We start from the raw sequence: 57,058 nt of genomic DNA on the forward strand, positions 1-57,058 counted from the left end.
GTCCATCTTGTCGAGGATGAAGTTGGTCGTGCCGTTGACGATGCCGAGCACCCGGTTGACCTTGTCGCCGGCGAGGGACTCGCGCAGCGGGCGGATCAGCGGGATGGCGCCGGCGACGGCCGCCTCGTAGTAGAGGTCCCGGCCGTGCTGCTCGGCGGCCGCGTACAGGCTCTGGCCCTCCTGGGCGAGGAGCGCCTTGTTCGCCGACACCACGGAGGCGCCGTGCTCGAACGCGGTGGTGATCAGCGTACGGGCGGGCTCGATGCCCCCGATGACCTCGACGACGACGTCGATGTCCCCGCGTTTGACCAGGGCGGTCGCGTCGGTGGTGATGAGCTCCTGTGGGATGCCCTCGCGCACCTTGGAGGGCCGGCGGACGGCGACACCGGCGAGCTCGACGGGCGCGCCGATCCGCGCCGCGAGGTCGTCGGCGTGCGTCGTCATGATGCGCGCCACCTCTGAGCCGACCACTCCACAGCCCAGCAGCGCCACCTTCAGCGGACGCGTACGCATCATCCGACCTCGTTTCTCATACTTCTACGGTGTGGACCAGTCTCACTCACCGGACGGAAGTTTCTCCCTTCCGTCCGGATTATGAGACATCTATTTCATCAGCCGACATCGAGACGCAAAAGATCTTCTTCCGTCTCACGCCGGACGACGACCCGCGCCTCCCCGTCCCGCACCGCGACGACGGGCGGCCGGAGGGCGTGGTTGTAGTTGCTGGCCATGGACCGGCAGTACGCGCCGGTGGCCGGGACGGCGATCAGGTCGCCCGGCGCGACGTCCGCCGGCAGGAACGCGTCCTTGACCACGATGTCGCCGCTCTCGCAGTGCTTGCCGACGACCCGGCTGAGCATCGGCTCCGCGTCGCTCGTCCGCGACACCAGCGCGACCGAGTACTCGGCGTCGTACAGGGCGGTGCGGATGTTGTCCGACATGCCGCCGTCGACGCTCACGTACGTCCGCAGCCCGGCGAGCGGCTTGACGGTGCCGACCTCGTAGAGCGTGAAGGCGGTGGGGCCGACGATGGCGCGCCCCGGCTCGACGGAGATCCGGGGGGTGCGCAGCCCCGCCGCCTCGCACTCCCGCGTCACGATGTCGCCGAGCGCCTTGGCGATCTCGTGCGGCTCGCGCGGGTCGTCGTCGGGGGTGTACGCGATGCCGAGGCCGCCGCCGAGGTCGATCTCGGGCAGCTCGACGCCGTGCTCGTCGCGGACCTGCTTGAGCAGCCCGACGACCCGGTGGGCGGCCACCTCGAACCCGGAGGTGTCGAAGATCTGCGACCCGATGTGGGAGTGGATGCCGATGAGCTCCAGCCCGTCGAGCTTCAGCGCCCGCCGTACGGCCTCGGCGGCCTGGCCGCCGGCCAGCGCGATGCCGAACTTCTGGTCCTCGTGGGCGGTGGCGATGAACTCGTGGGTGTGCGCCTCGACGCCCACCGTCACCCGGATCTGCACCTTCTGGCGCCGGCCGAGCGACTGGGCGATGTGGGCGACGCGGACGATCTCCTGGAAGGAGTCGAGCACGATCCGCCCGACGCCCGCCGCCACGGCCCGCTCGATCTCCGCGGCGGACTTGTTGTTCCCGTGGAACGCGATCCGCTCGGGGGGCATCCCGGCGTCCAGCGCGGTCGTCAGCTCACCGCCCGAGCAGACGTCGAGGTTGAGCCCCTCCTCGTGCAGCCACCGCACGACGGCACGGGAGAGGAAGGCCTTGCCGGCGTAGAAGACGTCCGCGTCCTTGCCGAACGCCTCCGCCCAGGCGCGGCAGCGGGCCCGGAAGTCGGTCTCGTCCAGGAAGTAGGCGGGGGTGCCGAACTCCTCGGCGAGGGTGGTGACGGGGATCCCGCCGACGGTGACGACCCCGTCCTCGTTCCGCGTGACGGTCCGGGCCCAGACCTTCTCGTCCAGGCGGTTGAGGTCGGCGGGCGGGGCGGCGTAGTGGCCCTCGGGGAGGACATCGGCGTGACGGGGCCCGGCGGGGTGTGCGGAACGGCTCATTTCTCTCTCACAAGTAGTCAGGGGCGCTGATGCCGAGCAGGGCCAGGCCGCCGGCCAGCACCGTCCCGGCGGCTTCGGCGAGGGCGAGCCGGGAGCGGTGGGCGGCCGAGGGTTTCTCGTCGCCGAGGGGCAGCACGGTGTGCTGGAACCCCAGGAACGCGTCGGCTGTGGCCTCCAGATGCCGGGCGACCCGGTCGGGGGCGCGGTGGCGGGCGGCGGCTTCCAGGACGGCGGGGTGGTCGCCGAGGACGGTGAGGAGACGCGGGGCGTCGACCTCCTCCTCGTACGCGGCGCCGATCCCGAGCTGCGCGGCGTTGCGGAGGAGGGCCCGGGCGCGCGCATGGGCGTACCGGACGGTGAACAGCGGGTTGGCCTCGCTCTGGACGAGCAGCCCGTCGGGCGCCAGGGCCCGGTCGTGCGCGGCGGGGCGGAGCAGCGCCCAGCGGGCGGCGTCGGGGCCGAGGGCGCGCACGTCGTGGGTGACGGGGAGGGGGTGGAGGGCGACGGTCTCGGCGCGGGCGCCGGTCTCGGCGCGGGCGACGGTCTCGGCGCGGGCGACGGTCTCGGCGCGGGCGACGGTCTCGGCGCGGGCCGCGCTGCCGCTGTCGGGTACGTCGGGTACGTCCGCGGCGTCGGTCACGTCGGTCACGTCGGCGCCCTGGGCGCGCAGCAGGTCGCCCACGGCGCCGGCCAGGACGACGGCCCGGACGTGGTCCGGGTGGCTCAGCCGGAAGGCGCGCCCCTGGAGGGTGGTGCCGTGCCCGTACCGCCGCCCCCGGGTGAGGACCTCCCGCACCAGGGCGTGGCCGCCGCGGTCGGCGAGGGTGATGTTCAGGAACCCGGGCCCGGTGATCTCGACGCGCGCGATGCCCTCGGCCTCCGCGATGCGCGGCACCAGGACCCGGGCGACGCCCAGCGGCTCCATCCCGGCCTCCCGGGAGAGCTGGAGCGCCGCGTTGGTGGCCCAGTCCCCGCGCCCGCCGGGCCGCGGGCGCTCCACCTTCACGCGCTCGGGCACCCGCGCCCGCTCCCCCAGCGCGCCCTCACCGACCGCGCGGCGCACGGCGTGCAGCACGGTGAGCGAGAGGTCTGCGGGGGTCACGGGACAAGCGTATGGGAGGAGGCCCCGTCGGACGGAACCGGTTTCGCCATCCGGGCAGCGCCACCCGACCGGCCGGTCAGCTCCAGGCACTCCCGGCATGTCCGGCACCGCTGCGGCCGTCGACGGGCGGCGTCTCCCGGTGCATGAGCTGCCGCACCAGCCGCACGAGCTCGGCCGGCTCGAAGGGCTTCGCCAGGAACGCGTCCACCCCGGCGGCGAGCCCGCTCTCCACCTCGTACTGCGCGCACGCGCTGACGATCGCCACGGGCAGGTGTCTGGTCCGCGGATCCTCCCGCAGCCGCTCGGCGGTCCGCAGACCGTCCAGGCGGGGCATGACGACGTCGAGGGTCACCACGTCGGGCCGGACGTCATGGACCACGTCCAGACACTCGGCACCATCGGCCGCGGTCACGACCTCGAAGCCCTCCAGCTCGAGATTGACCCTGATCAGCTGCCGGATGACCCTGTTGTCGTCCACGACGAGCACCCGGCCGGACACGCCTGACACAACTCGAGAGTAGGTCGAGCCGCTGCCCTGCGTCCGGGTTTTCCCCACTTCCGCCCCACACGGGCGACCCGGCCCTCCCGGCCGCCCCTAAATACCTGTTCACAGGCACCGCCCCGGAGCTGGTAGTGTTCTACCCGTCGCCGCGAGCAACACCACCGCGACGGACACGCCCCCGTAGCTCAGGGGATAGAGCAACGGCCTCCGGAGCCGTGTGCGCAGGTTCGAATCCTGCCGGGGGCACAGAAGCCGGAACAGCGTGATCATCCCGCTGACCAGCACATGTGCCAGACGCTGAGAGCCGGACCCAGTCCCACTGGGTCCGGCTCTTTGTCGCTGTCTATCACTGGTCCCGTGTGAGTGGCGTGTGGGGCCATCCTGCACCTGGCGAGGATGGAATCTCACCCCTCAGCTGTGTGCCGTCATCGTCTAGCGCCTGGACAGCCACGACCGAGAAGGCGTCGAGACTCACTCTCAACACATCCGCCGCCTGATCCAAATGGTTCAGCTCCGCCTCGTATCGAGCTAAGGGCTGTCCCGTAAGCGGGTTCCGCAGTCTGGGCTTCAGAGGAAGCCCAGCGGGACGTCTTTCTCGATGCAGAGCCGCAGGACGCCCGCCAGCTGGCGGGCGTCCTCGATGTGCTGGAAGAGCTGGTCGCCGCCCTCCCGTGTCCACTGGTCGGTGATCGCTTCCAGCCGGACCAGAATCGACGCGCACTCGGCAGGCGAAAGGTCGTCGCCGCCGGCATCCGAATGATCGAGGAGTGGCTCCAGAACAGTGGACACCTCGCTCCACGGGCGCTCGCCGCCGAAGCCTGACATCTCGGAGAGGACGAACCCCTCGGCCTCGGCCAGACGCCGCCGGAACGCGGCGAAGCCGCTGTAGGACCAGGAGACATCCGGACTGCTGTTGTCTCCGTCGCCAGGGAAAAGGACCAGTCCCATGTGCCCTCCTTGCTTGCCGAGCACACAGGATCGAGGACGCTGGGCAGCCCCTGCAACTGGAATGATCTTGGTGTGGCTGGTGTGATCACGGCGTCGGAGCCGTCCTGGATAGCCCCGTTCACCGGGCTGAGCCCGCGGCAGTTCGGCAAGCTGGTGGCGGTGCTGCGACGTGGGGGTGCGGACGCGGTCCGCAAAGGCAGGCCGTGGACCGCTGGAGGACCGGGCCCTGCTGGTCGCTGCGTACTGGCGCACGAACCTCACCGTGCGGCAACTCGCGCCGCTGTTCGGAGTGTCGAAGTCGGCGGTGGGCCGGATCATCGACCACCTGGGGCCGATGCTCGCGCTCCAGCCCCGCAAGCGGTTCGCCAAGGACGCTGTGCTCATCGTGGACGGCACCCTGGTCCCCACCCGGGACCACACGATCGCCGAGCGGTCGAAGAACTACCGGTACTCCACCAACCACCAGGTCGTCATCGACGCCGACACCCGCCTGGTCGTCGTGGTCGGCAGGCCGTTGGCCGGGAACCGCAACGACTGCAAGGCGTGGGAGGAGTCCGGTGCCAAGGCCGCCGTCGGCAACACCGTCACGATCGCCGACGGCGGCTACCCGGGCACCGGCCTCGTCATCCCCCACCGCCGGCAGCCCGGCCAGACCGAACTGCCGGACTGGAAGGAGGAACACAATAAGTCCCACAAACAGGTCCGAGCCCGGGTCGAGCACGTCTTCGCCCGCATGAAGACCTGGAAGATCCTCCGCGACTGCCGCCTCAAGGGCGACGGCGTCCACCACGCCATGCTCGGCATCGCCCGGATGCACAACCTCGCCCTCGCCGGATAGGGAAGCGGGCCGCACGGCGGCCCACCACGCTTGAGACGGCCAAAAAATCATTACGGGACAGCCCTTAGGGAGTTTATGGGCGGCGCACCGACTGAGAGAAGACAGCCCGCTCCTGGCTGGTTCCCCTATTTTTCATCTGGGAGGCGAATGGCGGCAGCGATCTCGACAAGTCGAGTGAATACCACGAGAGCCCCCAAAGCAGGCAGCAAGCCCGCCAAGGTCCAAAATGTGAAGAAACCCGCAGCGGCGCCAAGGCCAGTGCGCCATCCAGTCGACGCGAACCCCCCTACTGCTGCCACCAAGATGAGAGAAACGCTCGAAAGAATACCGAAAAAAATAACAGTAAAGAAGGGGGTTAGATATTGGGAGATCGGCAAAATCCCAGCCCCCTTTGCTTTCTTGAGAAACTCTGTGTCACTGGCTCTCGTAATCATTGCAAGTGCCGCCAGTACCGCACCGATGATCACGCCAACCAGTGAAGCTGCGACTCGTACCGCAGCCTCCAACCCAGTGGGACACTCACGCCCCATCCACGCTCCCCCTGCCGCCCCGAGCAGAGCAACAATGTGGACCCCCCACCATGTACTCCAAACATGGAGAACCCGCACAAATTCTTTGAAGTACTTGTTGCCAGGTGTCCACCCTGTGGGCTCGGTCGATCTCGAGTTCTCACCCTTAGGACCTTCGATGCTCATGCGGAACCTGACCCCCCAGACGGCCACCTCTCGGCAAGCCAAACCAAAGCCAGAAGGAGGGCGATAGCCACTCGTTCTCCGGTGACTGTGAACGATGGCTCGAATTCCGCTGGATTATCTCTGGAGTCGTAGATGTCATCGTTCGCCGATACCGCCCTCACATCAATCCTCCCCCGGCTCGCCTCACTATCGAGACGTTCCGCCTCGGCGCGCGTCATCCACAAACCGCGCTTATTATAGTACCGCTCATCCCGAATATATTCGCCGTATCTCGCCATGTCCGCGATGGCCTCGTACAGACTTCTGTGATCATTCGGCAACCGGATCGTAAGCTCAAGCTTCACGAGCGGCGTCATTTCATCAAGTGACTTAATTACGGACCCGGGAGCGGAGACGAGGTCGACGCTCAGTGAAATCCCACCCGCCCCCTCCCTCCCCCCCATAAGTTCACGAAAGAAGCCTTCGACGTTAGAGGCGGCCGCACGCGGCTCGGTCTCATTCGGTACAGCTACAGAAATCCACTGCCTGTCAACATCCAACGCAAAGAAACAGCCCGACCTGGAACCATAGACCTTGAAGTTTCTCTTTTCCGCGACAGAAGACGCCAGGCGGAACGAGGCGCTCACCTCGGAATCACCGACAGGGCTCGACGAATCAACTTCGTATTCGGAGAGTGCAGAGGTCAGCTCACCGAAGAACTTCTTGTGCTCCTGAACTTCCGAACCTCTACCAACGTGCAAAAAGGCATGAAACAGCGCAAGGGCTCGACGATGAGGGTCAGGCCATGAACGAACGTTTACACGCCCAAGGAAGATCCGGTACATGAATCGGACCATACGATTACATCGATCTCAGGTTCAAGGCGCCAAAAGAGTGACCTCTCAGCAGCGGGAACGGCGTGGTCCGCGTGAGTCGGCCGCCGCTCCGGCCCCACCCCCTCCGCCCCGCGCCATCGCCTTTGCCAGCCACTCGTCTGCCCCCTAGGGGCCCGCCACGTCCACGGAGGTTGAGCAGCCCAGCGCTACAGACCGTCTCAGTTTCCGTCTCATTCACCTCCGTACGCTGGCGTTCATAGCCGTACGGGCTGTGGTTTTCCAGAGGGCTGTGAACGCCACTGAACACGGGCGGACGTCCGTGAATACGGCCCTGAGCTGGTCAAACAGACTTGGAAAGCGTGTGGGTTCCCGCGCGCCCGGAATGTCTCGGGGCGCCGGTCGTGCGCTCTAGCCGCATGGATGACCGCCGGCCCACCCTGTGGAGTCCGAAGTCAGGGACAGGGGGCGTCGTGAGTGATTGGAAGCAGAGCAAGTGCGGGTGGCCCCTGAAGCATGGAGGCCGCTGCGCAAACTTGACCATGAAGAACACCTCCCGATGCTGGCGACACCAGGGGGACTGGACGAAGCGGGGGCAAGCGGAGCGGAAGAAAGCCAACAGGGGCCGCAAGCGGTGACCCGAGCGTGCAGGTAGCGTCGGAGAGAGGGTGAAGCGGGTTGCGTGCCATCTGTCATCCGGCATCGGGCGCGTGAGTAGCGTGTGAGGCGCGTGGACTCTTGGCCTGGGTGACAGATTTACCCAGGTCAAGACCATCCCCAAGTGCTGACCACCAATGCCCTCCGGAGCCGTGTGCGCAGGTTCCAATCCTGCCGGGGGCACCCAGTATGAGGTGCCCAAAGACCCCGTCACCAGCGGAAACGCTGAGGCCGGGGTCTTCGCGTATGTGCAGGCGTGTGCGGCCCGGAGCGGCCGTATGTCGGGGTCCGGGGACGAGGCGTGGGCGTGATCTCGGATCATCCCCGCAGGTAGTGAGCCTGATCTGAGCCGAGCAGGCCTGCTCCTAGTTCTCGTCGTTCCGGCCTTTTGGCCCGCTGCGGCGGGGACGCCAGGCTGGCGGCGGGAGCTGCCGAAGCCGCCATCGGTCGCCGGCTCCAGAAAGGCGAACAGACGAGTTGGGTGGACTCATGGATCTATCCGATGTGGCCGTTGCCGCTGATCACCGCAGGAGGAACTCTGGGCGGGGCGATGGTCCGTTGTCGCCTGGGCCGAGGTTGTGTCGTCCAACGGTGGGAGCCATCCGGTCGATCGGTCCGCTGAAGGCGGCCTCCGGCTTCCTGCTTAGCGTCGTGCCAGCGCGAGGCGCTGTCGTCGCCGTCTTCCAGTGAGGGTTGGCCGGCCTGATGGCCGTCGAGGAGACCGGACCGGTCATGCCGATGATGCCGAACCGATCTTCGTGGTCGGCGCGGTCTCGGCCCGGCCGGCGAGTCCATGGCCGCAGTTGCTGGACCGGGCCCAACGTTGACGTCAAGGGTGAGGGCCTACGTACCGTGACCGACGGCGACGACCGCAGGGACCCGGACGAGGACCGGGAGCTGGTGCGTGCTGACGTACGCCTCCGCCACCGCCAGCAGCCGGTGAGGGCTCCGCAGGGACAGGGCGCACTCACCGGCTGCCGCGCGTCGCGACGGGCTCAGCCGCCCTGGAGCCGCAGCCGGAAAGCGGGGCAGACGTCCGGGTCGTCGTCCGCGTAGAGATAGGTGCGTCCGTCGCTTTCGGCGATCGACAGCGAGTCGAGTGTGTCCCCATTCAGGAAGCGCTCCGGTGCGGTGAAGGAGAGAGACAGGTGCGCGAACTCGGTGGCCGAGGTGCCGCCCTGCACCACGGACCAAGTGCCGGACCCGTCGAAGGTCTCGCCGAGTTCGCTCCGGTACCAGTCACCGGTCGGCCAGTCGTGAACGGTGACCGTGCCACTGCCCGGCTTGCTCGCCGACGCCTTCAGGGTGAGCGTCACGCCCTCCGCGTCGCCCTCGCCCCGGTAGGCGCCCGTGAGTTCCCCGGAGGTCGCTCCGACCGCCTGCTGCCCCATGCAGCCCCCGACAGCGGTGGACGCCGACGAGCAGCCTGGCAGGCAGGTCAGCAGAGCCAGCACGGCGGCCACCGGCAGACGTACTCGGAACACCGACTCACTTCCCCTTCGCCGGAATACGCTCGGTCCAGACGATCTTCTGGTCCACGGACGAGAAGACGCCCTCCTCGCGGTTGAACTTCTCCAGCCAGTCGTAGTAGCCGATGTAGTGCAGCAGCGACTCATTGCTGGTGTTGTTCTTCAGCGCGTACTCGACCACCAGCGAACCGTCGGGGTCCTGGCCCTTGACTGTGTAATTCAGGTTGTACGAGCCGGTGAACGCCTCGCCCAGATGGTCCTCGTTCCCGGTGACGATCGCCGGCAGATCCGTGGTGATCAGCTTCTTGAGCGCGCCCAGCTTGCCGCTCTCCGAGATCGAGTACGCCACGCTGCCCTGCGGCTGGCCGGTGGACCTCCACTGCTCCAGCGTGTCCAGCCGCAGCTGCTCCATGCTCTCGCTGGACCGGATCAGCTCGGTCATCTCGTCGCCGTAGTAGTAGTCGCGGTGCCGGGGGCCGTCGCCGGTCACCCAGTCCCACCCCAGCGAGTACGGATCGTGCGAACTGAGCCCCGGATAGGGTTCCTTGCCCTGGAGGGCGAGGTCCAGCGCGTTGTACGCGTCCTCGCTGATCTTCTTGGTGGAGTCGATGTCGGTGAGCCCCGGATCGCTGTTGAACCACTGGCCCAGGCCGATGTCCGCCATCAGGCTGTAGGCGAGGTTACGGTCGGCCGTGACCCCCCGCTTGAGGATCTGCGCGATCTCCCGATCCGCCGCCTCGATGGTCTTCTTCTCCTCGTCGGTCAGCTCGACCTTGCAGACCCCGTGGATGACGTCCGGGGAGAGCGTCCCGTCCGCGTTGATGTGCAGGCCCTTCTCCTTGGCCCGCCGCGTGGCGTCCTTGAGGTCATTCTGGGCGGACTTCAGATCGCCCACGCCGTCCTCGACAACGCGCCGGGCCGCGTCCGCCACCTTCGCGGCACTCTCCAGCTGGCGCTCGATGTCGTCGATCATCTTCCAGGCGTACGGGGCCGCCGCCCCTTCCCAGTAGCCCTTGTCGCGCAGCGGCGTGAGCACCTCGTCGTGCATGCGCTTGCCGAGGTGCTTGATGTCCTGGTGAATGCTCTTCCAGCGGTCCGCCAGGCCGTCCACCGCCAGCGGGTCCACTGCCAACAGGGAGAGGTAGAAGGTCTCGGCCATCAGTAGTCCTCCAGCGCCGAGCGGATCCGCACCTGGCCGGCGGTCTGGCCCACGGCGGTGTCCGCCCGGGTGTAGGTGCCGTCGCTGGACCGCAGGCTTTCGGCGATGTGCGCGAGCCAGGCCGTGACCGTGCCGGCCTGCCGCTCCCACTGCCGGTGGGCGAGCCGGACCGCTCGTGCCGACTCCAGGCCTTCCAGCGCGCCCACTGCCTTCAGCGCGGGCTCCTCCAGCGACGCGGCCGGCTTGTAGAAGTGGGTGTAGATATCGTCGATCTGGCCGGCGGCCTTCTTGAGTACACCTGGTGCGATCTTCAGGTCGACCGGCCGTCCGCCAGAGGGCGGCGGCTTCAGGAAGCCAGGAGGGTCCGGGCGCAGCTGCGGCCGGTCCAGCGGGTCGGCGGTGCTGTCCGCGGGCGGCGCGCTGTAGTGGCCCTCCCATCCGGGGAGGACCTTGTGCCGCTCGAGTTCGTCCGGGGACAGCGGAAGCTTCGCCCCGTCCGGCTCCGGAATACGGTCGTCCCCTGTGGCCTTGCCGTCGCTCATGTGTGATCCCCCGTTCGGTGTCACCCTTCAGGTAATCATGACGATGGTCGGATGATCACATCCGGGATGGAGACCCGATGAACGCTGGTTGAGGCGTGTCGTGTGGCAGCTTCTTGCGCGGCTCCGGCCAGGACGAGTCGACGTGATCGACCCTGATGGCTGCGCCAGGGAACCGCTGCCCAGACTGCCGGCCTCGCTTCGCACGGCGGCGAGACTCGCACTGGGCCGGGTTCTCCAGCACGGATCAGAAGTGGCAACCGGCTGGGGGACAGCGCCGACGCCGACGAGTGGGCGCCAGGAAGTGCGACAGGTCCTCCAAGCACTCGAAACACCCACTGATCACTCGGCGTGACCGCTTCACGGAAGTCGCGTCAGAACCACTGCCGGCCTGGCCAGTAAGGCCATCCGGACCCGTCACAGGGGCGGTGATCCGTGCGGCACGCATTTTCGAAGCTCGACTGTGCAGCGTCAACCAAAAATGATTGACGAATCAATGATATGTGTGGCTTGAACTGTGAGTTCCGTCCGATATCAGCGGGGATCCCTCAACGTTTCCTCAGAATGTGGATCTTTCTTGCCCGGTGGGGCGCGGATGGCCATAGGTTCTGACGCGGCCCGCCGCGCTGACCATGCGAGCGGTGTCATCCGTGCTGCTTATGGAGGGGGAACGATGAGGAAAACGATGAACAAGGCGGCTGCTGTCCCGGTCATGGCCCTCACTCCGGCCAACTGGAGGGGTACGTCGTACAAGGACGGCCCGGGCGGCACCATGGTCGTGCGGGTGGAAAAGCTGGGAAGATCTCGGCCTCCATCACCGTGGGTGCCGAGGCTGAACTCAGCGGCGTGATCGCGTCCGCGAAGGCCAAGGTGGACGCCACCATCGGTGCCGAGGTCGGAATCACCCTCGGGCACGAATACCGCCGCAACGCCACCAACGCCAAGTACGGCCACCCCCAGTACGGATCCTGGGGATATGTGGTGGGGTGGAAGAAGTGGGAAACCACCCCTGACCGGTGCCGTGCGAGGGTCATCAAGAGCGGATCGGCGAAGGTGCCCACCCGGGAGGTCGGACGGAAGTACTGGGAGACCGCGTCATGACAGTGGCACGGAGCCTGTTCGCCGGCACGGCCGTCTGCCTCCTCACCCTGGCCGCCACCGGCTGCACGGACAGTCAGACCCCCAAAACGTCTCCGTCCCCCCACCGTCATCAGCCAGCGGGTCACCCTCGTCCCCCATGCCAACGGCCAAGGAAGGCGAGCAGGGCCGGCGTGCCAAGACCGCGGTGGAAATCGTCCCGCCGGACGACCCGACCTTCGTAGAGTCCGGTCTGGAGCGCGTGGCCGACGGGGTGCACCGGCACTCGGTACTGACTCCAGGGAAGGAATACGAGCTCTCAGTGGGTGCGTCGGCCAAGGCACCCTGAAGATCGCGGTCCAGGGCAGGGACGGGGAACTGTCTTGCGACGCAGTGCCCTGGGTCCAGCGCATCGAGCGGGCGCCCGGCCAGTTGCCCATCGATATCACGGCCGACGCGGGAGCATCCGGCATGGTCGCCTGGCAGATCCCCATGGCCATGAAGTGACCCGCCCCCTGTGGCTCGTGACAACGGCCGCTCGTCCCTGCCCAATCGGAGGAGCCGCTGCAGGACGAGCATGCAAAGCTCGCTTGCTCGTCCTCTGCGTAAGGGCACGGCTTCGCCCCAGGTCCTGTCCGGAAAGCCATGGGAGCCAGAGGCAGAGGCAGGCGATGGCCTGGCCGTGCCGGCGCGTTTGCCATGGCAGTCGGCCGGACGCGCGGCGGGCTGACCACCAAGAGGTGCGGCAGGCGCGCCGGCGGTGGTAAGCGATGGCCGGGCCGGCCGGGGGGGCCGGCCCGGTGAGGGGGTCAGTCGGCGGGGGCGGTTTGCCAGGTGTGGGTGTGGGTGAAGGTGACGCCCGTGTCGAGGGCCGTGAAGTGTTCCTTGCCGCAGCGGATCTTGTCCGCCTCCTCCGGGCGCAGCAGATGCTCCTGGGGGGTGCCCTTGGTCTCTATCACCAGGTAGAGCTGGCGCCGTCCGTCGGGGGTGTCGCGCACTATGGCCCAGTCCGGGTTGTAGGCGCCCAGCGGGGTGGGGATGCGGAACCAGGCGGGCAGCTTGGTGTAGAGGACGACGCTCTCGTCCTTCTCCATGTCCTCGACGAACCGGCGCTCGGTGTCGGAGTCGTAGCGCACCTCCTCGTACACGCTGCGCTGCGCGGGCAGGAGGTTCTTGTCGAGGTAGCCGTGCAGCTCCTCCTCCTCGAAGAGCTCCTGGGCGTAGAAGTCGCCGCTGCCGAGCCGCACGTACTTGACGCCGTCGACGAGCATCCGGCGTTTGCGGGCGGTGATGGTGGTGGCGACGAGGTCGATGAACTCCTGCGGGTTGGCGCGGAAGTCGGCCAGGCGGCCGCTCTCGGTGAGGATGCGCCGGACGGTGCGGCGGGTGAGCCGGGTGCGGTCGACCAGTTCGCCGAGGAGGTCGGGCAGCGGCAGGTCGCCCTGGTCGACGCGTTCGGGGGCCGAGGTCGTCCCGTCGGTGGTGGTGAGGCCGGCTTCGGTGATCAGGACGCGGGCCTTGCTCCAGCGCATCCGCGCCGGGGTCACCGGCGGGGCTTCGCGGACGCCGCGGACGCACTCGGCGACGAGCTTCTCGGTGTCGAAGTCCACCCGGTAGGTGGTGCGGTGCTTGACCCGCTCCCACAGGTCCCGGAAGGCCTCGCTCTCGAAGACCTGCTTGCGCACCTTGACGGTGTGCTTCTCGTCCCGGTTGTTGATTTTCAGCCCGCGGGCGCGCCGGGTGAGCAGGTCGGCCACGGCGGCGGTCAGCGCGGAGTGTTCGGGCGGGAGGGCGAAGGTGCCGTCGGCGAGGGCCCGGGTGAGGGCCTCGGCGTCGATCTTCCCGGTGTGGTGCACGTAGCCCTCGGCGCACAGGTGGGCGTAGATCCGTTCGGAGGTGTCGAAGCCGACGGGGACGGCGGGGTCGACCGGGGAGGGCAGGCCGGCGAACTGGTGGGGTTCCACGACGCCGAAGCGGATCCGCTCGGTGGTCTCCAGTTCCGTCTGGAGCTCGGCGGCGAACTGCTCGTAGCTCTCGGTGGCGATCACGGTGAGGGTGTTGACGTCGGAGCCCTGCACCCGGCGGCCCGTCCGGTCGACCGCGAGGCGCAGGCCGCGGCCGATGGTCTGGCGGCGCTGGCGGTCGGTGCCCATTTCGCGCAGACCGCAGATCTGGAAGACGTTCGGGTTGTCCCAGCCCTCGCGGAGCGCCGAGTGGGAGAAGAGGAACTTCAGCGGCTCGTCCAGGCTCAGCAGGCGTTCCTTGTCCCGCATGATGAGGTCGTACGCCCGCTGGGCCTCCGCCCCCTCCTGGCCGCGGCCCTCGGTGACGTCCTTCCAGGCGCCCTTCTTGTCGCTTGCGAAGTAGCCGTCGTGCACGGCGGCTGCCTCGGACTCCAGGTCAGCCTCGCCCAGCAGGGTGGCGTACCGGGGGTGATTGCGCAGCCGCTGGTACTCGTCCTCGAAGATCCGCGCGTAGTCGCCCTTGACGGGCTTGCCGTCGTCGCCGTACGCGCGGTAGCGGTCGACGCGGTCGATGAAGAACAGGCTGAGCACCTTGATGCCCTTGGGGCGCAGCAGGACCTCCTTGTCGAGGTGCTCGCGGATCGTCCGGCGGATGAGCTGGCGGGCCTTCTCCAGGGGCGGGATGTCGCCGTGGGCCTCGCCAAGGCGCAGGTAGCGGCTGACGCCGGCGCCGCGCAGGTGCAGGAACTCGGCGCCCCGGGTCTTGTCGATCTCGCCGATCTGGAGGCCCTCGTACACGGAGCGCCCGGTGACCACGTCGAGGAGGTCGCCGTCGCGCACCACGACGCTGGTGCGGCGTACGCCGCCGCTCCGGGCGGCGACGTCGAGTTCGACGGTGGCGGAGAAGTCGTTCTTGCGGGTGCTGACGGATTCGAGGCGGACGTACGGGCGGCCGTGGGCGTTCTCGACGGAGCCGCCGGCGACCTCGATCTGCTTGACGAGTCCGGCCTGGTAGGCCTCGACGGCGTCGAGCTTGTAGACCATGTCGTACGTGTCGACGTGGGTGGCGGAGTAGCGGAGGGTGAAGAGCGGGTCCATGGCCGCGAGGGCCTGCCGGCCCTTGCCGCTCAGGCCGCCGTCGACGCTCTGCGGTTCGTCGACGATCAGCACGGGCCGGGTGCGGCGGATCAGGTCGATGGGGGCGTCGCCGCCGGTCTTCTCGCTGGGCTGGTAGATGAGGGCGGTGTCCTTCTTGTTGATGGCCGCCACGGTGGTGATCATCACCTGGATGCCGGTGGCGTACGCGAAGTTCCGCACCTCCCCCAGTTGGGCGGAGTCGTACATGAAGTACGTCAGGGGGGTTCCGTCGTAGAGGGCCTTGAAGTGTTCCCGGGTGATCTGGAGGGACTTGTTGACACCCTCCTTGATGGCGACGGAGGGGACGACGATGACGAACTTGGTGAAGCCGTAGTGCTGGTGGAGCTCGTGGATGGTGCGCAGGTAGACGTAGGTCTTGCCGGTGCCCGTCTCCATCTCGACGGTGAAGTTGAGGTCGTCGGGGTCGGGGTCGGGCGAGGGCGGCAGGCCGCCGCGGAGCTGGACGGCGCGGAGGTTCTCGCCGAGCCGCTCGGCGCCGAGGGTGAGCCGGTTGGCGAGTCCGGTGCCGGGGGTGAAGAGGTCGGCGCGCTGCTCGGTGACGGTGAACAGGCCCTGGCCGGTCTCCTGCCCCTGGAAGAGGTCGCGGACGGCGGCGACGGCCTTGCGCTGGTGCTCCAGTTCGGCGTCGAAGTGCAGACGGAGGTCGGTCATCTGGTCAGCTCACCTACAGGCTCTTCACGAGGGGGAAGCCGTACTGGTCGAGGATGGCCGCCATGTTGGCCTTGGCCACGTCGTCCCGGAACGCGACGTCCTTGAAGTAGACGGACACCTCGCCCGCCGGTTCCAGCTCCTTGCGCCAGTCGACGATGCCGTGCGCGAGGGCCTCGACCCGGTCCCTGCCGATGCTGTCCGCCTCCGACAGGCAGGCGAACAGCCGCCCGCCCCCGGTGCTGTGGACGGCGATGCCGCCGAAGACGCGGGTGGTGACCGGGAGGGAGAGGTCCAGGCCGCGGCCGAGGAGGAGTTCGTAGAGCACGTCCTCGTCGGTACGGCCGTGGACGATGTTGTCGACGACCTCCAGGGTCTGCTGCTCGACGTCCTGGCGGGAGGTGTCCCAGCGCAGCACGCTGGAGTCGCCGAGCGCGAAGGACCGGAAGCCCCGGTCGGGGGCGGCCGGGAGGGCGGCGGCGGCGGCGCGGAGGCGGGTGCGGGTGATGTCGGCGACCGTGGGGTGGTCGGGGTATCCGGTCCGCTCGGGGATCTGGACGAGGATGTAGCGCCGGTTGCCGCCGTCCTCGGCGTTGGCCTGGAGGACGGCGTCGCCGGTGGTGCCGGACCCGGCGAAGAAGTCGAGGACGATGTCCTCGGTGTCCGGCCGGGTCGCCAGGGTCAGGATGCGGCGGATGAGCCGGGTGGGCTTGGGGGTGTCGAAGACGCTGTCGGAGGAGGCGAAGGTGACCCGCTCCAGCAGCTCGCGCTTGGCGTCCTGGTTGTGGCCGACCTCCCCGTAGGGCCAGAAGGTCTGGGGAATGCGGCCCTGTTTGACCTCGGAGAGGAAGCGCTTGACGGCGGGGCTGTTGTTGCCGTCCTTCCCCCACCAAATGCGGTTGTCCGCCTCCATTTCCCGCATGGTCTGCTCGGAGTAGCGCCAGTACGTGCCGGACGGCGGGCCCGGGATGAGCCGGCCGCCGGGCGTGGTGATGGAGTAGGTGCCCTTGCTGTAGTAATTGCGGGCGGTGAAGTTATCGGCCTTCCAGGGGCCGCGCGGGTCGTTGTCGGGGTTCTTGTACGCCGCGTTCTGCTCGTCCGTGCGCGGCAGGAGTCCCGGTGTCCAGGCGTCGGCGTCCCTGGCGTACACGAGGATGTAGTCGTGGTCCTCGGAGAAGTGCCGGGCGCTGTTCTTGGGGGAATAGACCTTCTGCCAGATGACGGAGGCGATGAAGTTCTCCGGGCCGAAGATCTCGTCCATGACCGCCCGCAGGTTGTGCACCTCGTGGTCGTCGATGGAGACGAAGACGACCCCGTCCTCCCTGAGGAGGTTGCGGGCCAGGAACAGCCGCGGGTACATCATGTCCAGCCAGGCGCTGTGGTAGCGGCCGGAGGTCTCGGCGTTGCTGCTCAGCCGCCCTCCCTCGCCGTCGAGCTGGCCGGTGAGCTCCAGGTAGTTGCGGACGCCGTCCTGGAAGTTGTCGGGGTAGATGAAGTCGCGGCCGGTGTTGTAGGGCGGGTCGATGTAGATGAGCTTGACCTTGTGGGCGTAGCTCTTCTGGAGAAGTTTGAGGACTTCGAGATTGTCGCCCTCGATCATCAGGTTGGCGGTGGTGTCCCATTCGACGCTGTCGGCGGGGCGCGGCAGGAGTGCGCCGTTGCTGCGCCGCCTGGCCACTTCGGCCGCCCTTTTCTTTCCGTGCCAGGAGAGACCGAATTTTTCCTGGCCTTCGGCGAGGGTGCCGCCGAGGAGTTCACGGAGGGCGTCGAAATCGATACCGTCCTCGGTGCAGGCGCTGGGGAACAGCTTCTTGAGCTGCGTGATGTTCTCGTCCACCAGGTCGAGGGACCGGATTTCTGGGTCGTCCGGCCTCATCCGCTGCATCGACACCTTGTTCGTCCACCGTTCCTGTCGTCCGTACGCCTTGTCGTCGGCGACGGGGCCCTGGGGAATTCCTGTGCGGGCGCCGCCACTTGACCGCCACCGTACCGTTCGGCGGGTCGTGGGGCCGTCCGGTGGGGGCCACTGCGCGGGGAGGCGGCGGGGCGGACGGGGTGTCGGGTCCCGGGGGACGGGGGACGGGGGACGGGGGACGGGGGTCGGATGCGGATGCGGATGCGGATGCGGGTATGGGTGCGGGTGCGCGTGCGCGTGGATGTGCGGGGGCGTGTATGTGCGGGGGGTGGATGTGCGGGGCGTGGGTGTGGGGTGTGGGGGGTGTGGTCCGGACGCCGCCGTGCCGGCGGCCCCGCCCGTCAGCCGTGTCCGGCGTCGAGGAGGTCGGACCGTGCCAGGAGGTAGGCCAGGTGGGCCCTGCTCCGGCCGCCCAGGAGGTCGGAGGCCTTCTTGATGTGGGTGGAGACGGTGCGCGGGCTGATGCCCAGCCGTGAGGCGATCGCCGCGTCCGTGTACCCCTCCACCATCAGCCGCAGCACGGCGCGACGGGTCTCGTCGGTCATGAGCGGGGGGCGGACGTACTCCTGGGTGATGCTGACCGCTTCGCCACGCGCCCAGGCGTGGTCGAAGACCTTGGCGAGGTAGTGCACTATCGCTGGGTGGTCGATGGCCAGGGCCGCGGTTCTCAGCTCGTGGCGCGGGTCCGGTATGAAGGCCGTGGTCCGGTCGTAGATGATCAGCCGGTCGAACACCTCGTTGAGGGTGCGGAACTGGGCGCCGGAGGCGGTGGCCTGCTCGATGTAGGCGAGGGTGGGGCCGTGGGCGCGCACGGTGTGCTGGTAGAGCGTGCGCTGCTTGACGCCGCGCCGGTGCATGGTGAGGACGCGGGACAGTGAGCGGGCCAGGGACGCCGGGTCGCGGCGGCCGCCGGGCTGGCAGGTCAGCAGTTCCTCGCGGCAGTCGTCCGCGGCCTGTTCGAGCGCGGCACGTATGACGTCCTCTCCTTGGAGCAGACGTACGGGGGCGTTGGACACGGCCTGGCGGGTCGCGGAGTAGATGTCCTCGGCCGTTGCGATCGAGTCACCGATGGCGGCCAGCGTTTGCCGGTGCGCGAGCATGGCGCGCTCGATGGGGCGGGTGAGTTCGCGGCCGGCGATGTCCGGGGGCACGGCGGCCATGAGTGTCGGGGTTTCGGCCAATGGCCGTAGGAGACCCAAGCGGAGCAGACATTCGGGCACATCCCCCGATATCGGACCATGCGCCAGTGCACGACGGTAGGCCTCCAGGCCCCGGTCACACAGGCTGGCGACGTTCGAATGAGGGGCTAAGTCCGAGTTCCTGCACATTTGCCACTCCTTCCGATTCTCGCATTGCGTGATCATGATGCTACTGAACGACCCTTTCCTGTGGGGAGGTACGGCATTCTTCTGAAGGCGGAAGGGCAAAGAGCCTTTCGGCCAGGGGAGGGATTGTGAACCGCACGAGAGAGGCCGGGCGCCTGTTCGGGCTTCCGGCTCTGATACTGCTCCTCGGACTCTTCGCATCCGCCACGGAGGGCGGAGGCGAGGGATCCATTTCCGCCACGGGCCAGATCGTGGCCTCCACCGAAGACGACGAATGGGGCCCCTGAGTCCCCGTAAAGCACCAGCGGCCCGACAGGGCGTCAGTTTTCCGGAGGACGAATTCGGGGAGTCGGTGATTCACCCGAGTCGAGGGGGCTCTGTTCGATGAGTACGGACAAGAACGGGGAAACGGTCGGCATACTCCTCGCCGGCGGCCGGGGCGAGCGGGCCAAGCCCATCACGCTCAAGTCCCCGGACCACATCCGCAGCAAGGCGCTGATCCCGTTCGCCGGGCGCCGCCTCGTGGAGTGGGTGGTGGACGCCTGCCGTGAGCAGGGCATCCGCCGCTTCTACGTGGTGACCCACGGCCTGGAGAACCGTACCCAGATCAAGCTCCTGCTCGGGCACGGCGAGCGCTACGGCGTCGACGTCACCTACTCGCGCTCGCGCTTCGACCGGTACAACGTCGGCTCGGCCGGCGCCACCCTGCACAACCTCGAGCAGTGGGACCTCCAGGGCCGGGCCCTGGTGCTCCCCGTCGACTCCCTCTTCGACTTCGACCTGAAGGCGATGGAGGCGACGCACGCCGAGCGCGGCGCCCTGGTGACCGTGGCCGCCGTACGGCGCACGGCCGACGAGATCGCCGGCAAGTACGGGGTGATGCGCACCGACGACGACGGCCTGGTCCAGGGCTTCGTGGAGAAGCCCGGCCCCGACCGGATCGGGGAGCTCTTCCCGCGCACCACGGTGGACCCGGGGGTCACCCTCCCCACCAACGCGGGGATGTACCTGGTGGACTGCGCACGGCTGCGGCTGCTCGCCAGGGAACCGGAGCTGTTCCGGCAGAGCTACCAGCGGCTCGACTGGGGCCAGGACCTGCTGCCCTGGCTCGCCGCCCGCGGGCTGCCGGTGGCGGCCCACTCCATCGGGCGGCTCGGCGACCTGGGCAACGTGCCCGACTACCTGCACACCCTGGGGCTCGTGCTCGACGGCGCGTACGAGCAGATGAACCGGCTGATGAGGCGGCCCGACGTCGCCTCGCCGCGCTGCTGGATCCACGAGAGCAGCCTGCGCACCAAGGACGACGTCACCGGCACCACCCTGGCCCAGAAGATCGACGAGGGCTCGGTGGTGATCGGACCGGGCGTCAGGATCGGCCGCGAGGTGGAGATCGGGCCCGGCGTACGGCTCGACCACGCGGACATCGGCGACGGGGCCGAGGTCCGCGAGGGCGCCGCCGTGGTCCGCTCGGCCGTCGGGGAGTCCGCCGTGGTCGGCGCGTACGCCGAGATCGAGGACTCCTACATAGGCCCCATGGCCGAGGTCTGCTCAGAGCGGACCCGGCCCGCACGGCTCGAACGCTACTCGGCCATCGGCGACGGCGCGATGCTCTGGCCGGGGTCACGGTTCTGCGGGGTGAGCGTCTACCCGCGGCTCAGGGTGCCCGCGATGACCGGGGTGCCCGCGGAAACGGAACTCAAGAGCGCCGACGACATCCTCAACTGGGTGTAGCGGCGGGGATCACTCCTGGAGGGGACCATGCGGAGTCCCATTGCGGTTATCGGAGGCGCGGGCCGGCTGGGCAGTCTGGTGACCCGCCGCCTGCTTCAAGAAGGCACCCGGGTACGGGTGGTGAGCCGGCATCCCGAACGGGGACGGCTGCCGCTCGGAGTGGAGGAACACCGCGCCGACGTGCGGTACGCCGACTCGCTGGCCATCGCGCTGCGCGGCTGCGCGGGGGTGGTGTTCAGCGTCGAGCCGGGCACCGCGGACTCCGGTCCGGACAGCCCCGAGACGACCATGTACGACGGGGTGCGCAACGTACTGGCCGCGGCCACCGAGCACGGTGAGCGGCCGCACTTCGTCCTGGTCAGCCAGATCTTCGTGACCCGGCGCGAGCACCCCATGAACGCGTACGGCCGGCTGCTCGACTGGCGGCTGCGCGGGGAGGACGCCGTACGGGAGTCCGGGCTGCCCTACACGGTGGTGCGGCCGAGCTGGCTGACCGACGAGAGCTTCGCGGGCAACCGGGTGCGCCTGGAACAGGGCGACCGGGGGGACGGCTGGGTGTCCCGGACGGCGGTGGCGGAGGCCTGCGTGCAGGCCCTCGCCTCACCGGCGGCCGTGGGCCGCACCTTCGAGATGTACAACGAACTGGGCGAGACGCCGACCGACTGGGCGCCGCTCTTCGCCCGGCTCGGCGCCGACCGCCAGCTCGAGCGCAGCCGCTAGCCGGCGCGGCCCGGGACGCGTCCGCACCGCAGCGGCGTCCCCCCGCGGACCTGCCGGGTCCCGCGGGGCCGGGCGGCCCGGACGCGGTGGCGGCGCGGCCGGCCGGCCGGGCCGCTCCCGGAGGCCCCCGGGACGCCGCTCCCCGAGACCGACGTGGGCGGGCCGGATCCGTCCCCCGCCCCCGTCATCACCCCCGCCGCCCACATCCCCCGAGGCGACGGGGCCGGACCCGGGGCCGGAAGCGCGTGGTGGTGCCGTCCCCGGCGCACCCGCGCACCGGCCCCGGGGTCCGCTTCACGGTTTCCGCTCCCGGGCCCTCTTTCCGGAGGTCCCGGTCCCGCGCGGCGTGAATGAGAGGAAAAAACCGGCTGGCCGATTTCCTCCGGACCGACATAGACTTCTGTGGAGAGAGCTGGGTAACGGTCGTGGAACCAGACCTGAATATGCCCGAGGATTATTCCCCCGCTGTATTCGCCGAGTTCCTCACGCGGACGCTCGCTTCCATTCCCCGGAGCGATCAGCGCCGCTGGGGCGAACTGTACGTACGGGGCCTTCTCTCGGTCGACGGAAAGAAGACCATGCGGGCCCTCGCGAGCAACGCGGGCGGCGGCGTCGAACAGAGCCTGTACCAATTCATTACGAAGTCCCCATGGGACTGTGTGCCGGTACGGCGGGAAATGGCCCGGCACCTCCATGAGCACACCGAGCCGCGCGCCTGGGTGGTGCGCCCGCTGGTGATCACCAAGGTGGGACAGCACTCCGTGGGCGTCGAGCGGCAGTTCGTGGCGCAGCTCGGACGGATCGTCAACTGCCAGCAGGGCATGGGCCTCTGGCTGGCGTCCGACCAGGTCAGCAGCCCCGTCGACTGGTGGCTGGCGCTGCCCGAGTGCTGGACGGACGAGCCGGAGATGCGCCGACGCGCCTCCATCCCGGAGCACGTCGGGTCCTGTCCGCCGGAGCAGTGCGCGATCGGCTCGGTCGCCCGGATGACCGACGAGTGGAGCATGCCGGCCCGGCCGGTGGTGATGGACCTCCGGGACACCGCGCCCCACCCCGTGTGCGCGGAACTGATGGACCGCCAGATCCCCTTCGTCGTACGAGTGGATCCGGCCATGTCGCACACGAGCGTCGAACCGCTGCGGCCCGCCGAGCGCGGGCACTCCCCCGCCTCGGCGGCCGGCCCGGACGCGGGCCTCACCGGGGCACTGAGCCGCAACCGCATGCCCGTCGAATGGCTGGACCACCGCACCGGGGTCGTCCGCGCCACCTCGGTCGGCTCCGCCCGGGTGCGGTTGCGCTCCCCGGGCGGCGGCCGGGAGGGCCGGCAGGACCTGGTCCTCCTGGGGGCGTGGGGCGAGCCGGGGCGGCGGGCGCCGAGCGAGTACTGGCTGTCCAACCTGTCCCGGCCCCGGCTCGGGACCGTCTACCGCACCGCGATGCTCAGCCGGCGCGTCGAGCGCGACCAGGCGGAGGTGAGCGACCGGCTGGGGCTGCGCGACTTCGAGGGGCGCTCGTTCCGCGGCTGGCACCACCACATGACCATGGTGTCCCTCGCGCACGCCGTCACCATGCTCTCCCGGGCCGCCCGCGGCCCCGTCCCGGAGTCCGCCGTCCCCCGCAACGCGAAGGTGACCGCCGCATGACCGTGTCCCCGTCCCCGGACGTGACCGAGACCGGGCGGATCGCCGCCGACCTGCACCGCCTGCTGCCCGGCTGGCTGGCCCGCCGGCGCTGGTTCGGCGGCAAGGACCGGGCCGCGCCCGACGTGGTGCCCGTCCTGGTCGAGACCGTGTGCGCGGACGGCCCGCGGCTGCTCCTGGTCGTCGTGCGCACCGAGCACGACGAGTGGTACCAGTTGCTGGTAGGGGTGCGCGACACGGTGCCGGACGGGCTGGCCGACGCGGTCATCGGGCCCAGCGGTGGCGCGCTGCTGTACGAGGCGACCGAGGACCCCGAGCTGATGGGGCGGCTGCTCGCCCGGATCGCGGCGGGCGGGACCGCGGGCGCGGTGGAGTTCCACCCCGTGCCCGGCGCGGACATCCCCACCGGGCTGCCGGCGGCGGTACTCACGGCCGAGCAGTCCAACACGTCCATCGCGTTCGGCGGCCGGATGATGCTCAAGGTGCTGCGGCACGTGGTGCCCGGCCCGAACGCGGAGGTGGAGATGCTCGCCGCCCTGCGGCGGGCCGGCGACGTGCCCAGCGCGGCGCCGCTCGGCTGGGTGCGGACCTCGCCGGCGGCACCCGGCGGGGAGATCACGCTCGGCATCCTCCAGGAGTTCGTGCCCAACCGGGGCGACGGCTGGGCGATCGCCGTCGAGGAGGCCCGCGCCTGCATCGTGGGCGAGTGCGAGAGCGTCGCCCCGCTCGGCGGCTTCGCGGAGGAGGCCCACGCCCTCGGCCGGTCCACGGCCCGGGTGCACGCCGCGCTCGCCGAGCAGTTGCCGACCCTGGAGCTCGACGCCCCGCGGGTCGACCGGCTCGTGGGCGTGCTGACCGGGCGGCTGGAGGCGGCGCTGGACCAGGTGCCGGCGCTGCTGCCGTTCGCCCGGCAGTTGCGGGCCGTGCACCAGGACCTCGGGGAGGTCGCCAAGCGCGGCAACGCCCCGCTGCTCGTCCAGCGCGTCCACGGCGACCTGCACCTCGGGCAGACGCTGCGCGCCGAGCGGGGCTGGGTGGTGATCGACTTCGAGGGCGAGCCGGGCCGGCCGGAGGCGGAGCGCCGCCGGCTCCAGCCCGCACTGCGGGACGTCGCCGCGATGCTGCGGTCCTTCGACTACGCCGCGCACCACGCGCTGGCCGCCGTCCTGGGCGTACCGCCCGGCGAGCAGTCGCCGCAGAACGTGCACGGCACGCGCCTGGCCCGCCGGGCCTCGGCGTGGGCGGTGCACAACAGACGGGCGTACTGCGCCGGGTACACCGCCGGGAGCGGCACCGACCCGCGCAGCCAGCCGTTGCTGCTGCGCGCCTTCGAGGCGGACAAGGCGGTCTACGAGGCGGTGTACGAGGCCCACAACCGGCCCGAGTGGCTCACCATCCCCATGGCCGCGGTGCGCCGCCTGGCGGGCCGGCACCGCCCGGCCGGGTGAGCGACGGGGGCCGGGCCATGACGGGACCGACGCACACCCCGGGGACACGAACCCCGGGGACACAACGGGCGGTGGACATGGACACGGGTGCGGGCATGGACGTGGACGCGGGTGCGGACACGGGTGCGGACATGGGCGTGGACGCGGACGTGGCCGTGGTCGGGGGCGGCCCCGCCGGGCTGTCGGGGGCCATCTACCTGGCGCGGTACAACCGCCGGGTGCTGGTGTTCGACACCGGACACGGCCGGTCCACCCACCACCAGGTGAACCACAACTACCTGGGCTTCCCCGACGGCATCGCCACCGTGGACCTGCGCAAGCTCGCCGTCGAGCAGCTCGCCCGGTACGAGGGGGCGCGGATCGTCCACCACCTGATCACCTCCGTCGAGGGCGACGCGGAGCGCGGCTTCACGCTGCGCTCGCAGGGGCACCACTGGCGGGCCAGGGCGGTGCTGCTGGCGACCGGGGTGCTGGACCACTTCCCGCACTTCCCCGACTGGCGCTCGTACGTGGGCCGTTCAATGTTCTGGTGCATCACCTGCGACGGGTACGAGAACCGGGGCCGCAGCATCCTCGTGGTCGGCCACACCGACGCGGCCGCCGGTGAGGCCATGCAGCTCCACGCCCTGACCGACCGGGTGCGGCTGCTGACCAACAGCCATCGCGACGACATCAGCGAAACGTTCCGCCGCCGGCTCGCCCACGCCGGCGTCGAGGTGGTCCACGACCGGATCGAGGAGGTCGAGGGGGCGGACGGACAGCTACGTACCGTCGTCACCCGGGGCGGGCTGCGCCTCGGGCTCGACGCCCTGTTCTCCATCCAGGGCGCGACGCCCGAGACCGCGCTCGCCCGCTCCCTCGGCGTGCGCCTCAACGACGCCGGCTACATCGCGGTCGACTCCGAGCAGAAGACCTCGGTGCCGGGTGTGTACGCGGCCGGGGACGTCACTTCCCTGCATTCCCACCAGGTGGCCGCCGCCGTGCACGAGGGCGCCCAAGCGGCCTCCGCGGCGCATTACTTCCTCCATCCGCCCGAGCTCAAAGCCGACTGATCGCACGGATCGCACGTCAGTTCAGGAAGTCGGCGGAGGTTCTTTGCCGCGCCCCCGGACGGCCGCCAATGATGGCTGAGCACCATCCCGGAAATGTGGCATTTCCATGCGCCGTGCCGCGCGGGGCCGAAAAGGAGAGTTCCATGATTCATCAGTTCATTCTGGCGGCGCCCAAGCCGGGTATGGCCACCCAGGAGTTCCAGGACTACTGGGTGGACGTCCACGCGGTGAAGTACGCCGCGAAAATCCCGCAGATCCGCAAATACATGGTCGACACGCGGGTCGAGACCGGCGCCGACCTCGGCACGCCGGCCCTGCCCCACCAGGGCATCGCCGAGATCTGGCTGGCGAACGGCGAGGAGCAGCTCGCCTCGCTCCAGACGGAGGAGTTCCTCCAGGGCGCCCGCCTCGACGAGCCGAACTGGGCCGCCTTCTGGCAGACCATCGTGGTCGACACCACGGCGTACGAGATCGTCCCCGGCCCGGCGCTCGCCAAGGGCCAGGACCGGGTCAAGCTCACCGTCCTGATGAAGCGGCGGCCGGGCCTGGACCTGGAGGAGTACCGCAAGCGGACCCTCGGCGGCTACGCCTCCGTCGTCGGGGCCACGCCGGGGCTGCGCCGCTACCTGCACGCGCACACCGTGGACGGCGCCTACGTCTTCGGCGAGGCCGGCTTCGACAGCGTCGAGCAGCTCTGGTTCGACGACGTCGACGCCCTGACGGAGGCGCTGCGTTCGCCGCACTTCACCGGCCAGGTGGCGGCCGCCCGTGACGAGGTGGCCGACCCGAAGTACGTGTTCTCCCTCGCCGTGAAGGAGAACTGGATCATCGGCCCCGAGCCGCGCTGACCGGCCACCCGCCGCTGATCCGCCCACCGATTACCGAAGGAGCAGGCGTGGCCAGAAGGAACGCCAAGAAGATCCTCGTGATTCTGTCGGAGTACGGCTACTGGGGCGAGGAGCTCGTCGGGCCGCTGCACCACTTCGACCAGCGCGGTTACGAGGTCGTGTTCGCCACCCCGACCGGCGGGCGGGCGCACGCGCTGCCGCCGAGCATGGACCCCGCGTACATCGACCCGCCGCTCGGCAAGTCGGTGACCTCCGAGGAGGTCGCCAAGCTGACCCGGCAGGTCGACGAGTCGGACAGGCTGGACGACCCGATCGACATCTCCAGTTGGGTGCCGGAGCGCCCGTACACCGCGGACGAGGACTACCTGCGCAAGCTGGAGGCCTACCACCGCGCGGTGGACGTGGTCGCCCAGGAGCTGGAGGAGTACGACGCGCTGCTGATCGTCGGCGGCTCCGGCCCGATCGTGGACCTGGCGAACAACGAGCGGGTGCACCAGATCATCCTGTCCTTCCTGCGCGCCGGCAAGCCGATCGCGGCCGAGTGCTACGGCGTCACCCCGCTGGCGTTCGCCCGTGACTGGGAGGACCGCAAGTCGATCATCTGGGGCAAGCACGTCACCGGTCACTGCAAGGAGTACGACTACAAGGACGGGACCGGTTTCCTCGGCACCGATTTCGTCATGGGGCCGCCGCCGTACCCGCTGGAATACATCCTGCGTGACGCCACGGGCCCCGACGGCCGGTACCACGGCAATTTCGGCAAGGAAACGTCGGTGATCGTGGACTACCCGTTCATCACCGGCCGCTCGACGCCGGACTCGTATCTCACCGGCGAGAAGATCGTCGAGGTCCTCGAGGACGGGCTGCGCCGCTTCGGCTGGTAATCCAACGAGCTAATCGCCGAGAGACGAGAGAAGGAAGACATGGCCAGGCAGGGCAATGCGGCGATCATCGAGCAGTTCCTCGCCGATGGAATTCCCTATATGTTCGGCAATCCAGGAACGGTCGAGCAGGGATTCCTGGACGCATTGGAGGAGTACGACGGCCTCCAGTACATCCTCACCCTGCAGGAGACGGTCGCCGCCGGCATCGCGGACGGGTACGCCCGCGCCACCGGCCGCCCGGCGCTGCTCCAGCTCCACAGCGGCGTCGGCCTCGGCAACGCGATCGGCATGCTCTACCAGGCCAAGCGCGGTCACTCGCCGCTCGTCGTCATCGCCGGCGAGGCGGGTGTCCGGTACGACGCGATGGACGCGCAGATGGCGGCCGACCTGGTGGCCATGGCGGAGCCCGTCACCAAGTACGCGACCCGGGTCACCGACCCGGGCTCGGTGCTGCGGGTGCTGCGGCGGGCCATGAAGATGGCCATGACACCGCCGCGCGGCCCGGTCTTCGTCTCCCTTCCCATGGACGTCCTGGACGCGGTCAACACCGAGCCGGTCGTCCCGAGCACGTTCCTGGAGACCCGGGCGCTTCCGGTGCCCTCCCTGGTGGAGCAGGCGGCGCGGCTGCTGGCCGGCGCCGAGAAGCCGATCGTCCTGGTGGGCGACGGCGTCTCGGCGTCCGGCGGGCAGGCGGAGCTGGTCCGGGTGGCCGAGCAACTGGGCGCCGACGTGTGGGGCGTGGACTTCTCCGAGGTGAACCTGGACGCCCGCCACCCGCTGTACCGGGGCCAGCTCGGCCACATGTTCGGTGAGGTGAGCCGGGCGGCGGTGAAGGACGCGGACGCCGTCCTGATCGTCGGCACGTACGTCTTCCCCGAGGTGTTCCCGGTCCTGGACGATCCGTTCCGCGCGGACGCGAAGATCGTCCACATCGACCTGGACGGCTACGAGATCGCCAAGAACCACCCGGTCACCCTCGGCCTGGTGGCCGACCCCAAGGCCACGCTGGCCGCGCTCGCCACCGAGCTGGACGGCCGGCTGTCCGCGGAGGCGCGGGCGCTGGCGTCCGGCCGGCTGGAGACCCGGCGACGTGAGCGGCCGGCCGGGCCGGAGGACGACGGCTCGCTGCTGCACCACTTCCTGGCCGAACTGGCCGGGCAGGCGCCCGAGGACCTGATGGTCTTCGACGAGGCGCTGACGGCGGCCGGGCCGCTCAACGCCTACCTGCCGGGCCGGCTGCCGGGCCACTGGTTCTCCACGCGCGGCGGGTCGCTGGGCGTGGGCATCCCGGGGGCGCTGGGCATCAAGCTGGCGCACCCGGACAAGACCGTCATCGGCTTCACCGGGGACGGCGGGTCGATGTACACGTTCCAGGCGCTGTACACGGCGGTCCGGCACGACATCGGCGCCAAGTTCGTGATCTGCAACAACCGCAGCTACAAGCTGCTCGACCTCAACATCGAGCAGTACTGGCGGGAGCGGGACATCCCCCTGCACGCCCACCCCACCCCGTTCGACCTGTCCCACCCCGACCTCGGCTTCAGCCAGATCGCCCAGGGGTTCGGCGTCGACGCGCTGCGGGTCGACGACCACGAACAGGTGGCGTACGCGGTCAAGCGGATGCTCAGCGACGACAAGCCGTTCCTCATCGACCTGCGGACCACTGAAGGGGGAACCCGTGGCGAACACCGCTGAAACGCCGTCACGCGACGGTGTGCTCACCGGCCGGAAGATCGCGATCCTCGCCGAGAGCGACTTCTACGAGCCGGAAATCGCCTACTACCAGCGCCGGTTCGCCGAGGAGGGCGCCCGCGTCGACTTCCTCACCCGGCTGTGGGGCAACAAGGCCATCACCTTCACCGGCCACGAGTACCGGGCGCCGCTGACGGTGACGCGCAGCCTGGAGGACCTGGACGACCGGAGGCTGCGCGAGTACAGCGCGCTGATCGTGCCCTCCGGCATGGTCGCCGACCGGCTGCGCTACACCGAGGACATCGAGCGGCTGGCGCCGGCCACCGATCTGCTGCGCCGGGCGTTCGCCCGGTCGGGCGTGGTCAAGGGGATCATCTGCCACGGCATGTGGCTCGCCGCGTCCATCCCGTACGTGGTCCGCGGCCGCAAGGTGGTCTGCCACAACAACCTCATCGGCGACGTCCGCAACATGGGCGCCAACTATGTGGACCAGGACGTCGTCGTGGACGGGGATCTGGTCACCGCGCGGACGGGCGACCACTGCCATCTGTTCGCCAGGACCATCATCGACGAGCTCGTGCTGCGAGGGGCGTGAAGCCATGTCCACCACTTCCGACACCGTGAACTTCACGTTCTCCGACACCATCGCCGGCCGGGTCACCGGCTTCGACCGCGAGGCCCGGGTGGTGACCGTGGTCACCCCGGGCGGCGGCGAGTTCCGGATATCCCTGGACGGCGGTCCCAGCGCCGAGCTGCTGCACAACCTGGGCGAGCCGTACCAGGACGCCTCGGGCCACATCGACGACATGCTGCGGGAGGGCACGTTCGTCCTCGCCTACGGCGTGTTCTACCCGGGTGAGCGGCTGCGGTTCGAGGCCAAGCGGCTGGTCTTCGTGGGCCGGCAGGGCGACGACTTCCGTTTCGAGGAGGCGGGCTGGTGGGTGCGGCAGATCCAGGAGATCGCCGCGTTCTACCGCAAGGCCCAGTTCGGCGACGGGCCGGTCGACTTCGAGCAGTACCGCACCGAGATCCGCCTCGGCGGCGAGAAGACCGCAAGCCACGTCCAGGAGACCGACACGATCTCCCGGCTGGTGTACGGCATGGCGTCGGCGTTCCTGCTGACCGGCGAGGACGAGTACCTGGAGGTCGCCGAGCGCGGCACCGAGTACCTGCGCGAGCACATGCGCTTCGTCGACACCGACGAGAACGTCGTGTACTGGTACCACGGGCTGTCGATCGACGGCGACATCGAGAAGAAGCTGTTCACCTCGGAGTTCTCCGACGACTACGACGCGCTGCCGGCGTACGAGCAGATCTACGCGCTCGCCGGGCCGGTCCAGACGTACCGGGTCACCGGTGACCCGCGCATCAAGGACGACGCCGACGCCACCATCCGGCTGTTCGACCGGTTCTACCTGGACCCGGAGCACGGCGGGTACTTCTCCCACATCGACCCGATCCTGCTCAGCCCGCACCACGAGTCCCTCGGCCCCAACAAGGCCCGCAAGAACTGGAACTCCGTCGGCGACCACGCCCCCGCCTATCTGATCAACCTCTACCTGGCGACGGGCGAGCAGCGGTACGCCGACATGCTGGAGTACACCTTCGACACCATCGTCGAGCGGTTCCCCGACCCGAAGAACAGCCCCTTCGTGCAGGAGCGGTTCCACCAGGACTGGTCGCACGACACCACGCACGGCTGGCAGCAGAACCGGGCGGTCGTCGGCCACAACCTGAAGATCGCCTGGAACCTGATGCGGATGCACAGCCTGCGCCCCAAGGCCGCCTACCTCGACATGGCCGCCTCCATCGGCGAGACCATGCCCGAGGTCGGCGCCGACCGGCAGCGCGGCGGCTGGTACGACGTGGTCGAGCGGATCAAGGTGGACGGCGAGGAGCACTTCCGCTTCGCCTGGCACGACCGCAAGGCCTGGTGGCAGCAGGAGCAGGCGATCCTCGCCTATCTCATCCTGCACGGCATCACCGGGCGGGAGGACTTCCGCGACGAGGCCCGCGACGCCCAGTCGTTCTACAACGCCTTCTTCCTCGACCACGACGAGGGCGCCGTCTACTTCAACACCCTGGCGAGCGGCCTGCCCTACCTGCTGGGCGTCGAGCGGCTCAAGGGCAGCCACTCGATGAGCATGTACCACTCGGCGGAGCTGTGCTACCTCGCCGCCGTCTACAACAACCTGCTCGTCAACGGCAAGCCGATGGACTTCTGGTTCAAGCCCGACCCGTCCGACCTGGACGGCCGGGTCCTGCGGGTCGCGCCCGACCTGCTGCCGGCCGGCTCGGTGCGCGTCGAGTCCGTCGAGGTCGAGGGCGAGCCGCACACCGACTTCGACGCCGACGCGCTGACCGTGACGCTCCCCGAGACCTCGGGCCGCGTGAAGGTCAAGGTGCGCCTGGCTCCCCGCGGCCGTACGGAGGTGTCCGGATGACCGTCAAGGTCAACTCGCGCTCCGAGGGCGACATCACCGTGATCGCCCTCGACGGAGAGATCAACAGCACCACCTCGGGGGGCCTCCAGGCCCAGCTCCTGCCCTTCATCCGGCAGGGCGCCGAGGTGCTGGTCGACCTCACCGGGGTGTCCTACGTCTCCAGCGCCGGACTGCGCACCCTGCTGATCGTGCACCGGCGCGCCCAGCAGGTGGACGCCCGGATCACCCTCGTCGGGCTGTCGGAGGAGGTCACGTTCGTCATGAACGCCACCGGCTTCCTGGACTTCTTCGACATCGGCGAGGACGTGGACTCCGAGCTGGAGCGGGCGGCACGATGAGCCCCCGGGACGTGACGGAGATGCGCGAACGCGTCGACGCCTACCCGACGCACCGGATCGCCGGCCACCGGGTACGGGCCGGGCGGCCCTTCCCGTACGGCGCGACCCCGGTGCCCGGCGGCGTCAACTTCTCGGTCTACTCGGACCGCGCCACCTCGATGAGCCTGGTGCTCTTCGAGCGTGGCGCGCCCCGGCCGACCGCGGAGCTCCCCTTCCCGGCCGAGTTCCGCACCGGCAGCGTGTACGCGATGACGGTGTTCGGGCTGGACCTGGAGAACCTGGAGTACGGCTTCCGCGCCGACGGGCCCTTCGACCCGGTGAGCGGTGACCGCTTCGACGCCCGCAGGGTGCTCAGCGACCCGTACGCCCGGCTCGTCTCGGGCCGGAACGTGTGGGGCGAGGAGCCCGACTGGGACAACGTCTACCCCTACCGCGCCCAGGTGGTGAACGACGACTTCGACTGGGGCGACGACACCCCGTTGCGCATCCCCACCGAGGACCTCGTCATCTACGAGACGCACGTGCGCGGCTTCACCCGGCACCCCTCCTCGGGGGTGACGGCGCCGGGCACGTACGCGGGGCTGCGGGAGAAGATCCCGTACCTCAAGGAGCTGGGGATCAACTGCGTCGAGCTGCTGCCGGTCTTCGAGTTCGACGAGCTGGACAACCCGCGCACCAACCCGGTCAGCGGGGAGCGGCTGCACAACTACTGGGGCTACAACACCGTCTCCTTCTTCGCACCCAAGGCCGGCTACGCGGCCACGGGCCGCTTCGGCATGCAGGCGGACGAGTTCAAGTCGCTGGTGAAGGAGCTGCACCGGGCGGGCATCGAGGTCGTCCTCGACGTGGTGTTCAACCACACCGCCGAGGGCAACGAGCACGGGCCGACGATCTCGTTCCGCGGGCTCGACAACGCCACGTACTACATGCTCACCCCGGACGGGCAGTACTACAACTTCAGCGGCACCGGGAACACCGTCAACTGCAACCACCCGGTCGTCCGGGACTTCGTGCTGGGCTGTCTGCGCCACTGGGTCGCCGAGTACCACATCGACGGGTTCCGCTTCGACCTGGCGGCCATCCTCGACCGGGCCCCCGACGGCACTCCGCTGCCCAACCCGCCGCTGCTGGAACAGCTCGCGTACGACCCGGTGCTGCGGCACACCAAGCTGATCGCCGAGGCGTGGGACGCGGCCGGGCTCTACCAGGTGGGGCACTTCCCCAACTACGGGCGCTGGTCGGAGTGGAACGGCAAGTACCGGGACGCGGTGCGCAGGTTCGTCAAGGGCGAGCCGGGGGTCGCCGGGGAGCTGGCGACCCGGATGGCGGGCTCCCCGGACCTGTACTGGGGCCGCGGGGCCGCGGCGTCGATCAACTTCGTCACCGCGCACGACGGCTTCACCCTCAACGACCTGGTCTCGTACAACGACAAGCACAACGAGGCCAACGGCGAGGGCAACAACGACGGCGCCAACGACAACTACAGCTGGAACTGCGGCGAGGAGGGCCCGAGCGCCTCCCCGCACGTACGGGACCTGCGGATGCGCCAGATGAAGAACATGCTGGCCATCCTGCTCACCAGCCAGGGCGTCCCGATGATCCTGGCCGGCGACGAGGTGGGCCGCACCCAGCTCGGCAACAACAACACCTACTGCCAGGACAACGAGCTGTCGTGGTTCGACTGGGGCCTCGTCGAGGCCAACGCCGAGCTGCTGGAGTTCACCCGCGGCCTGATCGCCTTCCGGCACGCGCACCCGGTGCTGCGCAACACCGAGCACCCGCGCGGCGTCGACTCGATGGGCAGCGGCTACCCGGACGTGAGCTGGCACGGCGTCCGCGCCTGGCACCCCGACTGGGCGGACCACTGCCGGGTCGTCGCCCTGATGCGGTGCGGCCGGCACGCCAAGGGCGGGGTGCCGGACGACCACGTGTACGTCGCCGTCAACGCCCACTGGGAGCCGCACGACCTGGAGCTCCCCCAGCTCCCGGAGGGCCAGGCCTGGCACCTGTTCGCCGACACGGGGGCCCTGATGCCGTACGGCATGCACCCGCTCGGCCAGGAGCCCCCGCTGGAACACCCGGGGCGCTACCACCTGGGGCCGCACTCGGCGGTCGTCCTCGTCGGCCGCCCCGTACCCACCACGCTGAAGGAGATGGCACCGTGACGTTCGACGTGAGGCTCAGGGTCAACGACCGGGTCGCGACGATAGAGATCGGCGGCGAGCTGGACGCCTCCAGCGCCGGCCGGTTCCACGAGACGATCGACGAGGCCGCCGCGACCGGGGCGATCGAGCTGGTGATCCGGGCCGAGAAGCTGGCGTACATGTCCAGCGCGGGCCTGCGGTCGCTGGTGTTCGCCCGCCAGAAGATGGGCGACGACGTCAGGATCGCCGTCGTCGGCGCCACCGAGCCGGTCGCCCACACGATCAGGCTGGCCGGGTTCGACCACAGCATCGACCTGATCGACGCCTGAGGGGGCGAGGAGACATGGCGCTCGACTCCGCTGCCGCGTCACCGGCCGGCGGGTCCGCCCCGTCCGGTCCGGGCGCGCCGGCCACCGCCGGTACGCGCGTGACCGCGGCCGCCGCGCCCGCGCCCCCGGTCGCCGCCGCGTCCCCGGTCGCCGCCGTGGGCGCCGGGGCCGCCGCGGGCTGCGCGCCGGCCACCTGCGCCCCGGCCGCACCGAGTGGCTCGCGCGCCTCGTCCGGCTCGGGCGCCACGTCCGGCTCGCGCGCCTCGTCCGGCTCGGGCGGCTCGTCCGGCTCGGGCGGCTCGTCCGGCTCGGGCGGCTCGTCCGGCTCCGGCCTCGCGCCGGTCCCGGCGCCGGCACCCGGGTCGGGCGGACCGGCGGACGGCGCCGACCGCGCGGGCACGCGCGGCACGCGCGCCACCCACGGCACCCACGCCACGCCCGGCGGCGCGAAGGGCGCGGCACCGGGGCCGTGGGGCGCCGGGGCGCCGGACGCGCTGCGCATCCCGGCGCGGCTGGCCTGCCTGGACCGGGTGGCCGAGTTCGTGCTGGGGCTCGGGGCGCGGGCCGGGCTGCCGGAGAGCTCCCTGTACCGGCTGCGGCTGGCCGCCGACGAGCTGGCGACCAACATCGTGATGCACGGCTACCGGGGCGCCACCGGCGAGATCTCCGTCGACGGCGGCATCGACCCGGACCAGGTGTGGGTGCGCTTCGAGGACGACGCCCCGGCCTTCGACCCGCGCCAGGGCATGCGCGCCCCGGCGCTCGACGTACCGCTGGCGGAGCGGCAGATCGGCGGCCTCGGGGTCTTCCTCGCCTTCACCGCGGTGGACTCCTTCGAGTACGAGCTGGTGGCGGGCCGCAACGTGAGCACGCTCGTGATGCGCCGCTCGGCCACGGCCGCCGGCCCCCGGACGGGATGAGGTGACATGCTCCAGACCAATGTGCTGCTGCTGGACGAGCACCGCAGCGCCCCGCCGGAGCTGCTGAAGGCCCTGGACAGCGTGGGCGCCGTGGTGCGCATCCGGACCCCCGCCGACGTCCTGGTCGTGGGGCACGGCCAACTGCCGGCCACCGAGGTCCTGCTGGCGTACGCGGGCCTGTCGCCGCACACCGTCCGCGCGGTGGCCCGCCGCCTGGACGACGAGGGCCAGCGGCCCACCGTGGTGGCGTTCGCCGAGCACGACCTGCACCTGCTGGGCAGCCACGTCCACGCCGGGTCGGACTACCTGGTGCCGCCGTTCTACCCCGACCTCGTACGGGCCCGGCTGCGCGACTGCCACGAGCGGGCGAACTTCACCCGGACCATGGAGGACGTCACCGCCCGTGCCGAACTGCTCAGCTACGAGCGGGAGCTGGAGATCGGGCGGGAGATCCAGATGGGTTTCCTGCCCGAGTCGCTGCCCAACCCCGACGGCTGGGAGATCCACGTCCGCTTCCGGCCCGCCCGGACCGTCGCCGGCGACTTCTACGACGTGTTCGAGCTGGTCAACAACCGCCGCCTCGCCCTGGTCGTGGCCGACGTCTGCGACAAGGGCGTCGGCGCCGCGCTGTTCATGGCGCTCATCCGCAGCCTGCTGCGGCACACCGCCGAGCAGAGCGGGCTGCAGAGCCTGATCGCCGCCGACCTGCTGGGCGAGGACACCGGCTGGCGGGAGCAGAGCCGGGCCATCCCGGTGGTCGGCGCGACCCCGCTGCTCAACGCCGTGGTGGGCACCAACAACTACCTGACCAGGAACCACATCCGGCAGGGCTACTTCGCCACCATGTTCTTCGGCGTCCTGGACCCGCTCACCGGCAACCTCGTCTACATCAACGGCGGCCACAACCCGCCGGTGCTGGTGAGCGGCGAGGGCAAGGACCCGGTACTGCTGGAGCCGACCGGACCGGCCGTCGGGGTCATCCCCGACGGCACCTTCTCCCTGGGGTACGCGCAGATCGGCCCGGGCGACACCCTCTTCGTCTACACGGACGGGGTGACCGAGGCGCGTTCGATGTCGGGCCGGTTCTTCGGCGACGAGCGGTTGCTGGCCGAGCTGGCCCGGGCGGCGGTGCGCGGAGAGGAGCTGCTGGACCACATGGACGGCGTGCTCAGCGAGTTCGTCGGCCCCTCCGAGCAGTCGGACGACATCACCATGATGGCCGTCCACCGGCGCCTGCCCGAGGAGGACCGGAGGGACCGGCGGGCCGGCGGGGCGCGCGAAGTACGGGAAACACAGGACGACCAGGACGACCAGGACGACCACTAGACCGAATCCACCGGATGGGATCCATGTCGCAGATCATCACCGTGCACTCCTACCGCGGGGGCACGGGGAAGTCCAGTACGGCCGCGAACCTCGCGCTGCTCCTGGCCTCGGGGGGCCGCCGGGTCGCGCTCGTGGACACGGACATCCAGACGCCCGCCCTGGACCTGATGTTCGGTGACACCGTGCCGCCCGCCGCCCGCCGCTCGCTCGCCGACTACCTGGTCGGCCACTGCGAGATCGAGGACGCCGCCTACCCCTGCCGGGCGGACACCGGCCACGACGGCGTCTTCCTGGTGCCCGCCCGCAGCGGGGCGGCCGGCATCAACGAGATCATGGGGCGCGGCTACGACGTGGGCCTGCTGCGGGAGGGCTTCGACCGGCTGATCGACCTGCTGGCCCTCGACGTGCTGCTCCTGGACACCCACGCCGGGTTCAACAACGAGACGGTGACGGCGATGGCCAGCTCCGACGCGCTGGTGATCGTCACCCGGGCGGACCGGCTGGACCTCGCGGGCGCCGCCGAGACGATGGCGCTGGCGGGCCGGCTCGGGTGCGTACGGGTGAGCGTGGCGCTCAGCATGGTCCCGGACGGCGTGGTGCACGAGCGGATGCGCCGGGAGGTCGAGTCCGCGTACGCCACCCGGATCACGGCCGTCCTGCCGTACGCCCCGGAGATGGCGTCCCTCGCCGGTGAGCGGCTCTTCAGCCCGGCGTACCCGCACCACCCGCTGGTCGCCGGCTACCGCCGGATCATCTCCGCCGTGAGCAACGGCACCACCGCGATACGCCGGTGACACCGGCGCCCTTCCAGCGACTGCACCCCGGGTGCGAGGAGGCATGACGATGCACGGCAGGACCAGAGAGCGCGACGCCACGCCGAAGGGCGCGGCCCGGCCCGCCGGTGCCGGCGCTCCCCGGAGCGTGGCCGGCGCGGCCGGTCCCGCGCGCCGGGCGGGCGGCCCCGAGGCGACCCGGGCGACCCCGCCCCGGACCTTCGCGCCCACCGTCGGGCGGATCCCGGTGGTGGACGTGCGGCCCTGTGTGGACGGGGGGCGGCGCCCCGCCCGTGCCGTGCCGGGCGAGGTGTTCGAGGTGAGCGCGACCGTGTTCCGCGAGGGGCACGAGGCGGTGGCCGCCAACGTGGTGCTGACCGGTCCGGACGGGGAGACCGGCCCGTGGACGCCCATGCGGCCGACCGCGCCCGGCACCGACCGGTACGCGGCGCCGGTGTCGGCGGACCGGGAGGGTGACTGGACGTACCGGGTGGAGGCCTGGACCGACCCGGTGGCGACCTGGCGCCACACCGCGGAGGTGAAGGTCCCGGCGGGGATCGACGTGGAACTGGTCCTGGCCGAGGGGGCCGTCCTGCTGGAGCGGGCCGCGGAGGCGTTCCCGGCCGCCGAGGCGGGCGTGCTGACGGAGGCGGCCGCCCGTCTGCGGGACACCTCCCTGCCCGTGGCGCAACGGCACGCCGCGGCCCTCGCCCCCGTGGTGACCGGCCTGCTGGCGGCCCGCCCGCTGCGGGAGCTGGTGACCCCGTCGGGCGAGCTGCCGCTGCGGGTGGACCGCGAACGCGCCCTGTTCGGCTCGTGGTACGAGTTCTTCCCGCGCTCCGAGGGCGCGGTCGTGCCCACGGAGCCGGGCCCCGGCGGGCAGCCGGAGCCGCCCCGCTCGGGCACGTTCCGCACGGCGGCGCACCGGCTGGACGCGGTGGCGGCGATGGGCTTCGACGTGGTGTACCTGCCGCCCGTCCACCCGATCGGCACCTCCCACCGCAAGGGCGCCAACAACACGCTCACGCCGGGGCCCCACGACCCGGGCTCCCCGTGGGCGATCGGCTCGGCCGACGGCGGCCACGACGCGGTCCACCCGGACCTGGGCACGCTCGACGACTTCGACGCCTTCGTGGGCCGGGCCCGCGAGCTGGGCCTGGAGGTCGCGCTGGACTTCGCCCTCCAGTGTTCCCCCGACCACCCGTGGGTGAAGGAGCACCCCGAGTGGTTCCGGCACCGGGTCGACGGCTCGATCGCGTACGCCGAGAACCCGCCCAAGAAGTACCAGGACATCTACCCGATCGACTTCGACACCGACCCCGAGGGGCTGCACGCGGAGTGCCTGCGGATCCTGCGCCACTGGATGGCGCACGGGGTGCGGATCTTCCGGGTCGACAACCCGCACACCAAGCCGGTGGCGTTCTGGGAGCGGCTGATCGAGGCGGTCCACGCCACCGACCCCGACGTGCTGTTCCTGGCCGAGGCCTTCACCCGCCCGGCGATGCTGCACGCCCTGGCGCGGGTCGGGTTCCACCAGTCGTACACGTACTTCACCTGGCGCAACTCCAAGGACGAGGTCGAGTCGTACCTGTCCGAACTGGCGGGGCTGGACGGCCAGGAGAGCGCCGCCTATCTGCGCCCCAACCTGTTCGTGAACACCCCGGACATCCTGCACGCCTACCTCCAGTACGGCGGCCGGCCCGCCTTCGAGGTGCGGGCCGTCCTCGCCGCCACGGCGTCCCCCTCGTGGGGCGTCTACGCGGGGTTCGAGCTGTGCGAGAACGTGGCCGCCGGGCCCGGCAGCGAGGAGTACCTGGACTCGGAGAAGTACCAGTACCGGCCCCGTGACTGGGCCGCCGAGGAGGCCGCGGGCACCACCCTGACGCCCCTGCTGCGCACCCTCAACGAGGTGCGCCGCGCCCACCCGGCCCTCCGGCAGCTCCGCAACCTGCGCCTGCACCGCGCCGAGGACGACGCGGTGGTCTGCTTCTCCAAACGGCACGGGGACGACTGGGTGCTCGTGGTGCTCAACCTCGACCCGCACGGGGTCCGGGAGACGACCGTCTCGCTGGACCTGCCCGCCCTGGGCCTGGAGCGGACCGAGACCTTCACCGTCCGCGACGCCCTCTCCGACGACGGCGCCACCTACACCTGGGGCCGCACCAACTACGTACGCCTCGACCCGCGCCGGCAGGTCGCGCACGTCTTCACGAACGGGGACAGCACACCGTGACCAGGGACCTGACCACCACCACCCCACTGGCCGCCACCGACCTCAGGCGGCTGACCACCGGCGAGGTCAGCGACCCGCACGCCCTGCTCGGACCGCATCCCGGCCCGGCCGGCGTGACGGTGCGCGTGCTGCGCCCGCTGGCCGACCGGGTCACGCTCACCACACCGGCCGGCGAGCCGCTGGCCGAGCTGCGCCACGAGGACGGCGGCGTCTTCTCCGGGGTGGTCCCCGGGGCGGACGTCCCCGACTACCGGGTCGCCGCGGTGTACGGCGACGAGGTCCACAGCTACGACGACCCCTACCGCTACCTGCCCACGCTCGGCGAGCTCGACCTGCACCTGATCCGGGAGGGCCGGCACGAGCAGTTGTGGCGGGTCCTCGGGGCGAACGTCCGGGAGCACGACTCCGGCCACGGGCCGGTCCCCGGCACCGCCTTCGCGGTGTGGGCGCCCGACGCCCGCGCCGTCCGTCTGGTCGGCGACCTCAACCACTGGGACGGCGCCGCCCATCCGCTCCGGTCGCTGGGCGCGAGCGGGGTGTGGGAGCTGTTCGTCCCGGGGGCGGAACCGGGCTGCCGCTACAAGTACGAGATCCTCACGCCCGACGGCCGCTGGATACAGAAGGCCGACCCGCTCGCCTCGTCGGCCGAACCGGCGCCCGGCACCGCGTCGGTGGTGCACGCCTCCGCGTACCGCTGGAACGACGGCGACTGGATGCGCCGGCGCGGGGAGCGGGACGCCACCGAGGCGCCGATGAGCGTGTACGAGATGCACCTGCCCTCCTGGCGGCCCGGCCTCGGCTACCGGGAGCTGGCGCGCGAACTCCCCGCGTACCTCAAGGGGCTGGGCTTCAGCCACGTGGAGTTCCTGCCGCCCGCGGAGCACCCCTTCGGCGGCTCCTGGGGCTACCAGGTGACCTCCTACTACGCGCCCATGGCGAAGCTCGGCACCCCGGACGACTTCCGGTACCTGGTGGACCGGCTGCACCAGGCGGGCATCGGGGTGATCGTGGACTGGGTGCCGGCCCACTTCCCAAAGGACGACTGGGCGCTCGCCCGGTTCGACGGCACCCCGCTGTACGAGCACCCCGATCCGCGCCGGGGCGAGCACCCCGACTGGGGGACCCTCGTCTTCGACTACGGGCGCACGGAGGTGCGCAACTTCCTGGTCGCGAACGCCGTGTACTGGTGCGAGGAGTTCCATGTCGACGGGGTGCGGGTGGACGCCGTGGCCTCCATGCTCTACCTGGACTACTCGCGCCGGGACGGCGAGTGGCTGCCCAACGCCTACGGCGGGCGCGAGCATCTGGAGGCGGTGGAGTTCCTCCAGGAGATGAACGCCACCGTGCACCGCCGCTGCCCCGGTGTGGTGACCATCGCGGAGGAGTCCACGGCCTGGGACGGCGTGACCCGCTCCACGGACCACGGCGGGCTGGGCTTCGACCTCAAGTGGAACATGGGCTGGATGCACGACTCGCTGGCCTACATGGCCCACGACCCGGTGCACCGCCAGTACCACCACCACGCGATGACGTTCGCGATGATGTACGCGTACGCCGAGAACCACCTGCTGCCGATCAGCCACGACGAGGTGGTGCACGGCAAGGGGTCGCTGCTCGGCAAGATGCCCGGCGACCCCTGGCAGCGGTTCGCCAACCTGCGGGCCTACCTGGCCTGGATGTGGGCCTTCCCGGGCAAGCACCTGCTGTTCATGGGGCAGGAGTTCGCCCAGGAGGGCGAGTGGTCCCACGACCGGGGACCGGAGTGGTCGCTGACGGGGCACGCCCCGCACGCGGGCGTCCGCGACCTGGTGCGCGACCTCAACCGGCACTACCTCGCGGACCCGGCGCTGTGGAGCCGGGACTGCCGGCCCGAGGGCTTCCGCTGGATCGACGCCGACGCGGCCCAGGACAACGTGTACTCGTTCGTGCGGTACGGCGGACCGGGCGGGCCGCTGGTGTGCGTCTACAACTTCCAGCCCGCCGCGCGCCCCGGCTTCCGGGTCGGTCTGCCGTCGGCGGGCGACTGGACCGAGGTGCTGAACACCGACGCGGCGGCCTACGGCGGCAGCGGTGCGACGAACCCCGGGCCGGTCCGGGCCGGGGAGGTGCCCTGGCAGGGGCTGCCCGCGAGCGCGGAGCTCACCCTGCCGCCGCTGGGTGCCGTCTGGCTCCGCCCGCACCGCTGACTACGACTGAGAGGGAGGCGACCCGCCATGCCCGCACCGCGACTGAGGACCACCCCGCTGCCCGGGATCGGCGTGCAGTACGAGCTCACGACCCGCCGGCACGACACCCTGTCGGTCGTCGCCCACCGCGACGGCACCCGCACGCTCAACGTCCACCACGACGACGACCCCGACTCGTGCGGTCTGTCCATGCGGCTGACCGGAGCGGAGGCGCTCACCCTGACCGAGGCGCTGCTGCCCGGCCACAACAACCCGAACCTGCTGCACACCAGTGACTTCGGGCTGCTGGCGGAACGGGTCACGGTCACCGGCGACTCGTACTGGAACGGGCGGCAGCTCGGCGAGACGCGGATGCGGACGGCGACCGGCGCGTCGATCGTCGCCGTGATGCGGCGGGCGCACCCCATCCCGTCGCCGGGGCCGGAGTTCCGGCTGCGCGGTGGGGACACGGTCATCGTCGTCGGGACGCGCGAGGGCGTCGACGCGGCGCACGCGATCCTCGAACGGAAGTGATGCCGTGCATTCCGCCGTCTTCCTGATCGAGTTCGGTGCGGTCGTGCTGGCCCTGGGCCTGCTCGGCCGCTTCGCCGCGCGGGTGCGCTTCTCCCCCATCCCGCTGTACCTGCTGGCCGGGCTGGTCTTCGGGCACGGCGGGATCGTCCCGCTGGGCGGCAGTGAGGAGTTCATCGAGATCGGCGCCGAGATCGGGGTCGTCCTGCTGCTGCTGATGCTGGGGCTGGAGTACACGGCCGGTGACCTGGTGGGCCATCTGCGGACGCACGCCCCGGCGGGTGCCGTGGACTTCGTGCTCAACGCCGTGCCGGGGGCGGCCGCCGCGCTGCTGCTGGGCTGGGGCCCGGTGGCGGCGGTGGTGCTGGCCGGGGTGACGTGGGTGTCGTCGTCCGGGGTGATCGCCAAGGTGCTGGGCGACCTGGGGCGGATCGGCAACCGCGAGACGCCGGCCATCCTGAGCGTGCTGGTCCTGGAGGACCTGGCGATGGCGGTGTACCTGCCGATCCTGACGACGCTGCTCGCCGGCGCCGGCTGGGCGGCCGGCGGGGTCACGCTGGCCATCGCGCTGGGCGCGGTCGGGGTGGTGCTGGTCGTCGCCGTGCGGTACGGGCGGCACATCTCGCGGTTCATCTCCAGCGACGACCCGGAGAAGCTGCTGCTGGTCGTCCTGGGCCTGACGCTGCTGGTGTCCGGGTTCGCCCAGGAGCTCCAGGTGTCGGCGGCGGTCGGCGCGTTCCTGGTGGGCATCGCGCTGTCCGGCGAGGTGGCGGAGAACACCCACCACCTGCTGATGCCGCTGCGGGACCTGTTCGCCGCGGTGTTCTTCGTCTTCTTCGGGCTCAGTACGGACCCGGCGACGATCCCGCCCGTGCTGGCGCCCGCGCTGGTGCTGGCGCTGCTGACGGCCCTGACGAAGATCGGTACGGGGTACTGGGCGGCCAAGCGCGCGGGCATCGGCGAGCGCGGGCGGTGGCGGGCCGGCGGCGCCCTGGTGGCGCGGGGCGAGTTCTCCATCGTGATCGCGGGGCTCGCGGTCGCGGCGGGCGTGGAACCGGCGCTGGGGCCGCTGGCGACGGCGTACGTCCTGCTGCTGGTCGTCTTCGGGCCGGTGGCGGCGCGGTTCACCGAGCCGGTGGCGCTGTGGGTGACGGCCCGGCGCGGCCGGGGGCGGGGCGTGGCGGCGGCCCCGGTGGCGGGCGCCGAGCCCGAGCCGGTCCCGGTGCCGGACTGAGGGCCGCCGGTACCCGCTCGTCGGGCCGCCGCCCGTGCGGGGAGGCCGCCGCCCCGGCTGTCCGCCGGGGCGGCGGCCTCGTTGTGGGGCCGGGCGGCGGGCCGTCAGGGGTGACGGGCCGGGGCGAGGGCCGGTACGGCGCTGAACACGCCGTCGGGGTCGTAGCGGCGCTTGACGTCCAGCAGCCGGGCGGCGTTGGGGCCGAAGCCGAGCAGGGCGCGGTCGCGTTCGTCCGCGCCGAGGAGGTTGGGGTAGCCGCCCGGCAGCGCGTGCCCGGCGAGCTCGGCGGACACCCCGCGGGCCCACTCGCGGTGGGCGACGTCGGCGGCCGTGTCGCCCTCCGGCACCCACGACCCGGCGATCTCGACCAGGAGGTGGTCCCGGCGCAGCGCGAACGGCGTGGCGTCGGCGGGGACGCGGGCGGCGGCGCCGTGGAAGTGGTGCAGGAAGATCCCGGAGTACGGGGACGTCATCCGGGCGGCCGCCGAGACGAGCAGGTCCGTGGTGGTGTCGGTGAGCCCGGGCAGCCAGCGGGTGCGCATCTCGTTGTGCCGGCCGTCGACGATCGTGTCGTCGAACAGGCCGAGGACGTCCTGGTAGGCCATGGGGGCGAGCCCGTTGAACACCGGTGTGCCGAGCCGGGCGAGCGCGCCGGTGACCTCCTCGCCCCGCGCCGGGTCGCCGCTCCACAGGGGCAGCAGGAAGAGCACCGGGGAGCCGTCCGGGCCGGTGAAGAAGCCCGCCATCACGGTCAGTCCGTCCGGTGCGCCGGCCAGCACCTCGCGGTGGGCGCGCAGCACGGACGCGGCCTGGTCCAGGGGGAACAGCAGCAGGCCGGACACCACGGTGGTGCCGGGGTGGACGCGGAGGCGCAGCCGGGTGGTGACGCCGAAGTTGCCGCCGCCGCCGCGCAGCGCCCAGTACAGGTCGGGGTGCTCCTCGGCGTCCGCGGTGACCTCGGTGCCGTCGGCGAGGACGACGTGCGCGCCGAGCAGGTTGTCGGCGGCCAGGCCGTGGCTGCCGGTGAGCAGCCCGTACCCGCCGCCCAGGGTGAGCCCGGCCACGCCCACGGCCTTGACCGTGCCGAGCACGGCCCGCGCGCCGTGCCGGTGGGCCGCGGTGACCAGGCCCCCGGCCCGGACGCCGCCCTGGACCTCGGCGGTGCCGGCGGCCGCGTCCACGGTGATGGCGTCGAGCGCCCGGAGGTCCACGACGACGCCGCCGTCGCACAGTGCCCGGCCGGCCCAGTCGTGGCCGCCGCCGCGCACCGACAGGGGCAGGCCGTGCGCCCGGGCCACACGGACGGCGGTGGCCACGTCCCGTTCGTCGGCGCAGCGGACGAGGGCGGCGGGCCGCCGGTCCACGGCGCCGTTCCAGATCCGCCGGGCGCCGTCGTAGGCGGCGTCGCCGGGGAGGTGGACGGCGCCGCGGATCACCGTCCGCAGTTCCCGGCCGGGTGCGGTGCTGAGCGAAGTGGATCTCATGGATGTGCCCCTTCGGTCGGTGTGGCGGCAGAGCGAAGGGCGCCCGGGCAGGCCGGGCGCCCTTGGGGGTGGTGCGGTGGACCCGGTGGGGTCAGCGGACGACCTTGGCGTAACGCGCCGACCGGACCGTGGTCTTGTCGACGGCGGCCAGGAAGTCCTGCGTCTCGGCGGCGCCGAAGAAGCCGTTCATGGTGGCGTCGGCGTCCTCGGGGGTGGCCCAGTGGACGATCACCAGGTACTCGCCGTCCTCGCTGCGCGAGACCTCGCGGGAGACGAATCCGGGGCGCCGGGCCATGTACTCGGTCTCGACCTTGCGGTCGAGGTCCTCGAACACGGCGGTCTCGGTGCCGGGCACGAGCTTGAACTGCACGGTCTCTATGGTGCTCATGGCGAGTCCTCCTGGAAGGCGTCGGCGTGGGCGCGGGCCCACTGGTCGAAGGTGCGGGGCGGCCGGCCGAGGAGTTCGGCGACGGTGGGCCGGACGCGGGAGTCGTCGAGGGTGCCGTCCGCGTAGTAGCGGAAGAAGGCGTCGATGTACTCGGGGGGCGTGCCGTCGCTCTCCATCTCCTTGCGGGCCTCGGCGTCGCTCAGGCCTTCGAAGCGCAGGGGGCGCCCGAGGACCTCGCCGAGGATCCGCACCCGGTCGGCGGGGAGCAGCGGTTCGGGGCCGCTGACGGCGTGGGCGCGGCCGAATTGGCCGGGGTCGAGCAGGACGTGCGCGGCGACGGCGGCGATGTCGTACGGGTCGATCATGGCGACGGCCACGTCCGGGAACGGGGCGCGCACCAGGTCGCCGGCCGCGAGCTGCGCGGTCCACTGGAAGGTGTTGGACATGAAGCCGCTGGGCCGCAGGATCGTCCAGGGCAGTCCGGAGTCCCGTACCGCCTCCTCGGAGAGGATCATGAACCGCGAGATGGCGTTGTCCATGTCGCCGTCCGGGGCGGCGATGCTGGAGAGCAGGACCACGTGCTCGACCCCGGCACGGGCGAACTCGGCGAGCAGGCCCGGCATGTCGGCGTACCCGGGCAGCAGGAACACCGCCCGGACGCCGTCGAGCGCGTCGCGCAGGGACGCGGGGCGGTTCAGGTCCCCGACGGCCGCCTGGGCCCCGGCCGGGGGTTCGGCGGCGTTCCTGACCAGGGCGCGTACCGGCCGGCCGGAGCCGGCCAGCCTCGCGGTCAGCTCGCCGCCGACGTGGCCGGTGGCTCCGGTCACCAGGATCATGGGGGCTCCTCGGGTCGGGTGAGGTCGGATCGGATCGGATCGGGTCAGGTCAGGTCAGGTCAGGTCAGGTCAGGTCGAGGACGAGGCGGCCGCGGACGTGGCCCTGCTCGCCGAGTGCGTGCGCCTTTGCCACCTCCTGAAGCGGGAAGGTCCGCTGGATCTCGGGGCGGATGCTCCCGGCGGCGAGCAGGCCCGCGAGCCGGTCGAGGACCGGGCCGTCGGGGTGGACGTAGGTGAAGGCGGCGCGCACGCCGTGGTCCTGGGCGGTCCGCCGGTGATCGGGGCCCTCGCCCTTGAGGGTGACGAGGGTGCCGCCGGGCCGTACCACGTCGAGCAGCCGGTGGAACTCGGGCCCGCCCATGGGATCGACCGCCAGATCCACGTCCGTGACCTCCTTCCCCAGGGGCACGGTCCGGTAGTCGACGGCCCGCTGGGCGCCGAGGGAGCGGACGAAGTCGTGGTTGGCGGGGGACGCGGTGCCGATGACCTCGGCGCCGGCGCCGGCCGCGAGCTGCACCGCGATGTGCCCCACTCCCCCGGCGGCGCCGGACACCAGGACGCGGTCGCCCGCCTTCAGGGCGCCGTGCTCGAAGAGCGTCTGCCAGGCGGTGAGCCCGACCATGGGCAGCGACGCGGCCACCACGTGGTCCACCCCGTCCGGCTTGGCGGCGAGTTCCCCCTCCGGCGCGACGGCGTACTCGGCGTACCCGCCCGCCAGGGCCGGGAAGCGCGGCATGCCGAACACGGCGTCGCCCTCGGTGAACCGCCGGACGCCCGGGCCGGTGGCGGCCACCGTGCCCGAGACGTCCCAGCCGAGCACGGCGGGGAACCGTTCGACGCCGACGCCCCGCCCGGCCCGGGTCGCCCAGTCGATGGCGTTGACGCCGGCCGCGTGGACGCGGACCAGCACCTCGCCCTCGCCGGGCACCGGGACGGGCAGCTCCCGCACGTGGAGGGTGCCGGGGGTGCCGAAGGCGTCGACGACCGCGGCGCGCATGGTCCCCGTCACGGCGCCAGGCGCAGGTCGTGCTTGGGGGCGAACTCCACGATCTGCCGCTTCTGCTCGTCGGTGAGCGGGACCGGGGCCTCGCCGGCCCGCGCCTCCCGGCCGATCTCCATGAAGAACTTCTCCAGGTACGCCGGGGTGAACAGGAACAGCATCCGGCTGGTGTGGAGGCCGACGTTGCGGAAGCGGTGGCGGGTGCCGCGCGGCACGAAGACGAAGTCGCCGTCGTGGGCGGTGAAGGTCTTCTCGCCGTTGAGGAACTCGATGTCGCCGTTGAGGATGTAGAACGCCTCGTCGGCGTGCGGGTGGATGTGCGGCGGCGGGCCGCCGCCGGGCGGGACGGACGCCTCGGCGAAGGTGAGCGACCCGCCCGTGTTCTCGCGGGTGGCCTTGAAGGTGTAGATGGCGTCGCCGAACCAGTACGTCGGGCCGGTGCCCGCCGGGTGGTGGACGACGTCGCCCTCGGGGTGGGGGCCGGTGGCCCCCGTGGTGGGCTGCGCGGTGGTGGTCATCTGGGTCTCCCGGAGGGTCAGAGGCGGAACAGGCCGGGGTCGGCGACCACGACGTCGAGCAGGACCGGGCCGTCGGCGCTCAGCGACTCGCGCAGCGCCGCCTGGAGGCCCTCGGGCGTCTCCACGCGTTCGCCGCGCACGCCGAAGCCGCGGGCGAGCTGGGCCATGTCGACGCCGCTGAGGTCGTACCCCTTCTCCCAGGACTTCTGGTCCTGGAGGTAGTACTTCAGCGACAGGTAGCCGGCGTTGTCGGGGATGACGAAGGTGACCGGCAGGTTGTGCTGGGCGGCGGTCCACAGGGAGTGCAGGGTGTACTGGGCCGAGCCCTCGCCGACGACCACGACCGCGCGGCGGTCCGGCCGGGCCAGCGCGTAGCCGACGGCGCCGGCGAACGGGAAGCCGAGGGCGCCGCTGGCGGTGGCGAAGTAGCCGTTGCCGGCGCCGAGCGGGATCTGCTCGTGGAAGTCGGCGCGGGCGATGGGCAGTTCCTCGAAGAGGACGGCCGTCTCGGGCAGTTCCTTCGACAGCAGGTGGAACAGGTACGCCTGGGTGAGCGGCGTGGACGGCTCCGGTACGGCGACGGGCTCGCGCACAGGGGCCAGCTCGACCCGCTCGCGCTGCTCGACCAGCGGGACCAGGCCGCGGACGACGTCGCCGGGCCGGGCGATGAACGCCGCGTCGGCCAAGGTGGCGGCGGCCGCCTGCGGGTCGTCGGTGACGTGCAGGAACCGCACGTCGGCGGTGAGGGTGGGGCGGGGGCTCCGGTCGAGGTCGGCGGGCGCGGTGGAGAACAGGTCCCACGCGGTGAACAGGGTGAACGCGGGCCCGCCGAGGACGACGACCACGTCGTGCTGGGCGGCGAGCCGCTCGTTGATCAGCTCCGGGATGGGCGGCAGGACACCGGCGAACAGCGGGTGGTCCTCCGGGAACGCCCCGCGGTTCCACACCGGGGCGCCCCAGACACGGGCGTTGAGCTTCTCGGCCAGCTCGACCAGCGCGCCGCGCGCGCCCTGGGCGTCCACCGGGCCGCCGGCGATCAGTCCGGGGCGGCGGGCGCCGTTGAGGGCGGCGGCGATGCGCTCCAGGGCGGCGGGCGACGGGACGGTGGCGTCCTCGACGGTGGGGATGCGGACCGGGTCGGGGTCGGCGGGGCGTACGAAGTCGTCCTCGGGGACGGCCACGAAGACGGGCCCCTGGGGCGCCTGCTTGGCGATCCGGTAGGCCTGGGCGATGGTGGCCGGGACGTCCTGGGGGCGGGCGGGTTCGGCGGCCCACTTGATGTACGGCTTGGGGAGCTGGGTGGCGTCCTTGGCGATGAGGAACGGGTCGCCGAGGAGCATCTTGCGGGCCTGCTGGCCGCCGAGGATGACCATGGGGGTCTTGGCGGAGGCGGCGGTGTAGACGCTGCCCATGGCGTTGGCGAGGCCGGGGCCGCCGTTGATGATGACGAGCGCGGGCTCACCGGTGGCCTGGGCGTAGCCGTCCGCCATGCCGACGACGGAGGCCTCCTGGAGGCCCATGACGAAGCGGAACTCGTCCTCGGGCCAGGCCTCGAAGAGCTTCATCTCGGTGTGGCTGGGGTTGCTGAAGATGGTCGTCAGACCCAGTCGGCGCAGGACGTCCAGCGTTTCGTCGCGTACGGTCCGGTGGCCGGTTGCCTCGGTCACGGTCATTCTCCTGACGGGGGTGGGTTAGTTGGCGGGGCTTGCCACGACTGTGGGAAGGGTGAGCTTGCGCCCGGCCCAGGTGGCGGGGAGGGCGAGGGCGCAGACGATCAGCGCGACGAGGGGGGCGCGGCCGACGTCGTACGTGGCGACCGCCCAGCCGCCGATGGCGGCGCCGGCGGCGATGCCCGCGTTGACGGCGGAGGCGCCGAGGGTGGCGGCGAGGTCGCCGCCGGGGCCGGCGAGGGAGATGATCCGCAACTGGAGCGACGGGACGATGCCGAAGCCGACGAGGCCCCAGGCGGCCAGGGCGAGCGCGGCGAGCACCGGGTTGGAGCCGGTGAGGTGGAGCGCGCCGAGGGCGAGGACCAGGACGGTGTTGCCGACGAGGAGGGTGAGGTCGGCGTTCCGGTCGGCGAACTTCCCGCCGGCGAAGGTGCCGATGGCGCTGGCGAGGCCGAAGACCAGGAGGAAGGCGCTGACGCCGCCGCCGGAGATGCCGGTGACCTCCTCCAGGTAGGGGGCGAGGTAGGTGAAGGCGGTGAACTGCCCGCCGAGCAGCAGCAGTCCGATGCCGAGCATGGCCAGCACGCGGGGCGCGAAGGCGTGCCGCGCCTGGGCGCGCAGCCCGCCGGAGCCGCTGCCGTCGACCGGGGGGACGAGGGCGAGGACGGCGACGAGGGCGAGGGCGCCGAGGATCACGATGCCGGTGAAGGCGGCACGCCAGCCGATGGACTGGCCGACGAGCGTGCCGAGGGGGACGCCGATGACGGTGGACACGGCGATGCCGCCGAACACCATGGAGACGGCCTGTCCGCGGCGCTCGGCCGGGACGAGTCCGGCGGCGACGGCCGAGGCGACGCCGATGAACAGTCCGTGGATGGCGCCGGTGACGACCCGCGCGGCGAGCAGCAGGCCGAACGCGGAGGCGAAGACGGCGACGAGGTTGCCGGCGACGAAGACCGCGAGGGCGAGCCACAGCAGGGTGCGGCGGGGCAGCTTGATGGTCGCGGCCGTGACGAGGGGGCCGCCGAGGGAGATGCCGAGCGCGTACGCGGTGACGAGGAGGCCCGCCGTGCCGACGGACACGTCGAGGTCACCGGCGATGAGGCTCAGGACGCCGACGATGACCAGCTCGGCGGTGCCGATCACGAACGCGCCGAGCCCGAGGGCGGCCAGTGCGTGGGTACTGCTGCGGGTCCCGCTCATCCGCGAGCCCCTCCTTCGTTTTCCGTTCGGACGGTGTGTGCGCACGCCCCGCGGCCGCCCGGCCGCGCGAGGACGGCGGCGGCCGGACGGCGTGGGGGTGGGGGTGGTGTGGGGGTGGGGGTGGTGGTGTGGGGGTGGTGGTGTGGGGGTGGTGGTGTGGGGGGCGGGCGCGGGCCGCCGGCCGGGGCCGGGCGGGCTCCGCTCAGACCTTGTAGCGCTGCTTGACGTCCTCGGCGAAGCCGAGGTAGTCCCGCAGCGGCCAGACCTGCTCGAACTCCAGGTACTCGCGCATGGGCAGGCGGCCCAGGGCGGTGCGGTCGAGCTCCTCGGCGTCCGGGGAGTCGATGATGGCGATGACGCGCTTCTGGGCGGCCACCTTCCAGATGCCCACGCAGAAGCCGGAGTCGACCGTCTCCTGGGCGTGGACCGCCTCTTCCTGCTCCAGCTCCCACAGCTCGTCGAGCGTGAGCCGGCCCTCGTGCTTCCACTTCATCTGGACGTAGAACAGCATGGGGTCACTTCCCGTCGGTGTCGCGGATCAGTGCGGTGAGCGCGTGGTCGGCGCCGAACACCTCGACCGCGAGATCGAGCGGCGTCTTGCCGTCGTGCCCGACCAGGTCGAGCCGGGCGCCGGCGCCGACGAGGATGCGGACGCACTCCTCGTAGCCGTGCCACAGGGCGTCGTGCAGCGGGGTGTAGCCGTTCGTGGCGCCCTGGAAGTCCAGGTCGATGCCGGGCCGGCCGACGAGCTGCGCGGTGATGTCGGCGTGGCCGTTGTAGACCGCCTTGTGCAGCGGTACGGCGCCGAAGGTGGGCTCCACGGCGTTGACGTCGGCGCCCGCCTCCAGCAGCAGGGCGACGATCTCGCCGTGGCCGTCGCGGGAGGCGACCAGCAGCGGGGTGTGCCAGTCGTTGAAGCCGCCCAGGAAGGGGAAGCGCTCGTCGACCTCGGCGCCGGCGTCCAGCAGTTTGCGGACGCGGGCGGTGTCGCCGTCGGCGGTGGCGGCCATCAGCTCCTGGCGGGCCACCGCCGCCTCGTCGCTCGCGCGCCGGGCGTCGAGGTGCCGCTCGGCCTCCAGCAGCTTGTCCTTGCCGAAGGTGTTGACGTTCAGCTCGTACTGGAAGTGCTGCTCCAGCGAGAAGCCGTAGTGCGTGTACACCTTGAGGGAGGCGCCCCGGTCGAGCAGGTACGCGGCGATGTCCGGGTACTTGTACCAGAGGGCGTCCATCAGGGCGGTGTGCCCGGTGGTGGGCGCGACGGCGTCGACGAACGCGCCGGCCTCGACCAGGGCGCGCACCACGTCGAGACTGCCGCCCTGGCAGGCCTTGTGCAGGGCGGTGGCGCCGGCGCGGGTGTCGGCGGTGTGGACGTCGGCGCCCGCGCCGATCAGCGCGCGGACGGTCGGGGCGTCGGCCTGACCGGCGGCGATCATCAGCACGGTCAGCCCGCTGGCGGTGTCCCGGGTGGACGGGTCGGCGCCGGCGGCCAGCAGCCCCGCCACGTCGGCGGTGTCGCGGTCGCGGACCGCCGCGACGAGGTCGGCGCTCATCAGGCGGCCACCTGCCCGGAGGTGTCACCGCGCAGGGCGCGGATGATGGTGGACGGGTCGGTGTAGGACTTCCAGCGGACGATCCGCCCGTCGCGCACGGTCAGCCACTGGACGAATTCGATCTCGAATTCCAGCCCGGTGCTCCGCACCACGGACAGCTCGTGGATGACGCCCGCCGCGTTCTCGCCGTCGACCGACAGGTTGACCAGCTTCTCGAACTTGATCTCGCATTCCCCGGAGAAGATCTGGAGGCTGGCGAGGACCGCGTCGCGGCCGCGGATCGTGCCGATCCACTTCATGTCGTCGTTGTAGCCGGGGACCGGCGTGTAGTTGATCCACTCGACATCGTCGGCGAGCAGTCCGAGACACGTCTCGAAATCCCCGGAGGAGAGCGCGTCGAACCAGCGCTGGGCGACGATGCGCGTCGCTGCCGTGAGGTCACTCATGTGTACTCCTCGATAAGCCCGAGAGAATTCCCAGAAGATAGTGGTTCCGTTTTCGGCTGCTCGCCAACAATGTGCCGCGTACTTTCTGGGGTCAGGATTCCTGTGACTTCGCGGCCATGGTGAGCAGTTGCTGGTTCCCGTCCGCCCAGGTCGCCGTCATGACGATGTCGGAGATGCGCCAGCCGCTGTCGGTGCGCACGAGCGCAAAGCGGTAGTGGCCGCCGAGGGTCCACAGCGGGCCGCCGTGCTCGTTCGGCAGCCGGTGCGTGGCCTGGAACATGGCGGTGCACACGGCGGTGTCGCCGTCGAGGTCGACGAGGAAGTTGCTGAACACGTGCTGGGTGGCGGTGAAGCTGCCGAGCAGCCCGGACCAGGCGGCCACCAGGCCCTTGCGGGGGACGACGGCCGGCTCGCCGCCGTTGAGGCTGGTGTAGTCGAGCCGGACCTCGTCCGTGAACACCCGCTCCAGTGCCTCCCAGTCGCGCTGGTCGGTGTACCAGCCCATGCGGGTGCAGGTGTCGATGACGTCAAGTCGGTCCGCCGTGGTGCTCATCGGCCGACCACCTCCAGATTCTCCGTGGGTGCGTAACAGGTGTGGCCCGACTGCTTGGTCCACCGGTGCTCGATGAACAGGGCGCAGACGATCAGGGCCCCGAGGGACATCACCTCGCCGACGGCGGCGCCGAAGTGGCCGGCCGGCACGGTGAGGAAGGCCAGCGCGGCGGCCGCGAAGTGGAACCGCTGCGGGCCGATCTTGAGGATGCCGTGGAACCAGGCGATGCCAGCCAGGTAGAGCGCGACGCCGCCGGCCAGGGCGAGGGAGGGGGCGAGCGGCAGCTCGGCGAAGGGGTGCACGATCGTCTTCTTCACGGCCGCGGCGATCAGGATGAGCCCGAGCAGCATCGGGACGTGCGCGTAGAAGAAGGCGGACAGCGCCATGCGGGAGCGGGTGGTGGAGTCCTGGCGCTCCAGGGCGACCTCGGCGCGGCGCGCCTTCTCCGACTCGTTGAAGTACACCCACCACAGGCAGGCCGGGATGATGAAGATGAGTACGGCCGTGGTGACCACGGACAGTCCGGCCGGGGCGCCGTCGGTGCCGATGCCCAGCGCCAGGAAGGAGTCGCCCAGCGCGATGATCATCAGCAGCCCGTGGCGTTCCACGAAGTGGCCGGGTTTCAGGTCGAACCCGGAGACGCCGGTGATGATCGGCGCGAGGATCTCCAGGAGCACGGCGCCGCCCCAGCACGTGTACATCGGCGGCCCGTCGAGGAAGCCGGCGCGGATGATCAGGAGCGCTCCGGTGACGTGGAAGGGCGCGATGCGCAGCATGTTGCGGGCGGCCTTGGGGCCGCTGAAGGCGAACAGGGCCGCGTGGACGCTGACGATCAGCAGGTAGCCGACGCCGAAGGCGACGCCGTCGCCGTGGAAGGCGTTGGGCGTGGTGAGCCCGATGACCAGGAACGAGGCCATGCCGAGGAGCAGCAGCAGCCGCTGGTGCTTGCCGTGCGGCGGGACGTGGTTGGTGAGCCAGGCGTAGCCGCCGTACATCCACCACAGCAGCCAGAAGATCAGCAGGACCTGGAGGACCCCTTCGGGGTTCATGCGGTCGCTGAAGACGCGGGCGAGCTGGGTGAAGTTGAAGACGAACGCGAGGTCGAAGAACAACTCCAGGGTGGTGACCCGCGCCTTGTCATCCAGCGGCGCGTCGTCGCCGGTTTCCCGGGTGAGTTCCGGTGCGAGGGACATGGCCGTGAAGGTAACGGCCGGTTCGGGCGGGGGTCGAAGAAATCGGCTCGACATCATGAAGTCGCGCGGACGCCCGGCGCACCGGTCCGATGCCCGAACACCGGCCCGAATGTTCACGGAACGGCAAAATCCGCCCTTGACATAAGAAAGTCTGCCTGTCCTCGGGCCTCGAAATCGGGGGATTTTCTGCGCCCACACCCTCGGTCCCACCTCAGCTTTCCGGTCGACCGGAAGGTTTTTGGGGGCGCATTTCGGCCCGGCGGTCCGCCGCCGTCCGAAACATAAGGTCTCCCACACCTGGGCGGCTTGGCCCGAAGCCGCCCTTCGAGAGAAGAGAGACACACGTGCACCGCATTCGCCCTTTCCGTTCCCTGATGGCCGCCGGGCTTTCGCTGGCCGGTCTGCTCACCCTGACCGCGATGACCGGCACGGCCGCCGCCGAGGATGACGGCGCCGAGGCCAAGTACGCGGCCGGTACGGCCTTCACGCTGCCCGGTGCCCGGGCCTTCCCCGAGGGCATCGCCGTGGACGCCAGGAACGGCGACTTCTACGTCGGCTCGTACGCCACCGGCGCGATATACCGCACCCCGGCCGGCCAGAAGACCGCCGAGGTGTTCCTCCCGGACGGCACCGACGGACGGACCGTCGCGGCCGGCCTCAAGGTCGACCCGGCCGGCCGGCTGTGGGTCACCGACCCCAAGGGCGTGATGGTCTACGACCTCGCGACCCGCAAGCGCGTCGCGCACTTCGCCGTGTCCGCCCCGGAGGCGTCCCTGCTCAACGACCTGGACATCGCTCCGGACGGCTCGGCCTACGTGACCGACTCGTACCTCGCGGTGGTCTACCGCGTCACCCCGGCGCAGCTCCGGACCGCGATATCGGCGGGCGGCGACGGCGGGACGCTGACCACCGCGTACAACCTGACCGGCGTCATCCCGCCGCAGCCGGCGAAGACGGTGACGCTCAACGGCATCGAGGCCGACGCCGCGGGCGGCTACCTGATCACGGTCGACTCGGCCGGCGGCGGACTGTACAAGATCGACCTGAGATCGGGCGCGATGCAGAAGGTGGCGGGCACCGTCAGCCTCAAGTACGGCGACGGACTGCACCTGGAGTCCGGCCGGGTGTGGGTCGCGCACTACGGCAACGACACGCTGACCCGGCTGCGGCTGAACCCGGACGTCACGTCCTTCACCGTGGAGCGCCAGGTCGTCGATGCCACGCTGGACATGCCGACCACGCTGGTGCGCCGCAACAGCCACCTGTACGTGGTGCGTTCGCAGTTCGACAAGATGGCCGGCGGTACGGCCGAACTCCCGTTCACCATCGCCGACGTGACCGGGTTCTGAGGCCGACGGCGGGGGGACCGGGGGGCCCGCCCCGGTCCCCCCGCCGCTCCTCCGGCCCGGCGGCCCGGCCTCAGCCGGCGGTCGTCACCGGTACGGTCCGCACGTCCCCGGCGCCGCCCGCGCCGCCCCCGTCCGCCGCGCGCGGCCCGGACGCCGGCCCCTGCGGCGCCTTCAGGAACCGGGTGGCCCACACCACGGGCAGCGCGACGACGGCGGCGACCAGGGCGGCCACCGGCACCTCCCCGGTGCCGAAGGAGGCCAGGGCCCAGCCGCCGACCGCCGAGCCCAGCGCCACGCCCACGTTGGCGGCGGACGCCCCGAGCGTGGCGGCCAGGTCGGCGCCCTCACCCGCGAGGGAGATGACCCGGAGCTGGAAGGACGGCGTGACACCGAAACCGACGATGCCCCAGCCGGCCAGGGCCAGCCCCACCAGCCAGGCGCTGGAGCCGAACGCCCACAGCGCGGCCATGGCCACGATCACGACGAGGTTGCCCACCAGCAGGGTGGCGGAGGCGTTGATGTCGGCGAACCGCCCGCCCGCGAACGTACCGATGGCGCTGAACACACCGAAGATCAGCAGGAAGGCGCCCACCGCGCCGCCGGAGATGCCGGTGACGTCCTCCAGGAACGGGGTGAGGTAGGTGAACGCGATGAACTGCGAGCCCATCAGCAGGACCGTGGCCGCCAGCATCGCCAGCACCCGCGGGTGGAAGGCGTGCCGGGCCTGGGCGCGGAGCCCGTCGGCGGTGCTGTGCTCGACCCGCGGCACGCACAGCAGGGTGGCCACCAGCGCGAGCACACCGAGCACGACGACGCTGCCGAAGGTGGCCTGCCAGCCCATGCCCTGCCCGATCAGGGTGCCCAGCGGCACGCCGATGACCGTCGAGACGGAGATGCCGCCGAAGACCAGGCCGACGGCCTGGCCGCGGTGCTCCGGGGCCACCAGGCCGGTCGCCACGGTGGACGCGGCGCCGAGGTAGAGGCCGTGGATGGCGCCGCACAGCACGCGGGCGGCCACCAGCAGGCCGAAGGCCGCGGAGAACACGGCGATCAGGTTGCCCGCGACGAAGAGGGCGAGCGCGACCAGCAGCAGCGTCCGGCGGGACAGCCGGATGGTCGCCGCCGTCACCACCGGACCGCCGAGGGAGACGCCGAGCGCGTACGCGGTGACCAGGAGGCCGGCCGTGCTGACGGAGATGTCCAGGTCACCGGCGATCAGGCTGAGCACGCCGACGATGACGAGTTCGGCGGTCCCGATGACGAACGCGCCGAGGCCGAGCGCGGCCAGCGCCGGTTTGTTGCGGGTCGGGCCGGGCCCGGTTCCGGTTGCGGTGCTCATACGGGAGCCCTTCTGGTTCGTCGGTGCTTCGGCTGGGGGGACGCGTGTGCTCACGCGTACTGGAGGTTCAGCTTCTCGATGCGCCCGTCGCGGACGTCGAACTCGTAGGTGGCCTCGAAGCCGCCGTCGCCGCCGGGGGCGAAGCGGACGAGGAGCGTGGTGCCGTTGCTCTTGGGGGTGTTCTTCAGGACGGTGAGCCTGCCGCCGATGACCTCGTTGCGGGCCCAGTCGCGGATCTCGTCGTGCCCGGTGAACTCCCGCCCCAC

At 71.0% G+C, this 57,058-nt stretch carries 50 protein-coding genes, 1 tRNA gene and 2 pseudogenes (2 of these 53 cut by a window edge); 26 read left to right on the forward strand and 27 right to left on the reverse strand.

Features of this window, described 5'->3' with window-relative positions; translation table 11 throughout:
• From ACF068_RS00990 to ACF068_RS01005, 4 genes are all read right to left on the reverse strand, one after another.
• A protein-coding gene (locus ACF068_RS00990) for a homoserine dehydrogenase (protein WP_392272017.1) crosses the window boundary here: on the reverse strand, window positions 1-516 show its 5' portion. The gene continues 777 nt to the left of window position 1, outside the view; only the first 516 of its 1,293 coding nucleotides appear in the window; it begins with the start codon at window positions 514-516; its stop codon lies off the left edge, out of view.
• Between the two features lie 95 nt (window positions 517-611).
• Entirely contained in the window at window positions 612-2,003 is a 1,392-nt protein-coding gene (lysA, locus tag ACF068_RS00995) for a diaminopimelate decarboxylase (RefSeq protein ID WP_392272018.1), read from the reverse strand.
• A 7-nt stretch (window positions 2,004-2,010) separates the two neighbouring features.
• Complete coding sequence (gene nrtL / locus ACF068_RS01000) at window positions 2,011-3,105, reverse strand: ArgS-related anticodon-binding protein NrtL (RefSeq protein WP_392272019.1); 1,095 nt, start codon at window positions 3,103-3,105, stop codon at window positions 2,011-2,013.
• Between the two features lie 76 nt (window positions 3,106-3,181).
• Complete coding sequence (locus tag ACF068_RS01005) at window positions 3,182-3,661, reverse strand: response regulator (RefSeq protein WP_392272020.1); 480 nt, start codon at window positions 3,659-3,661, stop codon at window positions 3,182-3,184.
• 120 nt (window positions 3,662-3,781) lie between these two features.
• Here ACF068_RS01005 and ACF068_RS01010 point away from each other — a divergent pair.
• A tRNA-Arg gene (locus ACF068_RS01010) sits at window positions 3,782-3,853 on the forward strand.
• 321 nt (window positions 3,854-4,174) lie between these two features.
• Here ACF068_RS01010 and ACF068_RS01015 read toward each other — a convergent pair.
• A complete protein-coding gene (locus tag ACF068_RS01015) occupies window positions 4,175-4,555 on the reverse strand; it encodes a hypothetical protein (protein WP_392272021.1) in 381 nt (126 codons plus the stop codon).
• 72 nt (window positions 4,556-4,627) lie between these two features.
• Here ACF068_RS01015 and ACF068_RS01020 point away from each other — a divergent pair.
• Window positions 4,628-5,393: pseudogene (locus ACF068_RS01020) on the forward strand (transposase).
• 125 nt (window positions 5,394-5,518) lie between these two features.
• On the opposite strand, the gene ACF068_RS01025 reads toward ACF068_RS01020, so the two are convergent.
• Together ACF068_RS01025 and ACF068_RS01030 are read right to left on the reverse strand one after the other, a co-directional pair.
• A complete protein-coding gene (locus ACF068_RS01025; protein WP_392272022.1) occupies window positions 5,519-5,860 on the reverse strand; it encodes a hypothetical protein in 342 nt (113 codons plus the stop codon).
• 224 nt (window positions 5,861-6,084) lie between these two features.
• Entirely contained in the window at window positions 6,085-6,912 is an 828-nt protein-coding gene (locus ACF068_RS01030; protein WP_392272023.1) for a hypothetical protein, read from the reverse strand.
• A gap of 1,260 nt (window positions 6,913-8,172) precedes the next feature.
• On the opposite strand from ACF068_RS01030, the pseudogene ACF068_RS01035 reads away from it, so the two are divergent.
• A pseudogene (locus tag ACF068_RS01035) lies at window positions 8,173-8,613 on the forward strand (hypothetical protein); the annotation flags it as partial.
• Here the strand turns inward: ACF068_RS01035 and ACF068_RS01040 are convergent.
• The 3 genes from ACF068_RS01040 to ACF068_RS01050 are packed head-to-tail and all read right to left on the reverse strand — an operon-like array spanning window position 8,553 to window position 10,727.
• On the reverse strand, window positions 8,553-9,041 hold the full coding sequence (locus ACF068_RS01040; RefSeq protein WP_392272024.1) for a hypothetical protein: 489 nt from the start codon (window positions 9,039-9,041) through the stop codon (window positions 8,553-8,555). The pseudogene ACF068_RS01035 and the gene ACF068_RS01040 overlap by 61 nt on opposite strands.
• 4 nt (window positions 9,042-9,045) lie before the next feature.
• Entirely contained in the window at window positions 9,046-10,185 is a 1,140-nt protein-coding gene (locus ACF068_RS01045; protein ID WP_392272025.1) for a hypothetical protein, read from the reverse strand.
• Window positions 10,185-10,727: a hypothetical protein gene (locus ACF068_RS01050; protein ID WP_392272026.1), complete on the reverse strand. Its 543-nt coding sequence runs from the start codon at window positions 10,725-10,727 to the stop codon at window positions 10,185-10,187. The genes ACF068_RS01045 and ACF068_RS01050 overlap by 1 nt, the downstream gene beginning before the upstream one ends.
• An 843-nt stretch (window positions 10,728-11,570) precedes the next feature.
• Between ACF068_RS01050 and ACF068_RS01055 the strand changes: the two genes are divergently transcribed.
• Window positions 11,571-11,825: a hypothetical protein gene (locus ACF068_RS01055; RefSeq protein WP_392272027.1), complete on the forward strand. Its 255-nt coding sequence runs from the start codon at window positions 11,571-11,573 to the stop codon at window positions 11,823-11,825.
• 136 nt (window positions 11,826-11,961) lie between these two features.
• Window positions 11,962-12,150, forward strand: a complete 189-nt coding sequence (locus ACF068_RS01060) for a hypothetical protein (RefSeq protein WP_392272028.1) — start codon at window positions 11,962-11,964, stop codon at window positions 12,148-12,150.
• A 460-nt stretch (window positions 12,151-12,610) separates the two neighbouring features.
• Here ACF068_RS01060 and ACF068_RS01065 read toward each other — a convergent pair whose 3' ends face one another.
• The 3 genes from ACF068_RS01065 to ACF068_RS01075 form a co-directional block, all read right to left on the reverse strand.
• Window positions 12,611-15,574, reverse strand: a complete 2,964-nt coding sequence (locus ACF068_RS01065) for a type III restriction-modification system endonuclease (protein WP_392272029.1) — start codon at window positions 15,572-15,574, stop codon at window positions 12,611-12,613.
• A gap of 13 nt (window positions 15,575-15,587) precedes the next feature.
• The gene (locus ACF068_RS01070) at window positions 15,588-17,456 is read right to left on the reverse strand and encodes a site-specific DNA-methyltransferase (protein ID WP_392272030.1); all 1,869 of its coding nucleotides are present in this window, start codon (window positions 17,454-17,456) and stop codon (window positions 15,588-15,590) included.
• 371 nt (window positions 17,457-17,827) lie between these two features.
• Complete coding sequence (locus tag ACF068_RS01075) at window positions 17,828-18,646, reverse strand: LuxR C-terminal-related transcriptional regulator (RefSeq protein ID WP_392272031.1); 819 nt, start codon at window positions 18,644-18,646, stop codon at window positions 17,828-17,830.
• Window positions 18,647-19,195: 549 nt separating this feature from the next.
• On the opposite strand from ACF068_RS01075, the gene ACF068_RS01080 reads away from it, so the two are divergent.
• The 20 genes from ACF068_RS01080 to ACF068_RS01175 all read left to right on the forward strand — a co-directional run bounded on the left by ACF068_RS01080 (window position 19,196) and on the right by ACF068_RS01175 (window position 43,263).
• Window positions 19,196-20,542, forward strand: coding sequence for a sugar phosphate nucleotidyltransferase (locus tag ACF068_RS01080; RefSeq protein ID WP_392272032.1), 1,347 nt, complete (start codon window positions 19,196-19,198; stop codon window positions 20,540-20,542).
• 27 nt (window positions 20,543-20,569) lie between these two features.
• Window positions 20,570-21,262: an SDR family oxidoreductase gene (locus ACF068_RS01085; RefSeq protein WP_392272033.1), complete on the forward strand. Its 693-nt coding sequence runs from the start codon at window positions 20,570-20,572 to the stop codon at window positions 21,260-21,262.
• Window positions 21,263-21,687: 425 nt separating this feature from the next.
• A complete protein-coding gene (locus ACF068_RS01090; RefSeq protein ID WP_392272034.1) occupies window positions 21,688-22,905 on the forward strand; it encodes an IS701 family transposase in 1,218 nt (405 codons plus the stop codon).
• Window positions 22,902-24,350 (forward strand): maltokinase, encoded by a 1,449-nt coding sequence (locus ACF068_RS01095; protein WP_392272035.1) that lies wholly within the window; start codon window positions 22,902-22,904, stop codon window positions 24,348-24,350. The genes ACF068_RS01090 and ACF068_RS01095 overlap by 4 nt, the downstream gene beginning before the upstream one ends.
• A 77-nt stretch (window positions 24,351-24,427) precedes the next feature.
• Entirely contained in the window at window positions 24,428-25,402 is a 975-nt protein-coding gene (locus ACF068_RS01100; protein ID WP_392272668.1) for an NAD(P)/FAD-dependent oxidoreductase, read from the forward strand.
• Window positions 25,403-25,545: 143 nt separating this feature from the next.
• Window positions 25,546-26,250, forward strand: coding sequence for an EthD domain-containing protein (locus ACF068_RS01105; protein ID WP_392272036.1), 705 nt, complete (start codon window positions 25,546-25,548; stop codon window positions 26,248-26,250).
• 47 nt (window positions 26,251-26,297) lie between these two features.
• Complete coding sequence (locus ACF068_RS01110) at window positions 26,298-27,134, forward strand: type 1 glutamine amidotransferase domain-containing protein (RefSeq protein WP_392272037.1); 837 nt, start codon at window positions 26,298-26,300, stop codon at window positions 27,132-27,134.
• A 39-nt stretch (window positions 27,135-27,173) separates the two neighbouring features.
• Window positions 27,174-28,829, forward strand: coding sequence for a thiamine pyrophosphate-binding protein (locus tag ACF068_RS01115; RefSeq protein ID WP_392272038.1), 1,656 nt, complete (start codon window positions 27,174-27,176; stop codon window positions 28,827-28,829).
• Window positions 28,813-29,421 (forward strand): DJ-1/PfpI family protein, encoded by a 609-nt coding sequence (locus tag ACF068_RS01120; protein ID WP_392272039.1) that lies wholly within the window; start codon window positions 28,813-28,815, stop codon window positions 29,419-29,421. The genes ACF068_RS01115 and ACF068_RS01120 overlap by 17 nt, the downstream gene beginning before the upstream one ends.
• A 4-nt stretch (window positions 29,422-29,425) precedes the next feature.
• Window positions 29,426-31,270, forward strand: a complete 1,845-nt coding sequence (locus ACF068_RS01125) for an AGE family epimerase/isomerase (RefSeq protein WP_392272040.1) — start codon at window positions 29,426-29,428, stop codon at window positions 31,268-31,270.
• Window positions 31,267-31,608, forward strand: a complete 342-nt coding sequence (locus ACF068_RS01130; protein WP_392272041.1) for an STAS domain-containing protein — start codon at window positions 31,267-31,269, stop codon at window positions 31,606-31,608. The genes ACF068_RS01125 and ACF068_RS01130 overlap by 4 nt, the downstream gene beginning before the upstream one ends.
• The gene (gene glgX / locus ACF068_RS01135; RefSeq protein WP_392272042.1) at window positions 31,605-33,773 is read left to right on the forward strand and encodes a glycogen debranching protein GlgX; all 2,169 of its coding nucleotides are present in this window, start codon (window positions 31,605-31,607) and stop codon (window positions 33,771-33,773) included. Before ACF068_RS01130 ends, glgX begins: the two co-directional genes overlap by 4 nt.
• Window positions 33,770-34,081: an anti-sigma factor antagonist gene (locus ACF068_RS01140; RefSeq protein WP_392272043.1), complete on the forward strand. Its 312-nt coding sequence runs from the start codon at window positions 33,770-33,772 to the stop codon at window positions 34,079-34,081. Before glgX ends, ACF068_RS01140 begins: the two co-directional genes overlap by 4 nt.
• A gap of 14 nt (window positions 34,082-34,095) precedes the next feature.
• Window positions 34,096-35,001 (forward strand): ATP-binding protein, encoded by a 906-nt coding sequence (locus ACF068_RS01145; protein ID WP_392272044.1) that lies wholly within the window; start codon window positions 34,096-34,098, stop codon window positions 34,999-35,001.
• 6 nt (window positions 35,002-35,007) lie between these two features.
• Window positions 35,008-36,327 (forward strand): PP2C family protein-serine/threonine phosphatase, encoded by a 1,320-nt coding sequence (locus tag ACF068_RS01150; RefSeq protein ID WP_392272045.1) that lies wholly within the window; start codon window positions 35,008-35,010, stop codon window positions 36,325-36,327.
• Window positions 36,328-36,350: 23 nt separating this feature from the next.
• A complete protein-coding gene (locus ACF068_RS01155) occupies window positions 36,351-37,121 on the forward strand; it encodes an AAA family ATPase (protein ID WP_392272046.1) in 771 nt (256 codons plus the stop codon).
• A 49-nt stretch (window positions 37,122-37,170) separates the two neighbouring features.
• Window positions 37,171-39,333, forward strand: a complete 2,163-nt coding sequence (locus ACF068_RS01160; RefSeq protein ID WP_392272669.1) for an alpha-1,4-glucan--maltose-1-phosphate maltosyltransferase — start codon at window positions 37,171-37,173, stop codon at window positions 39,331-39,333.
• A complete protein-coding gene (gene glgB / locus ACF068_RS01165; RefSeq protein WP_392272047.1) occupies window positions 39,330-41,519 on the forward strand; it encodes a 1,4-alpha-glucan branching protein GlgB in 2,190 nt (729 codons plus the stop codon). The genes ACF068_RS01160 and glgB overlap by 4 nt, the downstream gene beginning before the upstream one ends.
• 27 nt (window positions 41,520-41,546) lie before the next feature.
• A complete protein-coding gene (locus tag ACF068_RS01170) occupies window positions 41,547-42,032 on the forward strand; it encodes a cation:proton antiporter regulatory subunit (RefSeq protein WP_392272048.1) in 486 nt (161 codons plus the stop codon).
• 4 nt (window positions 42,033-42,036) lie between these two features.
• Window positions 42,037-43,263 carry a cation:proton antiporter gene (locus ACF068_RS01175; RefSeq protein WP_392272049.1) on the forward strand — a complete coding sequence of 409 codons (1,227 nt, stop codon included), beginning with the start codon at window positions 42,037-42,039 and terminating at the stop codon, window positions 43,261-43,263.
• Window positions 43,264-43,367: 104 nt separating this feature from the next.
• Here the strand turns inward: ACF068_RS01175 and ACF068_RS01180 are convergent, their stop codons facing one another.
• The 12 genes from ACF068_RS01180 to ACF068_RS01235 all read right to left on the reverse strand — a co-directional run bounded on the left by ACF068_RS01180 (window position 43,368) and on the right by ACF068_RS01235 (window position 54,104).
• Window positions 43,368-44,747: an FAD-binding oxidoreductase gene (locus ACF068_RS01180; RefSeq protein ID WP_392272050.1), complete on the reverse strand. Its 1,380-nt coding sequence runs from the start codon at window positions 44,745-44,747 to the stop codon at window positions 43,368-43,370.
• A 91-nt stretch (window positions 44,748-44,838) separates the two neighbouring features.
• Window positions 44,839-45,135, reverse strand: coding sequence for an antibiotic biosynthesis monooxygenase family protein (locus tag ACF068_RS01185; protein WP_392272051.1), 297 nt, complete (start codon window positions 45,133-45,135; stop codon window positions 44,839-44,841).
• Entirely contained in the window at window positions 45,132-45,971 is an 840-nt protein-coding gene (locus ACF068_RS01190) for an NAD(P)H-binding protein (RefSeq protein WP_392272052.1), read from the reverse strand. Before ACF068_RS01190 ends, ACF068_RS01185 begins: the two co-directional genes overlap by 4 nt.
• Window positions 45,972-46,035: 64 nt before the next feature.
• Window positions 46,036-46,980, reverse strand: a complete 945-nt coding sequence (locus ACF068_RS01195) for an NADP-dependent oxidoreductase (protein ID WP_392272053.1) — start codon at window positions 46,978-46,980, stop codon at window positions 46,036-46,038.
• Entirely contained in the window at window positions 46,977-47,489 is a 513-nt protein-coding gene (locus ACF068_RS01200) for a cupin domain-containing protein (protein WP_392272054.1), read from the reverse strand. The genes ACF068_RS01195 and ACF068_RS01200 overlap by 4 nt, the downstream gene beginning before the upstream one ends.
• A 17-nt stretch (window positions 47,490-47,506) precedes the next feature.
• Entirely contained in the window at window positions 47,507-49,156 is a 1,650-nt protein-coding gene (mdlC, locus tag ACF068_RS01205) for a benzoylformate decarboxylase (RefSeq protein WP_392272055.1), read from the reverse strand.
• A gap of 24 nt (window positions 49,157-49,180) precedes the next feature.
• Window positions 49,181-50,362, reverse strand: coding sequence for an MFS transporter (locus ACF068_RS01210; RefSeq protein WP_392272056.1), 1,182 nt, complete (start codon window positions 50,360-50,362; stop codon window positions 49,181-49,183).
• A gap of 202 nt (window positions 50,363-50,564) precedes the next feature.
• Window positions 50,565-50,873 carry a muconolactone Delta-isomerase gene (locus tag ACF068_RS01215; RefSeq protein WP_392272057.1) on the reverse strand — a complete coding sequence of 103 codons (309 nt, stop codon included), beginning with the start codon at window positions 50,871-50,873 and terminating at the stop codon, window positions 50,565-50,567.
• A 4-nt stretch (window positions 50,874-50,877) separates the two neighbouring features.
• Entirely contained in the window at window positions 50,878-51,912 is a 1,035-nt protein-coding gene (locus ACF068_RS01220) for an ankyrin repeat domain-containing protein (protein WP_392272058.1), read from the reverse strand.
• Window positions 51,912-52,358, reverse strand: a complete 447-nt coding sequence (locus ACF068_RS01225) for a nuclear transport factor 2 family protein (protein WP_392272059.1) — start codon at window positions 52,356-52,358, stop codon at window positions 51,912-51,914. Before ACF068_RS01225 ends, ACF068_RS01220 begins: the two co-directional genes overlap by 1 nt.
• Before the next feature lie 91 nt (window positions 52,359-52,449).
• On the reverse strand, window positions 52,450-52,911 hold the full coding sequence (locus ACF068_RS01230) for a nuclear transport factor 2 family protein (protein WP_392272060.1): 462 nt from the start codon (window positions 52,909-52,911) through the stop codon (window positions 52,450-52,452).
• Window positions 52,908-54,104, reverse strand: coding sequence for a low temperature requirement protein A (locus tag ACF068_RS01235; RefSeq protein ID WP_392272061.1), 1,197 nt, complete (start codon window positions 54,102-54,104; stop codon window positions 52,908-52,910). The genes ACF068_RS01230 and ACF068_RS01235 overlap by 4 nt, the downstream gene beginning before the upstream one ends.
• Window positions 54,105-54,478: 374 nt before the next feature.
• Here ACF068_RS01235 and ACF068_RS01240 point away from each other — a divergent pair, with 374 nt between their 5' ends.
• Window positions 54,479-55,453 carry an SMP-30/gluconolactonase/LRE family protein gene (locus ACF068_RS01240; protein ID WP_392272062.1) on the forward strand — a complete coding sequence of 325 codons (975 nt, stop codon included), beginning with the start codon at window positions 54,479-54,481 and terminating at the stop codon, window positions 55,451-55,453.
• A 70-nt stretch (window positions 55,454-55,523) separates the two neighbouring features.
• Here the strand turns inward: ACF068_RS01240 and ACF068_RS01245 are convergent, their stop codons facing one another.
• Entirely contained in the window at window positions 55,524-56,792 is a 1,269-nt protein-coding gene (locus tag ACF068_RS01245) for an MFS transporter (protein WP_392272063.1), read from the reverse strand.
• 50 nt (window positions 56,793-56,842) lie between these two features.
• Window positions 56,843-57,058, reverse strand: partial view of a nuclear transport factor 2 family protein gene (locus ACF068_RS01250; protein ID WP_392272064.1) — the 3' end only. 312 nt of this gene lie beyond the right edge of the window; 216 of the gene's 528 nt are visible here — the last part of the coding sequence; the start codon falls outside the window, past its right edge; its stop codon occupies window positions 56,843-56,845.

The sequence above is a fragment of the Streptomyces sp. NPDC016309 genome (genome assembly GCF_043077235.1).
Lineage (GTDB): Bacteria > Actinomycetota > Actinomycetes > Streptomycetales > Streptomycetaceae > Streptomyces.

Bases quoted from the DNA above. Each gene is read 5' to 3' on its own strand.
- lysA (WP_392272018.1), bottom strand. From the start codon at position 2,003: ATGAGCCGTTCCGCACACCCCGCCGGGCCCCGTCACGCCGATGTCCTC.
- glgX (WP_392272042.1), top strand. From the start codon at position 31,605: ATGAGCCCCCGGGACGTGACGGAGATGCGCGAACGCGTCGACGCCTAC.
- ACF068_RS01190 (WP_392272052.1), bottom strand. From the start codon at position 45,971: ATGATCCTGGTGACCGGAGCCACCGGCCACGTCGGCGGCGAGCTGACC.
- ACF068_RS01125 (WP_392272040.1), top strand. From the start codon at position 29,426: ATGTCCACCACTTCCGACACCGTGAACTTCACGTTCTCCGACACCATC.
- ACF068_RS01145 (WP_392272044.1), top strand. From the start codon at position 34,096: ATGGCGCTCGACTCCGCTGCCGCGTCACCGGCCGGCGGGTCCGCCCCG.
- ACF068_RS01185 (WP_392272051.1), bottom strand. From the start codon at position 45,135: ATGAGCACCATAGAGACCGTGCAGTTCAAGCTCGTGCCCGGCACCGAG.
- ACF068_RS01100 (WP_392272668.1), top strand. From the start codon at position 24,428: ATGGACACGGGTGCGGGCATGGACGTGGACGCGGGTGCGGACACGGGT.
- ACF068_RS01240 (WP_392272062.1), top strand. From the start codon at position 54,479: ATGGCCGCCGGGCTTTCGCTGGCCGGTCTGCTCACCCTGACCGCGATG.
- ACF068_RS01075 (WP_392272031.1), bottom strand. From the start codon at position 18,646: ATGGCCGCCGTGCCCCCGGACATCGCCGGCCGCGAACTCACCCGCCCC.
- ACF068_RS01220 (WP_392272058.1), bottom strand. From the start codon at position 51,912: ATGAGCGCCGACCTCGTCGCGGCGGTCCGCGACCGCGACACCGCCGAC.
- ACF068_RS01130 (WP_392272041.1), top strand. From the start codon at position 31,267: ATGACCGTCAAGGTCAACTCGCGCTCCGAGGGCGACATCACCGTGATC.
- ACF068_RS01095 (WP_392272035.1), top strand. From the start codon at position 22,902: ATGACCGTGTCCCCGTCCCCGGACGTGACCGAGACCGGGCGGATCGCC.
- ACF068_RS01050 (WP_392272026.1), bottom strand. From the start codon at position 10,727: ATGAGCGACGGCAAGGCCACAGGGGACGACCGTATTCCGGAGCCGGAC.
- ACF068_RS01215 (WP_392272057.1), bottom strand. From the start codon at position 50,873: ATGCTGTTCTACGTCCAGATGAAGTGGAAGCACGAGGGCCGGCTCACG.
- ACF068_RS01235 (WP_392272061.1), bottom strand. From the start codon at position 54,104: ATGTCCCTCGCACCGGAACTCACCCGGGAAACCGGCGACGACGCGCCG.
- ACF068_RS01105 (WP_392272036.1), top strand. From the start codon at position 25,546: ATGATTCATCAGTTCATTCTGGCGGCGCCCAAGCCGGGTATGGCCACC.
- ACF068_RS01210 (WP_392272056.1), bottom strand. From the start codon at position 50,362: ATGAGCGGGACCCGCAGCAGTACCCACGCACTGGCCGCCCTCGGGCTC.
- ACF068_RS01060 (WP_392272028.1), top strand. From the start codon at position 11,962: ATGCCAACGGCCAAGGAAGGCGAGCAGGGCCGGCGTGCCAAGACCGCG.
- ACF068_RS01070 (WP_392272030.1), bottom strand. From the start codon at position 17,456: ATGCAGCGGATGAGGCCGGACGACCCAGAAATCCGGTCCCTCGACCTG.
- ACF068_RS01155 (WP_392272046.1), top strand. From the start codon at position 36,351: ATGTCGCAGATCATCACCGTGCACTCCTACCGCGGGGGCACGGGGAAG.
- ACF068_RS01160 (WP_392272669.1), top strand. From the start codon at position 37,171: ATGCACGGCAGGACCAGAGAGCGCGACGCCACGCCGAAGGGCGCGGCC.
- ACF068_RS01230 (WP_392272060.1), bottom strand. From the start codon at position 52,911: ATGAGCACCACGGCGGACCGACTTGACGTCATCGACACCTGCACCCGC.
- ACF068_RS01170 (WP_392272048.1), top strand. From the start codon at position 41,547: ATGCCCGCACCGCGACTGAGGACCACCCCGCTGCCCGGGATCGGCGTG.
- ACF068_RS01245 (WP_392272063.1), bottom strand. From the start codon at position 56,792: ATGAGCACCGCAACCGGAACCGGGCCCGGCCCGACCCGCAACAAACCG.
- ACF068_RS01150 (WP_392272045.1), top strand. From the start codon at position 35,008: ATGCTCCAGACCAATGTGCTGCTGCTGGACGAGCACCGCAGCGCCCCG.
- ACF068_RS01065 (WP_392272029.1), bottom strand. From the start codon at position 15,574: ATGACCGACCTCCGTCTGCACTTCGACGCCGAACTGGAGCACCAGCGC.
- ACF068_RS01085 (WP_392272033.1), top strand. From the start codon at position 20,570: ATGCGGAGTCCCATTGCGGTTATCGGAGGCGCGGGCCGGCTGGGCAGT.
- ACF068_RS01080 (WP_392272032.1), top strand. From the start codon at position 19,196: ATGAGTACGGACAAGAACGGGGAAACGGTCGGCATACTCCTCGCCGGC.
- ACF068_RS01115 (WP_392272038.1), top strand. From the start codon at position 27,174: ATGGCCAGGCAGGGCAATGCGGCGATCATCGAGCAGTTCCTCGCCGAT.
- ACF068_RS01030 (WP_392272023.1), bottom strand. From the start codon at position 6,912: ATGTACCGGATCTTCCTTGGGCGTGTAAACGTTCGTTCATGGCCTGAC.
- ACF068_RS01180 (WP_392272050.1), bottom strand. From the start codon at position 44,747: ATGAGATCCACTTCGCTCAGCACCGCACCCGGCCGGGAACTGCGGACG.
- ACF068_RS01200 (WP_392272054.1), bottom strand. From the start codon at position 47,489: ATGACCACCACCGCGCAGCCCACCACGGGGGCCACCGGCCCCCACCCC.
- ACF068_RS01225 (WP_392272059.1), bottom strand. From the start codon at position 52,358: ATGAGTGACCTCACGGCAGCGACGCGCATCGTCGCCCAGCGCTGGTTC.
- ACF068_RS01015 (WP_392272021.1), bottom strand. From the start codon at position 4,555: ATGGGACTGGTCCTTTTCCCTGGCGACGGAGACAACAGCAGTCCGGAT.
- ACF068_RS01045 (WP_392272025.1), bottom strand. From the start codon at position 10,185: ATGGCCGAGACCTTCTACCTCTCCCTGTTGGCAGTGGACCCGCTGGCG.